Annotated in this window: 52 protein-coding genes, 2 tRNA genes and 1 pseudogene; 31 read left to right on the top strand and 24 right to left on the bottom strand. The window is 68.4% G+C overall.

Annotated elements, in window-relative coordinates:
* Positions 1-192: 192 nt before the first annotated feature.
* The 3 genes from ACZ5CR_RS22645 to ACZ5CR_RS22635 all read left to right on the top strand — a co-directional run bounded on the left by ACZ5CR_RS22645 (position 193) and on the right by ACZ5CR_RS22635 (position 3,217).
* Positions 193-1,404 carry a DUF445 domain-containing protein gene (locus tag ACZ5CR_RS22645; protein WP_468860321.1) on the top strand — a complete coding sequence of 404 codons (1,212 nt, stop codon included), beginning with the start codon at positions 193-195 and terminating at the stop codon, positions 1,402-1,404.
* Positions 1,405-1,653: 249 nt separating this feature from the next.
* The gene (locus ACZ5CR_RS22640; protein WP_468860319.1) at positions 1,654-2,598 is read left to right on the top strand and encodes a GlxA family transcriptional regulator; all 945 of its coding nucleotides are present in this window, start codon (positions 1,654-1,656) and stop codon (positions 2,596-2,598) included.
* A 157-nt stretch (positions 2,599-2,755) separates the two neighbouring features.
* Complete coding sequence (locus tag ACZ5CR_RS22635) at positions 2,756-3,217, top strand: hypothetical protein (RefSeq protein ID WP_468860065.1); 462 nt, start codon at positions 2,756-2,758, stop codon at positions 3,215-3,217.
* Between the two features lie 118 nt (positions 3,218-3,335).
* Here ACZ5CR_RS22635 and ACZ5CR_RS22630 read toward each other — a convergent pair whose 3' ends face one another.
* Positions 3,336-3,665, bottom strand: coding sequence for a hypothetical protein (locus tag ACZ5CR_RS22630; protein WP_468860063.1), 330 nt, complete (start codon positions 3,663-3,665; stop codon positions 3,336-3,338).
* Between the two features lie 242 nt (positions 3,666-3,907).
* Here ACZ5CR_RS22630 and ACZ5CR_RS22625 point away from each other — a divergent pair, with 242 nt between their 5' ends.
* From ACZ5CR_RS22625 to ACZ5CR_RS22615, 3 genes are all read left to right on the top strand, one after another.
* The gene (locus ACZ5CR_RS22625) at positions 3,908-5,164 is read left to right on the top strand and encodes an FAD-dependent oxidoreductase (RefSeq protein ID WP_468860061.1); all 1,257 of its coding nucleotides are present in this window, start codon (positions 3,908-3,910) and stop codon (positions 5,162-5,164) included.
* 105 nt (positions 5,165-5,269) lie between these two features.
* Positions 5,270-5,575 carry a hypothetical protein gene (locus ACZ5CR_RS22620; protein WP_468860059.1) on the top strand — a complete coding sequence of 102 codons (306 nt, stop codon included), beginning with the start codon at positions 5,270-5,272 and terminating at the stop codon, positions 5,573-5,575.
* Between the two features lie 395 nt (positions 5,576-5,970).
* Positions 5,971-6,207: a hypothetical protein gene (locus tag ACZ5CR_RS22615; protein WP_468860057.1), complete on the top strand. Its 237-nt coding sequence runs from the start codon at positions 5,971-5,973 to the stop codon at positions 6,205-6,207.
* Between the two features lie 349 nt (positions 6,208-6,556).
* Here the strand turns inward: ACZ5CR_RS22615 and ACZ5CR_RS22610 are convergent, their stop codons facing one another.
* The 7 genes and pseudogenes from ACZ5CR_RS22610 to ACZ5CR_RS22580 form a co-directional block, all read right to left on the bottom strand.
* A complete protein-coding gene (locus ACZ5CR_RS22610; RefSeq protein ID WP_468860055.1) occupies positions 6,557-6,676 on the bottom strand; it encodes a DUF397 domain-containing protein in 120 nt (39 codons plus the stop codon).
* A gap of 49 nt (positions 6,677-6,725) precedes the next feature.
* Positions 6,726-6,917: pseudogene (locus tag ACZ5CR_RS22605) on the bottom strand (DUF1998 domain-containing protein); the annotation flags it as partial.
* A 200-nt stretch (positions 6,918-7,117) separates the two neighbouring features.
* Complete coding sequence (locus ACZ5CR_RS22600; protein WP_468860053.1) at positions 7,118-7,630, bottom strand: nucleoside deaminase; 513 nt, start codon at positions 7,628-7,630, stop codon at positions 7,118-7,120.
* Positions 7,631-7,657: 27 nt separating this feature from the next.
* Positions 7,658-8,179, bottom strand: coding sequence for a hypothetical protein (locus ACZ5CR_RS22595; RefSeq protein ID WP_468860051.1), 522 nt, complete (start codon positions 8,177-8,179; stop codon positions 7,658-7,660).
* Positions 8,176-9,909, bottom strand: a complete 1,734-nt coding sequence (locus ACZ5CR_RS22590; protein WP_468860049.1) for a hypothetical protein — start codon at positions 9,907-9,909, stop codon at positions 8,176-8,178. Before ACZ5CR_RS22590 ends, ACZ5CR_RS22595 begins: the two co-directional genes overlap by 4 nt.
* 96 nt (positions 9,910-10,005) lie before the next feature.
* Complete coding sequence (locus ACZ5CR_RS22585; RefSeq protein WP_468860047.1) at positions 10,006-10,224, bottom strand: DUF397 domain-containing protein; 219 nt, start codon at positions 10,222-10,224, stop codon at positions 10,006-10,008.
* A complete protein-coding gene (locus ACZ5CR_RS22580; protein WP_468860045.1) occupies positions 10,221-11,069 on the bottom strand; it encodes a helix-turn-helix domain-containing protein in 849 nt (282 codons plus the stop codon). Before ACZ5CR_RS22580 ends, ACZ5CR_RS22585 begins: the two co-directional genes overlap by 4 nt.
* Positions 11,070-11,387: 318 nt before the next feature.
* Between ACZ5CR_RS22580 and ACZ5CR_RS22575 the strand changes: the two genes are divergently transcribed.
* The gene (locus ACZ5CR_RS22575) at positions 11,388-11,918 is read left to right on the top strand and encodes an ATP-binding protein (protein WP_468860043.1); all 531 of its coding nucleotides are present in this window, start codon (positions 11,388-11,390) and stop codon (positions 11,916-11,918) included.
* Here ACZ5CR_RS22575 and ACZ5CR_RS22570 read toward each other — a convergent pair.
* Complete coding sequence (locus ACZ5CR_RS22570; protein ID WP_468860041.1) at positions 11,891-12,664, bottom strand: HNH endonuclease; 774 nt, start codon at positions 12,662-12,664, stop codon at positions 11,891-11,893. The genes ACZ5CR_RS22575 and ACZ5CR_RS22570 overlap by 28 nt on opposite strands.
* Before the next feature lie 169 nt (positions 12,665-12,833).
* On the opposite strand from ACZ5CR_RS22570, the gene ACZ5CR_RS22565 reads away from it, so the two are divergent.
* A complete protein-coding gene (locus ACZ5CR_RS22565; RefSeq protein ID WP_468860317.1) occupies positions 12,834-14,051 on the top strand; it encodes a DNA cytosine methyltransferase in 1,218 nt (405 codons plus the stop codon).
* On the opposite strand, the gene ACZ5CR_RS22560 is transcribed toward ACZ5CR_RS22565, so the two are convergent.
* From ACZ5CR_RS22560 to ACZ5CR_RS22535, 6 genes are all read right to left on the bottom strand, one after another.
* Positions 14,052-14,519 carry a very short patch repair endonuclease gene (locus ACZ5CR_RS22560; protein WP_468860039.1) on the bottom strand — a complete coding sequence of 156 codons (468 nt, stop codon included), beginning with the start codon at positions 14,517-14,519 and terminating at the stop codon, positions 14,052-14,054.
* A gap of 33 nt (positions 14,520-14,552) precedes the next feature.
* On the bottom strand, positions 14,553-15,521 hold the full coding sequence (locus ACZ5CR_RS22555) for a NaeI family type II restriction endonuclease (RefSeq protein WP_468860038.1): 969 nt from the start codon (positions 15,519-15,521) through the stop codon (positions 14,553-14,555).
* Positions 15,522-15,550: 29 nt separating this feature from the next.
* Positions 15,551-16,522 (bottom strand): NaeI family type II restriction endonuclease, encoded by a 972-nt coding sequence (locus tag ACZ5CR_RS22550; protein ID WP_468860036.1) that lies wholly within the window; start codon positions 16,520-16,522, stop codon positions 15,551-15,553.
* Positions 16,523-16,604: 82 nt separating this feature from the next.
* Positions 16,605-19,583 carry a Z1 domain-containing protein gene (locus ACZ5CR_RS22545; RefSeq protein WP_468860315.1) on the bottom strand — a complete coding sequence of 993 codons (2,979 nt, stop codon included), beginning with the start codon at positions 19,581-19,583 and terminating at the stop codon, positions 16,605-16,607.
* Positions 19,584-19,644: 61 nt separating this feature from the next.
* Positions 19,645-21,216 carry an ATP-binding protein gene (locus ACZ5CR_RS22540; protein ID WP_468860034.1) on the bottom strand — a complete coding sequence of 524 codons (1,572 nt, stop codon included), beginning with the start codon at positions 21,214-21,216 and terminating at the stop codon, positions 19,645-19,647.
* A gap of 154 nt (positions 21,217-21,370) precedes the next feature.
* Positions 21,371-22,393 (bottom strand): SEC-C metal-binding domain-containing protein, encoded by a 1,023-nt coding sequence (locus tag ACZ5CR_RS22535; RefSeq protein WP_468860032.1) that lies wholly within the window; start codon positions 22,391-22,393, stop codon positions 21,371-21,373.
* Positions 22,394-22,644: 251 nt separating this feature from the next.
* Here ACZ5CR_RS22535 and ACZ5CR_RS22530 point away from each other — a divergent pair, with 251 nt between their 5' ends.
* The 4 genes from ACZ5CR_RS22530 to ACZ5CR_RS22515 all read left to right on the top strand — a co-directional run bounded on the left by ACZ5CR_RS22530 (position 22,645) and on the right by ACZ5CR_RS22515 (position 25,986).
* Positions 22,645-23,466, top strand: coding sequence for a class E sortase (locus ACZ5CR_RS22530; RefSeq protein ID WP_468860313.1), 822 nt, complete (start codon positions 22,645-22,647; stop codon positions 23,464-23,466).
* Between the two features lie 159 nt (positions 23,467-23,625).
* On the top strand, positions 23,626-23,946 hold the full coding sequence (locus ACZ5CR_RS22525) for a DUF6412 domain-containing protein (protein ID WP_468860031.1): 321 nt from the start codon (positions 23,626-23,628) through the stop codon (positions 23,944-23,946).
* Positions 23,947-24,096: 150 nt separating this feature from the next.
* On the top strand, positions 24,097-24,879 hold the full coding sequence (locus ACZ5CR_RS22520; protein WP_468860311.1) for a YidC/Oxa1 family membrane protein insertase: 783 nt from the start codon (positions 24,097-24,099) through the stop codon (positions 24,877-24,879).
* A 249-nt stretch (positions 24,880-25,128) separates the two neighbouring features.
* Complete coding sequence (locus ACZ5CR_RS22515) at positions 25,129-25,986, top strand: fumarylacetoacetate hydrolase family protein (protein ID WP_468860029.1); 858 nt, start codon at positions 25,129-25,131, stop codon at positions 25,984-25,986.
* A gap of 68 nt (positions 25,987-26,054) precedes the next feature.
* Here the strand turns inward: ACZ5CR_RS22515 and ACZ5CR_RS22510 are convergent, their stop codons facing one another.
* The gene (locus tag ACZ5CR_RS22510) at positions 26,055-26,537 is read right to left on the bottom strand and encodes a heme-degrading domain-containing protein (protein ID WP_468860027.1); all 483 of its coding nucleotides are present in this window, start codon (positions 26,535-26,537) and stop codon (positions 26,055-26,057) included.
* A complete protein-coding gene (locus ACZ5CR_RS22505) occupies positions 26,534-27,640 on the bottom strand; it encodes a Gfo/Idh/MocA family protein (RefSeq protein ID WP_468860025.1) in 1,107 nt (368 codons plus the stop codon). The genes ACZ5CR_RS22510 and ACZ5CR_RS22505 overlap by 4 nt, the downstream gene beginning before the upstream one ends.
* Before the next feature lie 140 nt (positions 27,641-27,780).
* On the opposite strand from ACZ5CR_RS22505, the gene ACZ5CR_RS22500 reads away from it, so the two are divergent.
* The 12 genes from ACZ5CR_RS22500 to ACZ5CR_RS22445 all read left to right on the top strand — a co-directional run bounded on the left by ACZ5CR_RS22500 (position 27,781) and on the right by ACZ5CR_RS22445 (position 39,400).
* Positions 27,781-28,890, top strand: a complete 1,110-nt coding sequence (locus tag ACZ5CR_RS22500) for an ROK family transcriptional regulator (RefSeq protein WP_468860310.1) — start codon at positions 27,781-27,783, stop codon at positions 28,888-28,890.
* Between the two features lie 286 nt (positions 28,891-29,176).
* A complete protein-coding gene (locus tag ACZ5CR_RS22495; RefSeq protein ID WP_468860023.1) occupies positions 29,177-30,181 on the top strand; it encodes a hypothetical protein in 1,005 nt (334 codons plus the stop codon).
* A gap of 143 nt (positions 30,182-30,324) precedes the next feature.
* Complete coding sequence (locus ACZ5CR_RS22490) at positions 30,325-31,140, top strand: GntR family transcriptional regulator (RefSeq protein WP_468860021.1); 816 nt, start codon at positions 30,325-30,327, stop codon at positions 31,138-31,140.
* A 158-nt stretch (positions 31,141-31,298) separates the two neighbouring features.
* Positions 31,299-32,423 carry a TIGR03364 family FAD-dependent oxidoreductase gene (locus ACZ5CR_RS22485; RefSeq protein ID WP_468860019.1) on the top strand — a complete coding sequence of 375 codons (1,125 nt, stop codon included), beginning with the start codon at positions 31,299-31,301 and terminating at the stop codon, positions 32,421-32,423.
* Between the two features lie 5 nt (positions 32,424-32,428).
* Positions 32,429-33,160, top strand: coding sequence for a phosphonatase-like hydrolase (locus tag ACZ5CR_RS22480; RefSeq protein ID WP_468860018.1), 732 nt, complete (start codon positions 32,429-32,431; stop codon positions 33,158-33,160).
* Positions 33,157-34,245 carry an ABC transporter ATP-binding protein gene (locus ACZ5CR_RS22475; protein ID WP_468860016.1) on the top strand — a complete coding sequence of 363 codons (1,089 nt, stop codon included), beginning with the start codon at positions 33,157-33,159 and terminating at the stop codon, positions 34,243-34,245. The genes ACZ5CR_RS22480 and ACZ5CR_RS22475 overlap by 4 nt, the downstream gene beginning before the upstream one ends.
* Positions 34,238-35,221, top strand: a complete 984-nt coding sequence (locus ACZ5CR_RS22470; protein WP_468860014.1) for a 2-aminoethylphosphonate ABC transporter permease subunit — start codon at positions 34,238-34,240, stop codon at positions 35,219-35,221. Before ACZ5CR_RS22475 ends, ACZ5CR_RS22470 begins: the two co-directional genes overlap by 8 nt.
* The gene (locus tag ACZ5CR_RS22465; RefSeq protein ID WP_468860012.1) at positions 35,208-36,005 is read left to right on the top strand and encodes an ABC transporter permease; all 798 of its coding nucleotides are present in this window, start codon (positions 35,208-35,210) and stop codon (positions 36,003-36,005) included. The genes ACZ5CR_RS22470 and ACZ5CR_RS22465 overlap by 14 nt, the downstream gene beginning before the upstream one ends.
* A 53-nt stretch (positions 36,006-36,058) precedes the next feature.
* Positions 36,059-37,156 (top strand): 2-aminoethylphosphonate ABC transporter substrate-binding protein, encoded by a 1,098-nt coding sequence (locus tag ACZ5CR_RS22460; RefSeq protein WP_468860010.1) that lies wholly within the window; start codon positions 36,059-36,061, stop codon positions 37,154-37,156.
* 163 nt (positions 37,157-37,319) lie between these two features.
* Positions 37,320-38,099, top strand: coding sequence for an HAD-IIA family hydrolase (locus tag ACZ5CR_RS22455; RefSeq protein ID WP_468860008.1), 780 nt, complete (start codon positions 37,320-37,322; stop codon positions 38,097-38,099).
* A 71-nt stretch (positions 38,100-38,170) separates the two neighbouring features.
* Positions 38,171-38,719 carry a hypothetical protein gene (locus ACZ5CR_RS22450; protein WP_468860007.1) on the top strand — a complete coding sequence of 183 codons (549 nt, stop codon included), beginning with the start codon at positions 38,171-38,173 and terminating at the stop codon, positions 38,717-38,719.
* 15 nt (positions 38,720-38,734) lie between these two features.
* Complete coding sequence (locus tag ACZ5CR_RS22445) at positions 38,735-39,400, top strand: class F sortase (protein WP_468860005.1); 666 nt, start codon at positions 38,735-38,737, stop codon at positions 39,398-39,400.
* A 467-nt stretch (positions 39,401-39,867) separates the two neighbouring features.
* Here ACZ5CR_RS22445 and ACZ5CR_RS22440 read toward each other — a convergent pair whose 3' ends face one another.
* On the bottom strand, positions 39,868-40,608 hold the full coding sequence (locus tag ACZ5CR_RS22440; protein ID WP_468860003.1) for an ANTAR domain-containing protein: 741 nt from the start codon (positions 40,606-40,608) through the stop codon (positions 39,868-39,870).
* A 164-nt stretch (positions 40,609-40,772) separates the two neighbouring features.
* On the opposite strand from ACZ5CR_RS22440, the gene ACZ5CR_RS22435 reads away from it, so the two are divergent.
* Positions 40,773-41,798 carry a glycoside hydrolase family 6 protein gene (locus ACZ5CR_RS22435; RefSeq protein WP_468860001.1) on the top strand — a complete coding sequence of 342 codons (1,026 nt, stop codon included), beginning with the start codon at positions 40,773-40,775 and terminating at the stop codon, positions 41,796-41,798.
* 107 nt (positions 41,799-41,905) lie between these two features.
* Here ACZ5CR_RS22435 and glxA read toward each other — a convergent pair whose 3' ends face one another.
* The 4 genes from glxA to ACZ5CR_RS22415 form a co-directional block, all read right to left on the bottom strand.
* On the bottom strand, positions 41,906-43,846 hold the full coding sequence (glxA, locus tag ACZ5CR_RS22430; protein WP_468859999.1) for a radical copper oxidase GlxA: 1,941 nt from the start codon (positions 43,844-43,846) through the stop codon (positions 41,906-41,908).
* Positions 43,843-45,843: a glycosyltransferase family 2 protein gene (locus tag ACZ5CR_RS22425; protein WP_468859998.1), complete on the bottom strand. Its 2,001-nt coding sequence runs from the start codon at positions 45,841-45,843 to the stop codon at positions 43,843-43,845. The genes glxA and ACZ5CR_RS22425 overlap by 4 nt, the downstream gene beginning before the upstream one ends.
* 323 nt (positions 45,844-46,166) lie before the next feature.
* A complete protein-coding gene (locus ACZ5CR_RS22420) occupies positions 46,167-46,883 on the bottom strand; it encodes a FadR/GntR family transcriptional regulator (protein WP_468859996.1) in 717 nt (238 codons plus the stop codon).
* 89 nt (positions 46,884-46,972) lie between these two features.
* Positions 46,973-47,046: transfer RNA gene (locus ACZ5CR_RS22415), tRNA-Lys, on the bottom strand.
* 256 nt (positions 47,047-47,302) lie between these two features.
* Here ACZ5CR_RS22415 and ACZ5CR_RS22410 point away from each other — a divergent pair.
* The 6 genes from ACZ5CR_RS22410 to ACZ5CR_RS22385 all read left to right on the top strand — a co-directional run bounded on the left by ACZ5CR_RS22410 (position 47,303) and on the right by ACZ5CR_RS22385 (position 54,317).
* Positions 47,303-48,736, top strand: a complete 1,434-nt coding sequence (locus ACZ5CR_RS22410; protein WP_468859994.1) for a peptidoglycan-binding protein — start codon at positions 47,303-47,305, stop codon at positions 48,734-48,736.
* A 616-nt stretch (positions 48,737-49,352) separates the two neighbouring features.
* Entirely contained in the window at positions 49,353-50,612 is a 1,260-nt protein-coding gene (locus ACZ5CR_RS22405) for an SPFH domain-containing protein (protein ID WP_468859992.1), read from the top strand.
* Entirely contained in the window at positions 50,599-51,351 is a 753-nt protein-coding gene (locus ACZ5CR_RS22400) for a nucleoside/nucleotide kinase family protein (protein ID WP_468859990.1), read from the top strand. Before ACZ5CR_RS22405 ends, ACZ5CR_RS22400 begins: the two co-directional genes overlap by 14 nt.
* Positions 51,352-51,490: 139 nt before the next feature.
* Positions 51,491-52,093, top strand: coding sequence for a lytic polysaccharide monooxygenase auxiliary activity family 9 protein (locus ACZ5CR_RS22395; protein WP_468859988.1), 603 nt, complete (start codon positions 51,491-51,493; stop codon positions 52,091-52,093).
* A gap of 82 nt (positions 52,094-52,175) precedes the next feature.
* A complete protein-coding gene (locus tag ACZ5CR_RS22390; RefSeq protein WP_468859987.1) occupies positions 52,176-53,834 on the top strand; it encodes an AMP-binding protein in 1,659 nt (552 codons plus the stop codon).
* A gap of 177 nt (positions 53,835-54,011) precedes the next feature.
* Positions 54,012-54,317, top strand: coding sequence for a hypothetical protein (locus ACZ5CR_RS22385; RefSeq protein WP_468859985.1), 306 nt, complete (start codon positions 54,012-54,014; stop codon positions 54,315-54,317).
* Between the two features lie 125 nt (positions 54,318-54,442).
* Here ACZ5CR_RS22385 and ACZ5CR_RS22380 read toward each other — a convergent pair.
* Positions 54,443-54,516, bottom strand: a tRNA-Lys gene (locus tag ACZ5CR_RS22380).
* Positions 54,517-54,601: 85 nt separating this feature from the next.
* Positions 54,602-55,360, bottom strand: coding sequence for an IclR family transcriptional regulator (locus tag ACZ5CR_RS22375; RefSeq protein ID WP_468859983.1), 759 nt, complete (start codon positions 55,358-55,360; stop codon positions 54,602-54,604).
* Positions 55,361-55,705 lie beyond the last annotated feature (345 nt).

Below are 55,705 nucleotides of genomic sequence, written 5' to 3'. Positions count from 1 at the left end.
CGAACGGGCCAGGTGGAGTGAGTGGAACGTAGGAATCGATCAGTTCCGGCGGGCGAGGCGCGTGACGCAGCTCATGGTGCCGCTCATGGCGTCGCCCATGACGAGGCTCACACGGAGCCGGCGTCCGGCACGGGCGGCGGCGGCTTCACGTACAGCCCCGCCGACGAGGAGAAGCGGCGCGGTGTCCGCCGGATGAAGATCACCGCGACGGGCCTCCTCGTCTTCGTCGCGCTCGTCTACGTGCTCGCCAAGTGGGCGCAGAACTCCGGCGCGGGCGCCTGGGCGGGCTATGTGGCCGCGGCGGCCGAGGCGGGCATGGTCGGCGCGCTCGCCGACTGGTTCGCGGTGACGGCGCTCTTCCGCCACCCGCTGGGCCTGCCCATCCCGCACACGGCGATCATCCCGAACAAAAAGGATCAACTGGGCGTCTCCCTGGGCGAATTCGTCGGTGAGAACTTTCTCTCGTCCGATGTCGTACGGGACCGCCTGCGTGCCGTGGGTATCGGCAGCCGTCTCGGCACCTGGCTCGCGGACCCCGAACACGCCGACCGGGTGACGGCGGAACTGGCGACGGCGCTGCGCGGCGCCCTCACGGTCCTGCGCGACTCGCACGTCCAGGCGGTCGTCGGCGAGGCCATCACGCGCCGGGCCGACACCCAGGAGATCGCGCCGGGCATCGGGAAGATGCTGGAGAAGGTCGTCGCGGACGGCGGCCACAAGCGCGTCGTCGACCTCGTCTGCGCACGCGCCCACGACTGGCTGGTGGAGCACGACGAGTCGGTCATGGACGCGGTGCAGGGCGGCGCCCCCGGCTGGACCCCGCGGTTCGTCGACAAGAAGGTCGGCGAGCGCGTCTACAAGGAGCTGCTCCGCTTCCTCGCCGAGATGCGGGACATGCCCGAGCACCCCGCGCGCGGTGCCGTGGACCGCTTCCTCGCCGACTTCGCCGCCGACCTCCAGTCCGACCCGGACACCCGTGAGCGAGTGGAGCGCCTCAAGCGGGAGGTCCTGGGCCGCGGCGAGGTGCAGGACCTGATCGCCTCCGCCTGGTCCGCCGTACGCCAGATGATCGTGGCCGCCGCCGAGGACGAGCGCAGCGAGCTGCGCCTGCGGGTGCGGGCCGCGCTGCTCTCGCTCGGCTCGCGGATGGCGACGGACGGACGGCTCCAGCAGAAGGTGGACGGCTGGATCGAGGGCGCCGCGGTGTACGTGGTGACGACGTACCGGAACGAGATCACCTCCCTGATCACCGACACGGTCGCGGGCTGGGACGCCGAGCACACCTCGAAGAAGATCGAGGCGCACATCGGCAGGGACCTGCAGTTCATCCGGATCAACGGCACGGTGGTGGGGGCGCTGGCGGGGCTGGCGATCTATACGGTGTCGCATGCGCTGGGGGGCTGATTCTCAGCCCGTCCGGGGGTCTTTCAGCCCGTCCGGCGTTTGAGGACGAACTCGGCGAAGCCGGTGATGACGGCAACCAGGGCCCCCGCGCCGAGCGGGTTTTCGGGAAGGGGCGGGGTCGGGGAAAGGAGAACCGCAGTGACCAAGCGCCAGGTGACCAAAAGCCAGGTGGCCAAGCGCGAGGTGACCAAGCGCGAGGTGACCAAGCCTCACGCCGTCGCGGTCCTGATCCGCGACGGCGTACTCCCCATGGAGCTGGGCCTGGTCCACCAGCTCTTCGGCAACGCGCGCGCCCCCTCCACCGGAGAGCCCCTCTACGACCTCCGCACCTGCGCCCTCACCCCCGGCATGATCCGCACGGACGCGGACTTCCCCGTCTACGCCGAGCACGGCCCCGAGGCGGTGGCGGGCGCGGACACGGTCATCGTCCCGGCCTCGCACGAACAGGACGAGTCGCTGACGCCGGGCGGCGGCCTCCCGCCCGCCCTCGCGAAGACGCTCAAGTCCGCCACGGACGTCGGTGCCCGTACCGCCTCCATCTGCACAGGCGCCTTCGTCCTGGCGGCAGCGGGCCTCCTGGACGGTCGCAGGGCGACTACGCACTGGCTCTCGGCGGACCTCTTCGCCCGTACGTTCCCGGCGGTGACGGTCGACCCTGACGTCCTGTACGTGGACGAGGGCCCGGTCCTCACCTCCGCGGGCGAGGCCGCGGGCATCGACCTCTGCCTGCACATGATCCGGGGCGATCACGGCTCGGCGGTGGCGGCCGACGTGGCCCGCCGCACCGTCGTACCCCCGCACCGCGAGGGCGGCCAGGCCCAGTACATCCGGCGCCCGGTGGCGGAGCCCCGCCTGACGTCGACGGGCCGGGCCCGCGAGTGGGCCCGGACGCGCCTGTCCGAGCCCCTGACGCTCGCGGAGATGGCCGCCCAGGAATCCATGAGCGTGCGCACCTTCAGCCGCCGCTTCCGCGAGGAGACGGGCCTGACGCCGATGCAGTGGCTGACCCAGCGCCGCGTGGACCGGGCCCGCGAGCTCCTTGAGGAGACGGACCGCACGGTCGACCGCATCGCGGCGGAGGCGGGCTTCGGCACGGGCGCGTCGCTGAGGCAGCACTTCCAGGCGGGGCTCGGGGTGTCGCCGGGGTCGTACCGGACGACGTTCAGGGGCACAGGGGGCGCGCGGCCGGTCTGAGCGGCCCCAGCGGTCCCAGCGGTCTGAGTACGCGTACTCTGTCGCGCCCCACGGCGAAGTCGACAGGGTCGTACCCATGACGGCAAAGTCGATGAACATGAGCACGCGCACGAGTCTGCGAATAAGCCCGCGCATGTATCCCCGCATGAACCCGCGCATGAGCCCGCGCCATGAACTGAGCCCCATAAACCCGCGGAACCTGCTGTGGTCCCTGCCCGACAGCCCGCCCCTGCGGCGCTGGGTGACGCGCGCGCTCGGCGCGGGCCTCGCGGCAGCGGCGTACCTCCTCTGTCTGCCCTGGGACCTGCGCAACCGCCCCGAGACGCCCGGCGCGATCGACGAGACGTCACCGGTGACGGCGCTCGGCATCACCGCCCTGGCCGTCACGATGCTGGCCCTGGCGGCCTACTTCGGCTTCCGTGACCGTCTCGGCTGGGCGCTGCTGCTTGTGGCGGGCCCTCCGGCGACGCTGATGTACGTCTCGTTCGACAGCCACCCGGAGCCGGACGCGGCGGTGTGGCCGCTGGCGTGGGGGGCCTTCGCCCTGGTGATGGGGGCGGGGGTCCTCGCGGTGGCGGGATTCGCGCGCCTGTTCAGGGACAGCGGGAGCGAGGCCTGAACCGAGGCGCGGAGCCGGTGGGGCCGTCGGACGGAGCCGGTCCGGTCGCGCCGTCGGACGGAACAGGTGAGGTCGGACGGATGATCCGATGGGGTGAGGTCAGACGGAGCGGGTGAGGTCAGACGGAGCGGGTGAGGTCGTCCGACGCCCGGCGGCGATCGGCGAGCGCCCAGGAGGCAAGCCCCACGCCCCCCGCGACCCCGAAGACCGCGGGCCAGGCCCCGACCTTCTTGGCGAGCGGATGCGACCCGGCGAAGGCGGCGACGTACGTGGCACTGAGCGCGACGGCGGTCCTGCCGCCCGCGCTCTGCCGCCACTGCTGCGCGGCAGCGGCCCCCGCGGCGGCGAGGACGAGCCCACCCAGCGGCCGCTTCTTGGTCCACCGGGCGATGGCGAACCCTCCGACGAGCCCACTGGCGGCCACTGCCCCTGCCGGTACCTTCGCCATGCCTGCGCCTCCGCTTTCCGTTTCCACGGTTTCTTCCACTGGTGTCTTCCACCGGCGTCTTCCACCGGCTTCGCTTCCAGCCGATACGCCCTCAATGCGCCCTCAATGCGCCTTCGACCCGAGGCTAACGCGCCAGGAAAGCCTTGCGGCGAGGGGGTCTGCGCCACGTAGGTTGGGGCGGGTGTGCGCTGCGCATCCGCGGCGCGCTCGAAGGCGCTGCCGACGAGGGACCGATAGTAGAGATGACCGCGCGAACCACTGCCCGCACCCGAACAGCCCTGGTCATCGGGGGTGGCATCGCAGGCCCGGTGGCGGCGATGGCCCTGCACAAGGCGGGCATTGAGGCGACGGTGTACGAGGCGTACGACGACTCCGTTTCGAAGGAACGGAGTTCCCGCTCCGGCGGCGGCATGACGGTCGCCCCGAACGGCCTGCAGGCGCTGGAGGCGATCGACGCGGCGGAGGCGGTGCGCGCCATCGGCACCCCGGTGACCGCCCTGGGCCTGCGCAGCTGGACGGGCAGGCACCTGGCCCGACTCGCCCCGCCCGCCGACCTCCCCACCACCCGCTTCGTCTGGCGCACGGAGCTGCAAGAGGCGCTCGCGGCGGAGGCGACGCGCCGCGGGATAACGCTCCACAGGGGCAAGCGCCTCCTGGACGCGACCGACACGGGCACGGGAGTGACGGCCCGCTTCTCGGACGGTTCGCTGGCGAGGGCGGACGTCCTGATCGGCGCGGACGGCCTGCACTCGACGGTACGTTCCTTGATCGACCCGTCGACTCCGAAGCCGCACTACGCGGGAATGCTGACGTTCTCGGCAAGCGTGCCAAAGGCGACGGACCTCCCCTCGACGGAGGGGGTGCTGTACATGTGCTTCGGCAAGAAGGCGTACTTCGCCTACCAGATCCTGGACGACGGTTCGGCGGTCTGGTCGGCGAACCTGCCGCACCGCGAGCCGATGACGCCGACCGAGACGCAGGCGGTGGGCGCGGCGGAGTGGCTGAAGCGCCTGAGGGAGGCGTTCACGGACGACCGGACCCCGGCATCGGACCTACTGGCGGCCACGCTCCCACCGGACCTGGTCATCACAGGGCCTACAGAAACGATGCCTCCCCTCCGCGCCTGGAGCAGGGGCCGCATGATCCTGATCGGGGACGCGGCCCACGCGACGCCCCCGGCATCGGGCCAGGGCGCGTCGCTCGCTTCGGAGAGCGCGGTAGAACTGGCGCGCTGCCTGCGGGACTTGCCCCCCGGCAAGGCTTTCAAGGCGTACGAGTCCCTGCGCCGCCCCCGAGTGGACCGCATCCTGAAACACGCCACGGCAACCCCCACCGCGACCTCCGCGGCGGCCCGCACGGCCACCCCGAAACCGGCGGGCCCGCTGAGCCGCGCCTTGCGGGACGCGGTGCTGCCGATGGTGACGAAGGTGGGCGAGGGCGCGGTGTGGGGGGCGTGGCAGTTCGAACACCGGATTGATTGGGACGAGCGGGTCGGGTAGGGCGGGCTGTACGGGTGAAATGCACCCGGGAGGGTCTGTGTGGTCCGGGAAGAGGGGAAACCTGGACAAACGCCATGATCATCACACATACCTGAAAGGGACCCCATGCGTATTCGTACCGCCTTGGCTGCCACTGCTCTCGCCGCCGCGGCCGTGATGGGCGCCAGCGGCACCGCCCTCGCCCACGACGACTACGACCAGGGCTCGGAAGGCAGCGTCGCCTTCGAGAACCTCGGCGGCCCCGCCGGGATCACCGAGGGCGCCGGTCACTTCGCAGGCGGCCACGACGACGACGGCCACGACGGGGACTGGAAGGCAGGCTTCGCCTTCGAGAACCTCGGCGGCGCGGCCGGCATCACCCACGGCGCCGGCTACGCCGCGGGCGGCTTCGACGGCCACCCTGGCGAGTAACCACTGACGCACCTGTCCGAAGGGGGCCCGCGACGAGCGGGCCCTTTTCGTTTGCGCGGGTGCGGTTGAGCGCCGGGCTCCTGCGCATCGGTTCCGGGCCAGGTCGCCGAACGCGCGGGCTACGCAGGTCGTCCGATGGAGCGGTAGTCCCAACAGCCGCCCGACGATCCCCTCTTCGGACTCCACTCGGCTGCGTAGTCGGGCCCGTCCCATACCGTTCGGATCCACCGCACTCATGCTCCGAACAGGAAGGACCAGGCGCGACAAGCCTGACGGAGTGTCCGGCGGGCGACGTGCTCGGCGAAGCGGCATCGGGTGCAGCCGCGCGGTCGGGTACGGACTGTCGGCAAGGGGTACGAGGAGGGCACCCCGACCCTCCAATAGGGAGCGCCAGAATGACAACGTCTGCTCCGGATTGTGTCGTGCTCGACATCCCGCAGGGGCTGCGGCTGGATCTGTTGGGCCTCGTCGTCGAAGTCGGCCAGGTCCGGATCGTCGCCGACCGGGACGGTCTGCTCGGCAGCCTCATCGCCTCGTTGACGTGTGGTGGTGGCACGGCCGCTGCGCGCAGCCTGGAGGCCATGGCACAGATGCTGCGAGCCCAAGAAGAACCTGCCGACTCCGCCGCCTAGCCGTAGGAAGCGGATGGCTTACGGGCAGAGCTGTCATCGAACTTGCCGCACCGCGAGCCGATGACGTCGGCGGAGGCGCAGGGCGGGCGCCGGAGGTGGCTGAAGCGCCTGGGAGGCCTTCGCGGACGACCGAACCCAGCGCCGGAACTCCAGGCATTGACGCTCCCGGAGGGCCTCGTCATCACCGGCCCCACGGAGACGATGCCCAGGACGCTCGGTGGCCTCCGTAATGCAGAAAAGTCCCATCCCCTGCTCGCCCTGCTCGGCGTGTCGCGGGACTTTCGTGCAAACCACTGGGCTAGGGCCACGCTGGGTGAGGTTGGCCGAGCAGGTTCCAGGATTCCCGGGGTCAGGGGCGAGGTATGTCTCGTATGGATGCGACGAATCCGGCCCAGGCGCGCGGTTCAACGGCGAGCCGATCGGGGTCGGAGCACTTGGAGTCACGGACAAGCACTTCGTGCTCAGACACCGCCACCTCGACGCACTCGGTCCCGGAGCCGCCACTGTAGGAGGACTTGAAGCGGGTCTGCGCTGCACCACTCCGCCCGACGCAAGGCCGAGAGGAACGAGGTGGACAGGGAGTCGGGTTCGCCCTGGACGACCAGCCCTCCGAGGCTGCCCTCCGAGTCGCTGGTTGCCGTGTAGATCAGGACGCCCGCCATGGGGGCGGTTGAGTAGAGATGTTCTCTGAGCGAGGCGGCCGGGTACCCCGGCGAGTACCCACTGACGCACCTGTCCTGGGCTGCGCCTTTTGGGTGCGGGGCCGGGACCCTGGGCGCTGAACGCCGAGTGCCACCCCTCAGGGGGCCCGCCAGGAGCGGGCCCCCTGAGGCGCGTTGCCGTGCGGGACGCGGCGCTGCCGACAGTGTTTGCGGGCTGACTGGCTTGCTGGGGGTCCTGCCCCGTGGTGTCAGAGCTTCGGCTCCACGGGAGACGGCAGGCCCTCCGCCCACTCGCCGAGAGCGGCCGCGGCAGTGGACCGCAGGTCGCCCTGTACGGGCACCTCGGCCAGCAGACGGCGCTCTGCGTTGGGGAGAGCCAACTCCCGGTAGAACTGCAGGTCTTCGAAGCCGTTGACGGCGACATCGTGACTGGTCGCGGCGTATACGAGGCGGGGGACCCGAGCCCAGTAGCAGGCGGTGAGGCACATCGGGCAGGGCTCGCTGCTCGCGTACATCACGGCGTCCTCCATGAGGTGCCGCCCGAGCCGCTTGCCCGCGTCGCGCAGCGCCATGACCTCCGCGTGTGCGGTCGGGTCCTGGAGCTCGACCACGGAGCTGGTGCCCGTGCCCACGACCTCGCCCTCCACCACCACGAGAGCGCCGAAAGGAGTCTTCCCTTCGTCTTCCAGGGAGTGCCGTGAGATGGCGATGGCCTGCTCCAGGAACTTGTGGTCCTGCTCGGTCTCAGGTGCGTAAGGCAACGGAATCTCTCCCTCGCGTCGTACGTGTCACATGTGGACCGACGGGTCCGAATCGCTGAACGGTCCGTCCAGGTTCACGTCGTAACCGGTCAGAGGTGTTGTCGCACCGGGGCTTGAGATGGTCCGCAGGACCTGTGCGGTGCGCGGCGCATCCCACCAGCGGCCCTCTTCCTGGACGTCGACCATATCCGGTACGGATGCACCGGATTCGCTTCCTTCGATGATGAGCCGCTCGATGTGAGGGGAGGGCGCCTGGAGGAGCGCGCCGGATGCTGCGAGCCGGTGGTTCCACTGCTCGAAGGACCGCGTCATGTCCGGGCCCCCGGGCCCGTCGCTGACGGCGGCCGGAAGATTGTGCAGCAGGACGCGGGTGATGCGCAGCGAAGTGCCCCGACGTAACTGGGCGTTGAAGAGGGCTTCGTCGACTGCGTTACGGAGGGGGAGCCGTCCGGGAAGCAGCCACTCCAGACCGCACTGGACGACGAGGGCAGCCTGCACGCCGGTTCCGCCGACGCGGTTGATGGCCGTGGCCCACTCCTCATAGTTCACGAGGTGCTCCCGGCATGAGCGCCGACGAGTTGGAGAACACGTAATCCGGTGACGACGGACTCCAGTGGGTCATTGAGGCCCGCAGTGCCGGGTAGGACGCGACGCGCGAGACCGGCCGCTGCGTCCAGCGCAGGTGCGGACAGCCCACTGAGGAAGGCACGGAGTTCGGGATCCGGATCTCGGTGAGTGAGGGGCGCCAGCCGGGCGGCTATGGCGAGGACCATGGCAGCGGGACGGCCATGAGGTGCACTGCGAGGAGCGGGCGTATGGATGACTGACCGCTCCCGGCGCAGCTGGGCCTGCTCCCAGGGCGAGTCGGAACCGTCGCTGCGCACCATGAGGGTGAGCAGAGCCTTCTGCGCATCCGCAGCGGTGTCGAACCATCGGTGGCTGGCGAACGTCCGTAGATAAGCGCCGAGGAGCTGTGGATCCGGCGTGAACTCGGGCCGGATGAGCTCGGCGGGATGCTCGGCCCGCACATCGCGCAGGGTAGCGAGGGCATTGACGGAGACGAGACCCCAGAAGCGATCGAACTCGGCAACACCGCTGAAGAGTTCACGGGACCGACGAGCCTCGGTAGTACCGGCGGGTGGACCGCTGGTGTTGCCGTAGAGGACAGCCCGAGTCTCGCTCAACACGGACGCGCCGTCCCAGTAGTTCCCCATGAACTTCCGCCCGGTGAGGAACTGGTGGATCCCATAGAAGGCCCCGGCCTGGTCCGAACCATGGAACTCGGTGAAATCCTGAGCCCAGAGCAGCATGGCCAACGGGCTCTCGAAGACGGATCCCATGTCGGCGGAACTCCTCACGGACACCGGATCGGGATCGGCCTGCCGGAGAATGAGCCGACGGCTGTCGACGGACATGGCGACGAGCTCGCGGGCGGCACGTTTGTCGGCGATGCCGCGCTGGGACATCAGCGTGGCGGTGCTGCCGAGCCAGGCGAGATAGCGACTTGCCTCACCGAGCGCGACGGCGGGATCGGGCAGTGTACGAACGCGACGTATCAAGGATTCGAGGATCGACTCCGCACACCCGACCACGACGACGGGATCGGTGCCGCGCACGAGAGCGGCGCGGCAGAGTCGGTGGAGGACTTCCAGATGGAGAGCGGCAACGTCCTCGCTCGCGGGCGCGGGGACTTGGGCGCTTGTGAGCTGAAGTACGAGATTGCGAATGCCGTTGGGGTCGTTGCCACTGATGACTTGATCGAGGGCGCCGAGGTAGGAGGCGACAACGGGATCGTCGCTGAGTTCCTGATCCTCATGGCCGGGGGTGGCTTGCCGCGCCCGGAGTTCGGCGATCCCGAGCCCCAGGGTGCGCCGCAGCAGCCGATTGCGCCCGCCGATGCTGGCAAGCCCGAAGAGCCGGGCAAAGGAGAAGATGCCGAAGCAATTGGCGAGGAGGAAGAGCAGCGCTCCATAGGTCGTACTCCGCTCACTCTGCCCAAGAAGCCCGCCTGCGGTGAACATGGCAGCGATCCACCCGGCCAACACCCACTCGCGGAAGGCGATATGGCTGTCTATGGCTCGGAGGGAGGGCCAAGAACTGGCGGCGGAAAAGGAGAGCGCGAAGATGACTGCTTCGCCGGTGAGGAGCGTGGCGAAGAAGGCGATGGTGAACTGGGTGGCATCAATGGCATCGTCCCGCCCGACGGGCCACTGCCACGCCACACCGCCGAGCACGAGGGCTCCGAGTGCGAGTGCTGCGCGCCGCCGCGTGTGCCCCATGCCCCCGTCTGCCCCTGCTTCTTGAGCCGGTCCTGTGCGAGTAACTGTGCCAGGGGGTACGGGGGTTGCCAAGCAATGCCCGGAGGGTCGGACGAGTCAGGGGCGAGGTATGTCTCGTATGGATGCGACGAATCCGGCCCAAGCGTGCGGACCGACGACGAACTGCATGTCGCCTGGGCGCTTTGAGTCGCGTATGAAGACGTGGGTACTCACAACAGCGACCTCTACGCACTCGGTCTCATTGGATCCGCTGTAAGTGGACTTGAACCACGCCGAGTCATCGACGGCGTGGCAGTCGGGACCGCTGCTGATCATTGAATCTCCTCGCGAATCTGGCGGATGAGGGCGGAAGACGCACCCATGCCCAACGCTTGTGCGCGGAGATAGTCGAACGCAAGTCGGTATCTGTCCAGCTCCTCGTCCTTCTCTATGAAGATCGATCCGACGTGGAGATCCACATAGACGACGTCGAGGGTCGTCTCCTGACCACCCAGGATCACGAAGCTGCCGAGGGCGGCGCCATGCGCACCCTGAGAGAAGGGGAGCACTTGGAGCGTGACATGAGGAGATTCGTTGGCTCGCAGCAGCTGGTCCAGCTGGTCGCGCATGACGTCGGGGGAGCCGACGACTCGACGGATAACGGACTCATCGAGGATGGCCCATAGGCGAGGCGGCTTCGGCCGGTTGAGGATCTCCTGGCGCTTCATGCGGATATCGACGAGACGCTCGATGTCCTCCGGGGTGCGCTCTATCTCGTTCGCCAGCTGCAGGGCAGTGGAGTAGGCGCGGGTCTGGAGCAGCCCAGGAACGTAGACGCAGGAGAAGTGATCCTCGCGGACAGCCTCGTCTTCGAGGGTGAGCAGCAGATTCATGCTCTCCGGGATGGAATCCGCGAAGGACCTCCACCAGCCTTGCTGCTTGGCATCTTTGGCCAGCCCAATGAGGGCATCCTGCTCGGCGCTGGTGGCGTCGTACTCGCGGCAAAGAGCTTCAACGACAAGCCATTTGACGGGGCCTTCGCGTGTCTCGTACCGGCTGACGGTCGCCTTGGATACGCCGACGCGCAGACCGGCCTCTTCCAGAGTCAGCCCCTTACGGATTCGGAGCTTGCGCAGGGTTGCGCCTAGCTGGCGGCGGCGGGTGGTGGCCCTCGCTGGCACGTCGGTTACCTCCTTGGCGGCGCGGGCGCCGTGCTCGCTGGCCGCAATCAGGCTATGCAGTCCGGAAGTTGATGCTCCACCAGATTCACTCGATGGATTCTCGTGAGAAGTTACATGGCGAGACTTCTCACTGCCATACTCGAGCCACGAAGGCTACGCAGCGTCGCCGCTCGGTTGCGGTGGGCGCAGCGCTGACGTGGCCAGAGAGGGAGTCTCGCCATGTCCTTCTGTAAAGAGAACGCGCGTCAGCTGCGGTGTGTCCTGCCGTTCGAGGCGGTGCCGGAGGAGCTAGGGCTGTTGCGGTAGACGGTCCGGTGCATGCTCGGGCGGTGGGGCGCTGGAGCCGTCGCCGACGAGGTCGAGCTGGCTGTCACTGAGCTGGCGACGAACATCATCAAGCACGTGGGGGAAGGGGTGCCCGCGACCCTCGTCCTAGAGCCGAAGGAAGGCCGGCTCCGGGTGGAGCTCCACGACAAGAGCCACACTGTGCCGATGGTGAGGGTTGAGGGCTGCGACGAGGAATGTGGTCGAGGCCTTCATCTGCTCGCTGCGATGAGTCTGGATTGGGGCACTCTGCTCACTGCCACGGGAAAGGCCGTGTGGTGCGAGATCTCGTTGGAGCCGGCGCGTCACTGCGTGAGAGTCCAGCGGGCGACGGCGGTGCTCGACGAGTACCAGAAACTTTCCGGTACCAGTTCGGCGGCTTTCCCTGCATACGCGATGTTGGAGGCGTCGGTCACCGATGTCATTGCTGACCTGCTGCACTGGCTCGCAGTGCAAGGCAGTGACCCGGATGAAGTGCTTGATCGAGCGCAGGCCCGTTACGAGGCGGAGGTCGAGGCGGCGTGAAAGGCGTCCGTTTCGGATCCCCGGATCATCGCCCGCAGCGCGTCGGGAGTACGCCAGGATTCACCGCGGAAGCTCTTGTGGCACATGCGGTGGCAGTTGGCGCACAGAAAGGCGAGGTCGTCGAGCTTGGTCTCGGTTGGCCCGGAAACGTGGAGAGGCAGGGTGTGGTGAACCTCGATGTAATCCTCACCCACGGCGCCGTAGAAACGCTTGAAGTCAAAGGAGCACACCACGCACTGGATGGCCTGACCTCGACGGCGGGCTTGCTGGATCTTGCGGTTGCGCAGACCGCGATCGCGCTCCCGGTACAGCGCCCACCGAGTCAGGAGCCGCCCCTCGCGTGCCGTTGTCTCCCCGTCATCGCCAGCTTCATCGGGCTGGGGCGGTATTCGGTGGAGCTCCCCGGATCCGATACCCAGGCGGATCGCTTCGGCGGTGGCCATCATCTCCGCCGGGTGAGCCAGAAAGTCACTGACGACCGCTCGTGTCGGGCGGCCGCCCCTCGTGGCGGCACCCGCATAGCTGGGGTGGGCAGTCGCAATGTCGGTGGTCTTGCGGCTGACGCTGTTGGGCGACCGGAACCGGGGGTCACTGGCAGCGGAGTCCTGGTTGGTCGGGAGAGACCGAAGCAGGTCGGACAGTTCGAGCACATCTGCGTCGCCTTGGCGCAGCTCGTGCCAGTCGTTCTGCATGACGAGTGCGCAGGCCAGCAGCAGCTCGTCCCGGGTCCAGTCGATGCGCGCCATGAGGCATATCGTATGAGTGTTCGGCGTGCCGGAGGAGGCGTTCAGCGAACAGTGGAACGTACTGCAAACTTGGTCGGGTCTCGTTGTCAGTGGGGTCTGTCACCCTCTGTGATGGTGGTGCGCGCAGAGTGCCCGCCGCTGCACATCTGTAAGGAGGGGCATGACCCACATGAATGAGCTTGAGCCTGTCTACACGTCTGTGGAGATCTGTGCTGGAGCGGGTGGGCAGGCCATTGGTCTGCATCAGGCCGGGTTCAGGCACCTCGCACTGGTGGAGATTGATCCACATGCGGTCAACACGCTCCGCGACAACATTGAGAGACATGATGCGTGGCGTTGGGAGAGAGAACACTGCGATGTCCTGCCGCCTACAGACGTCAAGGATTTCAAGCCCGCCAGGGATCTGAAGAAGAGTGGCGAGCTGCTAGCGGACCAAGGCCTGGATCTTCTCGCAGGTGGCGTTCCGTGCCCGCCGTTCTCGCATGCTGGCAAGCAGCTCGGCAGAGATGATGAGCGTGATCTCTTCCCGCGGATGCTGGAGCTCGTTGAGGAACTCAACCCGCGCGCGGTGTTGATCGAGAACGTACGCGGAATCATGGACCCGAAGTTCGCCGACTACCGCGACTGGATCCTGGCCAAGCTGCAGGGCGGCACATACCGGGGGGAGGATGGCGAGCAGGCTTACGACCCAGGACTCAAGTACACCGTGTGCAAGTGGGGTGTTCTGGAGGCCAGCGACTTCGGTGTCCCGCAGCTCCGTCCGCGCGCCATCCTCGTAGCTATCCGCAATGACGTTCTGAAGGACGTCAAGTACGAGTGGCCGACTCCGACTCATGAAGAGCCTGTCAGCGTCGCGAAGAGCCTTGAGTTGTCCATGCTCGAGCGCTACAAGCCGTATTTCGAAGGGCCCTACGCCAAGCGCGCTCGGGATGGCTATAACCGCTGGCACACGAAGGCGCAGAAGCGCGCCGATGAGCTCAAGGGTAAGGGCGGCGGCATCGCGCCTACGCTCGTCGGCGGGTCGAAGAAGCATGGCGGTGCAGACCTAGGACCCAGCCGGGCCAAGGCTGCATGGGATCTGCTGGGTGTCTCAGGGCTTGGTGTTGCCAATGACCCTGACACGTCCAAGAAGAAGAAGACCGAGGAGCGCGACCTTTTCCGGCCCGATGGGCCGATGCTCACGGTGCAGCAGGCCGCGATCATTCAGGGTTTTCCACCGGGGTGGAACTTTGACGGCGGTGAGAAGGACGGTAAGAAGGCCGCTGGCAAGACGGCGCAGTACCGGCAGGTGGGCAATGCCTTCCCGCCGCCTGTGGCTAAGGCGGTCGGTGCGTCGATCCTGGACGTTCTAAAGGCTGCGCGCGAGCGTGACCGGAAGAAGAACTGATCAGCCGTCCCCCTTTCTCTTACATGCACTAGCCCGACGTCTTTCGACCTCCGTGGCGATGCTGGCCGCGCACTTGTCCGCTGGCTCGTGCTCCCAAAAACGGAGCACGAGCCACCCGGCCTCTGTGAGGCGCTGATTGGTGTCCAGGTCGCGTGCCATGTTCCGGGCAACTTTGTCCGACCAGTAGCCGGAGTTGGTCTTCGGCGGCACGTAGTGCTCGGGGCACCCATGCCAGTAGCAGCCGTCGACGAAGACGGCGACTTTCGTTGGGCGGAAGACCAGATCTGCCGTGCGACGGAGTCCTGGGAGTGGTTTGGCAGCCACGCGATAGCGAAGCCCCTGCGCATGAACAAGTCTGCGGATCAGTTGCTCGGGCTTCGTGTCCCGGCTGCGAATGGCCTGCATATTGCGTCGGCGGGCAGCGGAGGAGGCCCACGATCCCTCAGGAGGGTCCCACGGTTCGTTCATGACCGGCGATCCTGGGTCAGCTGAGATGGAAGTTCAATTCTTGGTTCCGGGAAGATGAGGCCCGGTCTCGGCAGGGTCGTCATGGGATGCAAGCACCCACTCCTTCCCGTCGAGGGAGATGCGGGGGCGGTCTTGGTGCCACGGCTTAGTTTCCACAACTCTGAAGCTAACCAACTCGCCGCTCTTAGGCATACGTGGTATAGGAACTCTCAAAGCATCCAGCACCAGCCTGTGCGCTCGCCAGTGTCCCGCAATGAGAATTCCCTGGCTGCGCAGGACGGTTCTGGCCCGCCCGTCTCCTTCGCGTGCACGCGCCATTCCGTCCAGCTGCTGGGCAACCGTATCAGTGGTGTTGCGATCAATTAGAATTCGCTGCACTCGCTCGAAAAGTCTATTGATGCGCTCCTGGCCTGATTTCGATTCTTCGCAGACATAGTCTTGGTCCTCTGGAGGCAAGGCCAGGAGGACTCCTTTGGGGAATGCCTTCTCCTTGGAGATCCAATCGATTCTCTTCTTTCCGATTCCGGCGGACACTCCTCTTTTCCCATCGTTATTCGGTTTTCCGGTAAGGAACTCAGGGAGCATCCTTAGTACACCTACACTGAAGTGCTCCTTAGGTTCATTCACGCTCACCAGAAGGCAAATTTTACCGACAGCCTCCCTGGGGATTGCCCAGTTGGACCCGATCGTGAATTTGCAATCCACTTCGTGCCCGCAGATGGAGTAGTCTAGGGGCTTCTCCTTAGATCCATCTCTTTTCTTTCCTCGCGGGATCGAGAACGCGTCCTGCAGGACAATCTCAACCTTGGTTCCGATGTACGACTTCTCATTCTTCGTGAGTTGCTCGATTGAGTACCGGCCTGTTCTGCGGCCGTCGAGAACTTCTTCTATTGCTGTTCTCAGAGAGCTTCTGAACTTTCCCTCATGGTTCTTATGATTAAGAAACCATGCAAGTGTTTCCTGGATCGCAGGATCATTCGTTGATGAGTATTCAGGATTCATTAATAGAGCCAGTGCAGTTTCAGTTGGGGTCAGTCAGCTCGCGTATGAGATGGCAGTTCAGGGGCGGTTGTTTCTGGGGATTCGGGGCCTGCAGTTATCCACTGCCGACCGTTGATCGTGGCGCGATTCGAATCGTGCAAGCTGGTCGATTCGGTCACTTTTACGCTCACGAATTCTCCCTCTCGGGGAACTGGGACCCCGAGCTGGCGGGCGATTTCCTGGTGATTTCTGTAATCCCCCATAATGATGAATCCCTCACGTTGCAGTGCGGAGCGCGAACCGCCGTTCCCTCGTACTCTCTTCATGTAGTCCTTCTGCTGCGCAACTGTACGGACTACATTCCTGCCGATGCGGCGCTCCGGTGCTCGTCTGAACAACTCGTTCAGACGCTGTTGGCCGGACTTTGAGGCGAAGACCGCTGCGCGGCTGTCAGGATCCATGTGCAGTAAGACATTCTCAGGAAGTTCAGCGTCCTGCCACAGCCACTGGATCTTGTCACGGTGGGCAGCCTTAACGGTCAGCTTCATATCCCGGTTATTGCCGACGTTCAGCCACTCGCGATTTATGCGGAGTAGCCCCGCGCTCCAGCGGCTTTTGTAGTCATTTGCCCACACCAGCAAGCAAAGGTGTCCCAGGGCTTCTGGAGGGATCATCCAGCCGCCGAACTGCTGGGAGTACTTGCAGTCCACGTCGATGCCGGCGATCCGGTAGTCCATGACGAGGCCATCGTTGAATCTGAACTCACGCTGCAAGTTAATCTCGACCAGCGTTCCGGCATGTGTCTTTTCCGTCTTAAAAAGGGATTTCCAGTCGTAGCGCCCGGTCACCTCGCCGTTGAGGAGCATGTCGATAGTGTCGCGGAGGACAGACGCGAACCGCTGGCCTTCCGGGTCGAGAGCGCGGATCCTCTCGTGCACCTTGAGGAGCTCGGCATCTTGTGTCGTCGGTTTATCGTGAGCGATGTGGGTCGCCGCTGTAACGTCCTCTTCGAACGGGAGCAAGTTCCTTCTCCAGTTGATTAGTTGCCCTGTAACCGTGTCTAGTTCACGGCCATTTTCATTGCCGACTGCCCGTGCAAGTCGTCTAGTGCCTATCGATGATCGCGGCATCCGGCAGGCTGGAGTCTTTGGCGCGGAAGCGGATGAGCTGGCGCTTGGAGTCGATCGCTGCTTTCGGCGGGATTAGCGTGAACGCCATAGTTACGTTGGCTGCACTCACTGTGCCCGAAGATACGACCGACCTCACCTCGGCGTCAGTAGCGGCTTCGATCACCGGGTAGAGCAGTACCGTTCCGCGCTGCGGACCCATCTCTGGTGTGGTGTCGGCACCCTCAGGAGTTCCCGCATGGTCGATCAGCTGCTGTGCGTAAGTTCGGTGTTCGAGCCCTGAGATGCGTCCGAAGGCTGTCTTACCTGCTTGGCGTTTGCGTCGGAAGACGGAGAAGGGGCCGTGGCCGAGGATGGCGGTCGGGATGCGGTGCCGTTCTGTGAGGTGGGGAGCGAGGACGAGCCAGTCCTCGACCTTTGCCAGACGCCCGTCCAGCTGGGACAGGTACGTCAGGTGCGGCACGAACAGATTTTTGCTCTCCCATTCCAGGCCACCGAGCACCCCGAGCAGCTCTGCGTGCGGAACGACGATTCTGGCTGCTCGGAAAGTGCGTGCCTGGCGGGACGTATCGTCGGGGAGGAGTCGGCAAACGGCCGTGCCGCTGCTGCCCAGAGCCGCGAGGATCGTGTTCCAGCGTTGAGTGTTGCGGGCCGTGGCTTTGGAATCGAGGGGGTAGGCCGCTGGTTCGATGGGCTTGCCCGGCGACCGCACCTCCACCAGCTCCGCATTGAACATCTTGTTCCTAGCCGCGGGCTTCAGCCACGGCAAGTGCTGCGAAACCAGCGGCGGTATCTGCGCAGGTGTCAGCTGAGGCTTTCCATCGACCAGTTCTGAGTAGCGGGACAGCTGCTCCCGGAACAGTTCCTCATCCCGGCACACCGCCTCGAACGCCTCGTACAGGTCGGCGGTCTTTGCCCGGCCGTAGGGCTCCTCACGCCCGATGTACAGCCGCACCAAGTCCCGGTATCCGGGACGAAAGCCGAACCAGCGGCCCATCTGCATCAACGTGTCCGCTTGCTGGGTGGTGCGTCGGTAGTACGTGACGGTCAGGCCCTCCACCGTGAAGCCGCGGGAGAGCTTCGTGCCGCCGACCAGGATCTTCCAGACGCGCGGGGTGCGGTCGAAGTCCAGGTCCAGTTGATCGAAGTAGCTGTCCGAGTTGCCGTTGACGACGATGACCGGTTTGCCGCCGGAGCCGATGAGCTGGCGCGCGCGGCTCACGTACGGGCGCAGGTCCTCGTACGAGTCAGGGGACGGCAGATCGGTGGCGCGGGCCTCACTCACTGGGCCGAAGTCCGTGGACCACAGGTCGGCCAGCCGGGCATGGCCGGTGGTCGACGTGTAACCCGCCTCGTGCCACATCGAGTTGATGCGCAGGGCGAGGTCGGAGTGGTCGTCCGTCTTCACCGACTGGTGGACCAGCATCGTGTGGTGACGGAAGGGCTTTTCCGGTACGCCGTGCGCGGCTCGGTAGAGCTTCAGGGCACCGGAGAGGATGAAGGCGTCCATTGCCTCTTGCAGGCGATCTCCGCCCTTCGTTTCCTCGTAGATGCCTCGTACGTGGGCCTTCTCCTGTGAGTTGGCGCAGGTACGTTCCTCGGGCGACAGGGCCGAGTCCAGGTCGTGGAAGTCCTGGACGCCCATGTACCCCGCGGGGCGGGGCAGCGAGATCAGGAAGTCGGTGGGGAAGATGTCCTCGCCGTCGCTCGGGTCGACGAAGACGTTGGCGAAGGGAGTCGCCGTGTAGCCGACGTACTGCGCGCGCGGCAGCAGGCCGAGGAGCTGGGATATCAGGCTGTTGATCGCCGTCCGCTCGGTTCGGCCCTGTTCCCACTTCTTCGGGTTCGAGGTGTTCACCGATGCCTGATCGGACTCGTCGTCGATGATCAGCGCGGGGAGTTCGCCGAGGAGGCCGTGGATCTGCTTGAGGTCCTTGACGAGCTTGGTGAGGACCGACTTGTTCTTCTTCACGACCATGACGCGGGCCGCCGTGTGGTGCAGGTTCGCCGGGTCGTGCAGGGGGCGGGTCGGCTCGCGCTTCTCGAATTCGAGAGCACGAATGCCCTGGGCCAGACTCTTGTAGTCGTTGTCGCGTGTGGTCAGGCGCTCGACGTCGAAGGCGCCGCGTGCGGAAGGACGACCATCGTGGCTCACGAAGTCGGGCCAGTCGGAGTCGTCGCCCACATAGTCGATGCCGACAAGGCTGTCGATGTCGTCTGGGTTCGCTCCGCGCAGGATGTTCTCCTGGCCGATCAACTCCATGTCGAGGCGGCGCTGAGTTTGTGCCCGCAACATGTTCAGGGTGCCGCCCAGGACGATGACCAAGCGGTAACCGGCGTCGATCGCCTTGGCCGTGACGCCCGTGAAGTTGGCGGTCTTGCCCGACTGGACGTACCCCGCGACCAGGCCCTTCGCTTGGCGTGCGGCGGCTTGCTCGGGGTCGGCGAGGCGCTCGACGACTGCGTGGCTCGCCTCGTCCAGGCCGGTTACCGCAGCATCGGACCACCCTTTGGAGCGCAGCTTCCCCTCGTATGCGCGCCAGTAGAAGGAGCGAGCCGATGCTCGTTCCTTGGTGTACCAGGGGGTGAACTCCCGGGTGATCACCGTGGCTCCGGGTTCCTCCGAGACTCGTATCGCCTCATCCAGGACCTTGCGCAGATCCGCCCCGAGCTGCAGCCGTTCGTACGCGGCCTCACGCCTGGCCCGCGTACGAGGCGCGGTGTCGGCAGCCCAAGAGGTGGACCGGGCGAAGTCCCAGTCGTTGAGGTGGCGGCTCCACAGTGCGTGGAGCGACTCGTCGCCATCGACGAGCCGGGACCGGAAGGTCTCCTCGGTGAGATCGGCGTCCGGGTGATCCTCGTCAGCGGCGAGTGCGGCCCAACGGGCGAAGTGCCGAGGGCTGTTGCCCATACCGGCCAGGGCAGAGGAGTGGATCTCCAAGAGGGCGTCGCTCACATCACGTACGTCGCTCACGGGGCGGTTCCTTACAGAGGGAGTTCGAGGTCAGGAGGACGGATCAGGAGGAGGCCGACTCTGTGCTTCGCTCGCGACGCTCGCGCTGCGCGGCGACCGACGCCAGCATGATCGTGTTCCAGTACTCGATGCGGTCCTGGCGGGTCTTCTCCCAGCGGCCCAGGCCGAAGCAGTCCTCCAGGAGGAGGTAGAGGAGAGTCTTGGCCACAGGCGCGTCGTTGGACCCGCCATGGCGCCCGTCATTGAAGTCCTTACGGAAGGACTTGTTAAGAAGGACGACGTTGGCCTCGCGGTCCAGGTCGAAGAAGCGATTGTCAGGCAGCGGCGACCAGGTGAATTCGATTGGTTCCTCACCCGGCTTCTCTGGCAGCTCTTCTTTGATGACCCGCTTGACCTTGGGGTCAAGTCCCTTACCGGGTGCGGTCACCGACTTGCGGACGATCTCCGAACGCTTCGCCCCGTCCCGGTAGGTGGCCTCCGCGTCGTCGAGGAACGTGTGGAAGGTGTTGCCCGCACTGTCTGCCGCCTTCTCGACACCGAGAGTGAAAGCCGGGGTGACGGTGACCCCTTCCTTCTTCACATCGAGACTGAAGACCGAGTTGTCGGAGGTCGGCAGATCGACCTCGACGCGGGCCAGGACGAGGTGGCCCTCCGGGTTGCGCAGCCCGTTCCAGCCGCCTGCCTGGACGAGCCGGTCGTTGCGGTAGAAGTAGAAGCCCTGTCGCTCGGCCAGTGCGCCGATCTGCCGGAACCCCGCCTGCTTGGACTTGGCGGGCCAGATGTGCGCGGTCAGTGGCACGTCCCCCACGCCCTCGACGGTGGCTGTGAACGTACGTGGATACCTCGCCCTGCCCGGCACCTTGTAGCCGAACGGGTCCAGAGCTTCCACGCTGATGTGGTCCAGCTCTTCCCAGCCACCGTGGCCGTCACTGCCCGGGCTGACGTCCCACACGGCGATGTCGAGCTGGAGGCCACGCTGGAGGAAGCGGTGCAAGTACAAGCCCAGGTGGGTTTCCAGGCGGGATATCGCCTTCGACAGGTACTGGTCGCTCTGGCCACGCGCGACCGTCTGGAAGGTGCGTACCTGGTCCCAGCGCACGATGGTGCCATGCCATTCGATGACGCCGTCGTAGCGGTCGACCAGGTCCTGCGCATAGCGCGGGTCGACCGTGTCGCAGCGGAAGCTGTCCTCGATCCCTTCGGCGGTGAGACGGCGCCCTGCGGCGCGGCTGCGCTTGGTGCGGCTGACCAACGTCAGGGAGGAGGCGTGGGAAAGGGAGGCAGCCTTGAGGCCCGTTCCGTACATACCGAGCGCGCCGTCACCGTACTCGCGGCGCCTACCGATGGTCATCGCGGCGTTCAAGTGCGAGTCATCCATACCGCGGCCGTTGTCGATGATCAGGAGGGAGAGGATCCGATCGGTATCCCGCAGGAAGTGGACGACGACCTTGTCGGCACCCGCGTCGATCGAGTTGTCGACCAGGTCGGCCACAGCGACCTCGAAGCTGTACCCCTGATTGGTGAGTGCCTTGCCGTATCCGGCATCCGGGGGCAGGTGAGCGCTCCCCGTCGTAGGGACGTCGTACTCCCAAGCAGTGCTGGGCTGATAGGCCATGTTCTTCCTCGCGCACGCAGGTCGTGGCCTGCGTGGGGGAGGGGGGCGGCCCGACAAATGAACTGGATCAGTGTGACGGTACTGCAGAGGTCGGACATAGGGGACCTAGTTCCTGGATAAGGATGAGAAGGTCCCTTATGCCTCCCGCTTTCTTCTAGTTCCCCTGTGTGCCGTGGCACTCCGCGTAGACATTCCCCGACCCACACCAACAAGCCGCCCCCGCCTCCGGCGGCCACCCCACAGCCCGCCCCCGCGCAGCCAGCGTCGTCGCGTACTGCGGTAGTAGGGAGGCGTCCGTTGGTTGTGCGCCCTCTGAGGCTGCGAATGCCTCGTACGACGGGACCGTGCCCGTGACGATGCCCAAGTTGGGGGTGCCCGAGGCGGAGAGTTCGCGCAGGGAGGACTCTATGGTCGACAAGTGCGCCTCGTGCGAGGGGTATTCGGATTCCAGGGGCGGGTACGCCGTCAGGAGTTCTTCCAGTTCCGCCGACGGCCAGTGCAGGACCGCCACCGGGAACGGGCGGGACAGTGCCTCCCTGTACGAGCCCAACTCCGCCTGGATGCGGGAGATTTCCGCGCGGAGTTCCACCGGGTTGTCCGAGCCCAGGGACCAGATGCGCTTCGGGTCGTGCAGTTCGTCCAGGGGGACCGGGGACGTCGAGATCTGGTCCGCCAGCGCGTCCCATTCGTCGTGGGGCGCGCCCAGCAAGCGGCGTACCCGGTGGCGGCCGAACAGCAACGGGCGTTGTTCGTAGGACGGGGTGCCGCCGGAGCTGGACGGAAGCAGGAGTTCCAGCGCCTGCGTGAATGTTTCCTGCGCTTGACTCAGTTCGTCGTGCGATTCCAGGGACTCCGCCGCGATCACCCACGGGGCCGGGTCGCGCGGGGCCGCCGCCCGTACGCCGTCGATGATCGCCCTTGCCTCCGCCTCGTGGCCGTACTCCCAGAGGTTCGAGGCCTTCAAGGCTCGGATGAGGGTGGGGGCCGACGCCGGGTGAGGGGCGTCCGGGGTCAGCAGGCGGTCGTAGAGCGTGGTCGCGCGGTCGCGTTCGCCCGCCAGTTCTAGGTGGGCCGCGGCCTGGAGCAGCAGGTGCTCGGTGTCCTCGGGGTACAAGCCGGCGGTCCGCTCCAGGCGCTCGGCTTCGGCGATGTGGTCGGCAGGCGTGTCGGGGCGCATACGGGACACCGTACTGCCGAGTGGGGGCCTAGCAGCAGGGTTGCCGTGCAGATCAGGGCAGATCAGGGCGCCGTACTTTTTGTGGTTTCGGCGGTGTCGTCGGCATGCGGTCGGGATGCCGTCGGGATGTCCTCGGGGTGCGGTCGGGGTGTGGGTGGCATGGATTGTTCGGCGGCTTGGGCTTAATCTGCCGCCCTCTTGGCAGGGGAGGTGCCGACGTGCGGGAGCGGGCTGAGCGGGTTCCTGTTGTTGTGCAGGGGCCTCGTGGGCGGCGGGGGCGCGGGCGGGGGAGAGGTGCTCGCCTTGTGTGGGGCGGCGCCGAGGCCGCCGTCACCTGCGGGCTCGTGTTGCTGCTGCTCGTCGTCCATCAGCTCTGGTGGACCAATCGGCAGGCCCGCGAAGGCGCCGAGCGCAAGGTCCACGCCCTGGAGCGCGAGTGGCAGGGGGATGGGGATGGGGATGGGGCGGGGGACGAGGAGGGGGGTGCGGGGCGTGGGAGTCCGTCAGCTTCGGCTGACTCCTCCGGCGCCGGACCCGAGTCGCGTGCCTCAGGCGCCGGTGAAACCCCCGGTCAGGAGCCCGCCCGGCGGCAACAATCCGTCGCCGCCCCCGCACCCCGCTGGGACCAGGCCTACGCCGTCCTGCGCATTCCGCGCATCGGGATACGGGTGCCCGTCGCCGAGGGGGTCAGCAAGAGCGCCGTACTCAACAAGGGATACGTCGGGCATTATCCGCGTACCGCCCAGCCCGGTCAGGGCGGGAACTTCGCGCTCGCCGGGCATCGCAACACCCATGGCGAGCCCTTCCGCCGCGTCAATCGGCTCCGGGGCGGTGACGAGGTCGTCGTCGAGACCCGGAAGGCCGTCTACACGTACGTCGTCGACAAGACGCTCGCCCAGACCTCCGCCCGTGACAGCGGCGTCATCCGGGCCGTGCCCCGCAGCCTGGTGAAAGCCGGGCACGGGTACAGCTCCCCGGGGTACTACATCACCCTCACCACCTGCACCCCCGAGTACACCTCCAAGTACCGGCTCATCGTGTGGGGGAAGCTGCGGTCCATGCGGCCCCGGTAGGGCGGCCCCTACGGTCGGCGAGACGGATCCTGTATAACGGCAGTACGCGATACGTCGTACAGGTCAGCAGTCTCGAAGTCTCGAAGTCTCGAAGGCTCGAAGACCTGACGTCTCGAAGACTCGAAGGCTCGAAGATTCACGGAGAGGGGGCTCGAAGCGATGCAGGACATGATCCGCAGCTGGAAAGCCGCCCTCCGTCCCACCGGCCTTCTCCTCTTCGTCCTCGTCGAGGTCGTCCTCCTCGACGCGAGCAGCCTCACCGCCGCCGTCGCGCTCGCCGCGACCGCCGCCGCGGGCTCCGCGCTCGCCGTCTGCTCCCTGCTCGCCGCGCGCTGCGCTCCCGCCGTGCCGCGCACCCGGGTGCGTACAGCCATCCGCGACCGCGAGAAGCGCACGGCGTTCCTGCCGCAGCGCGATCCCGACGCCTCCGGGCGCAGGCGGCCCCGAGCACCGGGCCGTCTCGTCATGACGGCCGCGTAGGGGACCTGCGCTTCTTCCCGCACCTCCAGCGACAGATCGAGAGCCCTCACGGGCTCTGGACCCCTCGCGGGCCGTCACGCCGACACGAGTTCCTCATCTCTCTTCCTCGGTACGACGAGACCCCCGGAGGGCTTCTCCATGCCCGGCTTCCTGTCCGATTTCATGTCCCTTTTCGCCGACCTGGTCGGCTCCCTCGCCGATCTGCTCGAACCGGCCTTCCACGCCTCCGCGACGGCCGCCGCCATCGTGCTGTTCACCGCGTGCGTACGACTCCTCGTCCACCCTCTGTCGCGGGCCTCGGCCCGTGGCCAGAAGGCGCGCGCCAAGCTGTCGCCGCAGATCGCCGAGTTGCGTAAGAAGCACTCCAAGAACCCCGAGAAGCTGCAGAAGGCGGTACTCGAACTGCACCGCGCGGAGAAGGTCTCGCCGCTCTCCGGGTGCCTGCCCAGCCTGTTCCAGCTTCCGGCGTTCTTCCTGCTCTACCACCTCTTCTCGAACTCGAACATCGGCGGGGAAGCCAACGCGCTGCTCGGGCACAAGCTCTTCGCCGCGCCCCTCGGCGGGCGGTGGAAGGACGCGCTCTCCGACGGCGGGGTCTTCGGCGCGCAGGGGCTCGTCTACATCGGGCTCTTCGTGATCGTGGCCGCCGTCGCGACCTTCAACTTCCGGCGCGCGAAGAAGCAGATGGCGATGGCCGCGCCTGCCGCCGCCGGTGCCGGCGGCTCCGGTGACGCGCAGCAGATGCCCGGCATGGGTGCGATGACCAAGGTCATGCCGTTCATGTCCTTCATGACGCTGTTCACCGTGGCCTTCGTACCGCTGGCCGCCGCGCTGTACGTGGTCACCAGCACGACCTGGAGCGCGGTCGAGCGCGCCGTGCTCTACCGGGACATGCCGTACGGCGCCGGGGCGCTGGCTGCTACTGCCGGATAGCGGGGCTATGGCGGGGCTATAGCGGGGGTTATAGCGGGGCTACTGGCGACGGAAAACGGCTACTGCCGGGTAACGGTCCGGTCTGTGAACAGGGTCTTGCGGGATGGACGGTGACCTTGGAGGATCTTCCAAACCTCCGATGGCCGCGACCCTTCCCCGAGCTCTCGACCCCGTTCGAGCAGGGGAGGCCCCGATGCGGGCCACGCGGCGGTCAGGACGCGGGCGCGACTCGACCAAGGGAGATTGACCATGAAGCTGCTGCGAGTCGGCACGGCGGGGGCCGAGCGCCCGGCGCTGCTCGATGCCGAAGGCACGTTGCGGGACCTGTCGGGGACCGTCACGGACATCGACGGGGCGCTGCTCGCCGACACGGCCGCCCTCGACCGGATCAGGGCCGCCGCCGGTTCGGGCGAACTGCCCGTGCTCGACGCGCGAGGGCTGCGGGTCGGGCCGCCGGTGGGCCGGATCGGCAAGGTCGTGTGTATCGGGCTCAACTACCACGACCACGCGGCCGAGACCGGGGCCACGCCGCCCGCCGAGCCCGTCATCTTCTTCAAGGCGGCGGACACGGTGATCGGCCCCGACGACACCGTCCTCGTACCGCGCAAGTCGGTCAAGACCGACTGGGAGGTCGAGCTCGCGATCGTCATCGGGCGCACCGCGCGTTACCTGGAGTCCCACGAGGAGGCGCTCGCGCACGTCGCCGGGTACGCGGTGTCGCACGACGTCTCGGAGCGCGAGTTCCAGATCGAGCGCGGCGGCACCTGGGACAAGGGCAAGAACTGCGAGACGTTCAATCCGCTCGGCCCGTGGCTCGTGACGAAGGACGAGGTCCCCGACCCGCAGGCGCTGTCCCTGAAGCTCTGGGTCAACGGCGAGCTGAAGCAGGACGGGACCACGGCCCAGCAGATCTTCCCAGTGGCGGAAGTGGTGCGCTACGTAAGCCACTTCATGACGCTGTACCCGGGCGATGTCATCAACACCGGTACGCCGGCGGGCGTCGCCATGGGGCACCCCGAGCCGAAGCCGTACCTGCGGGCCGGTGACGTGGTGGAGCTGGAGATCGAGGGGCTCGGCAAGCAGCGCCAGGAGCTGAAGGACGCGTGACGCCCGCGGGGCGCGGGGCGCGGGGTGCGGTGACTGTTCGCCACCGCGCCCCGTGCTCCGAGATGCCGCTATCCCGCCTCGATGTGCCGCTCCAGCGCCTCGACCACCAGCGCGTGGTCCGCCGCCTGCGGAAGGCCCGACACCACCACCGTGCCGATCACGCCCGCGCCGCGCACCGCGATCGGGAACGCGCCGCCGTGCGCCGCGTACACGTCCGGGTCCAGGCGCGAGGAGTCCTCGAACGTCGTGCCCTTGGCGCGGAAACGCGTGCCGACCAGGAACGACGAGCAGCCGTAGCGTTCGACGACGCGGCGCTTGCGGGCGATCCAGGCGTCGTTGTCCGGGGTCGATCCCGGCAGGGCCGCGTGGAAGAGCTGCTGGCCGCCGCGGGTGATGTCGATGGCGACCGGGGCCTGGCGCTCGCGGGCGAGGTCGACCAGGAGTGTGCCCAGTGCCCAGGCGTCCTCGTACGTGAAGTGGGCGAGTACCAGGCGGAGTTCCTGGGTCTCCAGCTCTTCCACTGTCGGTGCGGTGGGCGTGGGCGTCGTCATACGACCACCGTCACACCGTCGCGGGCCGAGCGGCGTGCCGCCTCAAGGACGTCGAGGGCCGACGCGGCCTCGTACGCGGAGACCGGGTTCTCGCCGGTGCCGCGCAGGGCGTCGGCGATCGCCGCGTAGTACGCGGGGTAGTCGCCAGGCAGCGTCTGGACCGGGATGCCGCCGCCGGTCAGCGGGGACTCGCCGGAGCCGACCCGGCCCCACATGCACTCGAGCTCCTCGCCCCAACTGTCCTCGGTCGCGGGCCGCTTGCCGTCGCGCAGTGCGGCTTCCTGCGGGTCGAGGCCGTACTTCACGTAGCCCGCCGTCGAGCCGAGGGCGCGGAAGCGCGGGCCGAGCTGGGCGGTGGTGGCGCTCACGTACAGGTGCGAGCGGACGCCGCCCCGGTGGGTGATCGCGATGAACGTGTCGTCGTCGGCCTCGGCGCCGGGGCGGCGGACGTCGGACTCGGCGTACACGGTCTGGGCGGGGCCGAAGAGTACGAGCGCCTGATCGACGACGTGAGCCCCGAGGTCGTACAGGAGACCTCCGATCTCTTCGGGGTTCCCGGACTCGCGCCAGCCGCCCTTGAGCTGCGGACGCCACCGCTCGAAGCGGGACTCGAAGCGCCATACGTCGCCGAGCTCGCCGTCCGCGATGAGCTTCTGGAGAGTGCGGAAGTCGTTGTCCCAGCGGCGGTTCTGGAAGACGGAGAGGAGAAGGCCGCGGTCGTCCGCGAGCGCGGCGAGCTCGCGGGCCTCGGCGGCCGTGCCCGCGATCGGCTTGTCCACGACGACCGGGAGGCCCGCCTTGAGGGCGGCGGTCGCGAGCGAGACGTGCGTCTTGTTCGGGGACGCGATCACCACCAGGTCGAGCTCGTCCGCGCGGACCCAGAGGTCGTCGGCCGACGCGGCGAAGCGCAGCTCGTCACCGAACTCGGCGCGGGCCTGCGCCTGCCGCTCGGGGTTCGACGTGACGACCGTGTCGAGGACGAGGCCCTCGGTGGCGGCGATCAGCGGGGCGTGGAAGACGGAGCCCGCGAGGCCGTATCCGACAAGGGCTACGCGTAGGGGGGAGCCGTGAGGTCCGGGGGCGCCTGAGCCTGTACCAGTCATGCGTTCCACTTAAGCAACGCTGTTGCCAAAGCGCAAGCGCGAGCGACAATGGGGGTGTGAACAGCACTGATACGGCGAGGGCAGGCGGCGACAGCAGCAGGGGAAGCGGCAGGGGAAGCGGCGGCAGGGCGGGCGCCGGAGTGAACCTGCCTGCGCTGCGCGGGCACAACGCCGCCCTGGTGCTCGACCTGCTGCGCACGGCGGGCGAGACCGGCATAAGCCGCCTCGAACTGGCCGAGCGCACCGGGCTCACTCCGCAGGCCGTCAGCAAGATCACCGCGCGGCTGCGTACGGAGGGGCTGGCGGCGGAGGCGGGCCGCCGCGCGTCCACGGGCGGCAAGCCGCGCACGCTGCTGCGGCTCGTGCCGGACGCGGGCCACGCGGTCGGCCTGCACCTCGACCGCGACGAACTGACGGCGGTCCTGGCCGACCTGACGGGCCACGTGGTCGCGGAACGCCGGGCGCCGCTGGAGTTCGGCGATGGCGCGGAGGCCGTGGTCGACGTGGCGGTGGGGGTGGTTCGGTCACTGGCCGGGGGCCTCGACCGGAGTGCTGGCACGACGCCGGGGCTGCTCGGCATCGGGGTCGCGCTGCCCGGTCCGCTCGACCACTCCGACGGGGTTCTGCACCGTGTGACCGGGTTCCCCGCGTGGGACGGCTTCCCGTTGCGGGACGCGCTCGCCGGGCGGCTCGGGCTGCCGGTGGTCGTGGACAAGGACACGAACGCCGCCGCCCTCGGCCTCGCGCTGGGCGGGGTGGCGGAGTCCTTCGCGTATCTGCACCTCGGTACGGGGCTCGGCGCGGGACTCGTCCTCGGCGGCGGTCTCTACCGGGGTGCGCGGACCGGGGCGGGGGAGTTCGGCCACCAGGTGATCCAGCTGGACGGCCCGGAGTGCGGGTGCGGCGACCGCGGCTGCATCGAGGCGCTGTGCCTGGCGGCGGTCGCGCGCGGGGATCTGGACGAGGCGGCGCGGGTCCTGGGGGCGGGGGCGGGCAACCTGGTCAGCCTGCTCGACATCGACCTCGTACTGCTCGGCGGGCGTGCCGTCCTCGCCGACGAGGAGCGCTTCGTACGAGGAGTGGGCGCCGTCGTCACCGCACGCGCCCGGCGGGGCGGCGGAGGCGCGGAGGTCCCGGTCGCCGTCGCGTCCGGGGGTGACCGGGGGGTCGCGGAGGGCGCCGCGCAACTGGTACTCGCGCCGCTTTTCGGGCGGGCGGAGGATGTGGCGTTTCGGGGTGGGCGGGGGTAGGGGTGGCGGCGGCTGGGGTCTGAGCGGGGGGAGTGGTGCCGGTCGGCGGCTGAGCCGGGTTGGAGGTGCTCTCGGCCGCCCTGTCAGCCGCATTTAACGGAAAGTCAGCTGATAGGAGTGACGTGTGCGGTCCAGTCGGCGGTACGGGGCTGTGGCGGGCCCCGTGAGTTCGTGCGGGCGTGGCAAGGTCGCGGCCGATCAGTGTCATACGTCCCCCGCCCTCGTCCCCGCCCCCTAGCCCCCGCTCCCTCCCGCCCCTCCGCCCCGCGCTCAGCAAAGGCCCTGCATGCGACTTCGCCGCTCTCTCGCCTACGGCGTCACCGCCGCCGCTGCCGCCGTTCTCGCGTCCACCGCGACCGGGGCGGGACCAGCGGTTGCCGCGTACGGGATGCCGGAGAGCGGCCCGGCGGCGCCCGTTCAGCGGCCTCAAGCAGCTCAGCCTGAAGCAGCCCAGCCCCAAGTAGCCCAGCTCCAGGCAGCCCAGCCCCAGGCAGCCCAGCCCCCCGTCTGCTCCGCCCCCAACGGCGGAGGTTTCCCCATCGGGACGCGGATCAAGGGCGGACCCGCCACCTACGAGGCCGGGGGCGGTTATCGGAACTGGTCCCTCAAGTTGGCCAACACCACGCGCGGCAGCTGCGGCAACATCCACCCCGTCGTCGTCATCGTCGACAAGGAACGCGAGCTGCGGCCCCGGCAGATCCAGTTGGAGTTCCACGACGGCACGCGCTGGCGTCCCGTGGGGATCGAGCGGACCGACCGGGACGAGAACGTCGGCGTTTTCGATGACGGATTCCCCGGATTCACGGTCAAGGCTGGAAAGACCCGCACCGTCAAGGTGCGGCTCTCCTTCACCTCCGAGGCCCGATCCGAGCGAGCCGTCGTCTCCGCCGCCGTCGTCCAGCGCCGTGACGACGACGGCGACTGGGTGGGCGAGTCCGACGACTATCCGTTCGACATCGAGAACACCGAGAACACCGAAAACGTCGAAGGCCTCGGGGACACGGGCGACTCGGACGATACGGGCGGCACCGACGGCACCGGCGGTACCGGCGATGTCGGGACCGAGAGCGAATCTGACGGAGGGCGGGACGGCGGAGGCGTCGGCGGTGGCGGCAGCGGTGGGAGAGGACATGAGCGCTCCGACGGCGGAGGGTCCTCGTACGCCGATGAACTCGCCGCGACGGGCCCCCGCGCCCTGCTCGGTGTCAGTGCCGTCGCCGGTGCGCTGTTCACCGGGGGCTGGGCCCTCGTCGTAGGGGCTCGGAGGCTGCGAGCCACACGCAGACGCTGACCCCGGAAACCCGCACCCCGGAGACCCGCACCCCGCACCCCGGAGACCCGTACCCCGCCTCCCCGCCCCCGCCTCCCCATCGAGGGCCCGCACCGCACTCTCCGTTCACCTACCTGTTCACGTACGTCTGCGAACATCCCCGGGTGGACAACCCGAACCCCCCGCACCCTCCCGCGCACCTGCTCGACCAGGCCCCCGGCGCCCCCATCCGCTCCGGCATCCCCGAGCACGGCCGCATCCCGAAGTACTACGCGGTGAAGGCCAGAATCGCCGACCTGGTAGGGGAGTTGGGGGACGGGCAGACGCTGCCGACCGAGCGGGATCTCGCCGTGCGGTACGAGGTCGCGCGGGAGACCGTGCGGCAGGCGCTGCGCGATCTGTTGCTCGAAGGGCGGCTACGCAGGCAGGGGCGAGGCACGGTCGTCGCGGGCCCCAAGCTGGAGCAGCCGCTGTCCCTCGCCAGCTACACGGAAGGCGTACGGCGACAAGGACGTACCCCGGGTCGACATCTCATCTCCCTCGACCGCTTCCCCGCCCCCGATGCCCTCGCCGCCGAGATCGGGGTCGAACAGGGGGAGCCCGTCTGGCACATGGAGCGCGTCCTGCTCGCCGATGAGGAGCGGGTGGGGCTCGAAAGCACCTACGTCTCCGTGGCCCGCGCCCCCGCCCTCGACCGGGACTTCGAGCCCGACTCCTCCTTCTACGCCTACCTGCGCGACCGGCTCGGCATCTCCTTCGGCGACGCCGACGAACGCATCGAGACCGTCCTCGCCACTCCCCGCGAGGCTCTGCTGATCGGCACTCCGCCCGCGCTGCCCATGCTGCTCATCCACCGCGTCTCACGCGACACCGCGGGCCACCCCCTCGAACGGGTCCGCACCCTCTACCGGGGCGACCGTTTCTCCTTCACCACGCACCTGGGCAACGGCGGCAACGGTGGCGACGACGGCAACGGCTGACCTCCTTTACCGGCCCCTCCCTTTTACCGGCCCCTCGCCCCCCTCCCTCCGCAAGGTAACGAGAACATAACGGGTCTAGGCCAACCTTGGGTGGCCGTTCACCATCCCGTTGCCGACAGGACCGCGCCGAGTCACCCTCCCCCAGGAGCGTTGCCGCCGTGAGAGTCATCGTCGTAGGAGCCGGCGTGGTGGGAACCATGCACGCCTGGCACGCAGTGGAACGCGGCCACGAGGTCGTACAGATCGAGCGCGAGAGCGAGGCCCGTGGAGCCTCGCTGCGCAACTTCGGGCAGATATGGGTGAGCGGCCGCGCCGGAGGCGAGGAGCTGGAGACCGCCCTGCGGGCCCGTGAGCTGTGGGAGGAGATAGGCGAGAGGGTGGCGGGCATCGGCTTCCGGGCCAACGGTTCCCTCACCCTCGTACGCAACGAACGCGAGCGCGCCGTCGCCGAAGCCGCCCTCGCCCGCCCCGACGCGGCGGCTCGCGGCTACAAGCTGCTCGACGCCGCCGAGGCGCGCGCCCTCAACCCGGCGCTGCGCGGCGACTTCGTCGCCGGTCTGTGGTGCGAGCGGGACGCGGCCGTGGAGCCGCGCGTCGCTCAACTCAGGCTGCGCGAGGCCTTGCTGGCGTCGCCCCGCTACACCTTCCTGCCCGGCCGCGAAGTGCGCGAAGTCGTCGGTGAGAGCGCGGTGCGGGACGACCACGGCGACGTACACACCGGTGATGTCGTCGTGCTCGCCACCGGCGCCTGGCTCGGCGGCCTCGTCCGCGAGCTGGCCGGACCCGACCTGCCCGTACGCCGCGTACGCCTGCAGATGATGCAGACCGAGCCCCTCGGCGAGGCGCTCACCACCTCCGTCGCCGACGCGGACAGCTTCCGCTACTACCCGGCGTACAAGTCGGACGCCCTCGACGCGCTCAACGCCGGGCAGGCGCAGGCGCCGACCGCCGCCGCGCACAAGATGCAGCTGCTCATGGTCCAGCGCGAGGACGGCGGCCTGACCATCGGCGACACCCACGAGTACGAGCACCCCTTCGCCTTCGACACCCTCGAAGACCCCTACGACCACCTGACCGAGGTCGTAGAGGGCTTCCTGGGGCGCCCGCTGCCGAGGATCAGGCGGCGCTGGGCCGGGGTGTACGCGCAGTGCGTCGACACGGCCCGCGTCGTGCACCGCCAGCAGGTGCGCGAGGGCGTGTGGCTGGTCACCGGGCCCGGCGGGCGCGGCATGACGTGCTCGCCCGCGATCGCCGAGAAGACCGCCGACGAGTTGGGATGGTGAGGGAGATGCGGGAGTTGGACACGCGGTGCGGGCTTGTCGTCCTCGACATGGCCGGTACCACCGTCGCGGACGGCGGGCTCGTGGAGCGGGCCTTCTCCGCCGCCGCGCGGGAACTCGGCGGCGAGCCGGACTCCGCCGACCACGCCGAGAAGCTGGACTACGTACGCGCCACCATGGGCGAGTCCAAGATCTCCGTCTTCCGGCATCTGTTCGGCGATGAGGCGCTCGCCCAGCGGGCCAACGTGGCCTTCGAGAAGGCGTACGGGGAACTCGTCGACGGCGGTCTGATCGCGCCGATCCCCGGTGCGCGCGCAGCGGTCGAGGAGCTCAAGTCGGCTGGTCTGACCGTGGTGTTGACCACCGGGTTCGCCCGCGTCACGCAGGACGCCATCCTGGACGCGCTGGGGTGGCGGGACCTCGTCGAGCTGACCCTGTGCCCGGCCGACGCGGGTGGCCGTGGTCGGCCCTACCCGGACATGGTGCTCAGCGCTTTCCTGCGGACGGGGGTGGTGGACGACGTCCGGCAGATCGCGGTCGTGGGCGACACGGCGTACGACATGAGGAGCGGGGTGCGGGCCGGGGCCGGTGTGGTCGCCGGGGTGCTCACCGGGGCGCATGACGCCGAGGCGCTGCGGGGGGCGGGGGCCACCCACGTCCTCGGGTCGGTCGCCGAACTGCCGCGCGTACTCGGGTCGGTCGCCGAACTGCCGCGCGTACTCAGGGGTGTTGGCGAGTGAGCCGCGCCGCCCCCGTGCCCGCCCCCGCGCTCGTACGCAGCGGCATTCGCTTCGAGAACGTCTCGGTCGCCTACGGCGGGAACACCGTCCTGGACGCGTTCGACCTGACCGTCGAACCCGGCGAGGTCATGGCCCTGCTCGGCCCGTCGGGCTCGGGCAAGACGACCGCGCTGCGGGCCGTCGCCGGGTTCGTGCGGCTCGCGTCCGGGCGGGTGTTCATCGGGGAGCGCGATGTCACCGGCCTTCCGCCGCACCAGCGGGGGATCGGCATGGTCGTCCAGCAGTACGCGCTCTTCCCGCACATGCGGGTCGCGGACAATGTCGCCTTCGGCATGAAGGCGCAGAAGGTGCCCAAGGCTGAGATTCCGGGGCGGGTCGCCGAGGCGCTGGAGATGACGGGGATGGCCTCGTACGCCCAGCGGTTTCCCCGAGAGCTTTCGGGAGGGCAGCAGCAACGGGTCGCCATCGCGCGAGCGTTGGCCATTCGGCCGGGGGTGCTGCTGCTCGATGAGCCGCTTTCCGCGTTGGACGCGCAGCTGCGGTCGGGGATGCTGGGGGAACTCGCCCGGCTGCACCGGGAGTTGCCCGACGTCTCCATTCTGTACGTCACCCATGACCAGGTGGAGGCTCTGACCCTGGCGGATCGCATCGCCGTCATGGACAAGGCGCGGTTGCGGGACTGCGGGACTCCGCAGGAGCTCTACCGGGCGCCTCGCACCGAGTTCACGGCTTCGTTCGTGGGCAACGCGAATCTCCTCGCGGTGCGGGTGGGGTCCGGCGCCGTCTCGTTCGGTGGTACCGACCTGAAGGTCGACACGGGGGAGGCGGCTCGGGGGGCCACTGCCACGTTGTGTGTGCGGCCGCATCTGGTGGGACTGGGGGACGGCCCCAATGCCCTTTCCGGTCGCGTCGCCGAGGTGCAGTGGCGGGGGGCCACCCATCGGCTGTACGTCGATGTCGCCGGGCAGCGAGTCAAGGCGGACCTTCGGGAGCTGCGGACTCCGCCGGGTATCGGTGACGAGGTCACGCTGCACTTCGCGCCCGAGGATGCGGTGCTGCTGGCTGGTGGTGTGGCCGATGGGTAGCTCTGATGGACGCCTCTTCGACTCCGAACCGGGGTTGCAGGCTGTGCCCACCCGTTCCGCCGTGCGGAACGCCTGCCCACAGAAGGAGCAGCAGCCCGGTCAGCCGGGGCGCCTGCACGGGAGTGGGGCGGGCGGAGGCCCGGCGCGCAAGCGCCGCCAAGTGCCCGCCTTCGTATGGGCCCTGCCCCCCGTCGCGGCCCTCGCCCTCGTCTTTCTCTACCCCCTCGCCCTCGTCGTCCAGCAGTCCGTCCAGCCCGATACCGGGGGGACCTCCCTCCAGCCGTACTCCGACGTCTTCGCGTCCGAAGCGTTCCGGGAGGCGCTCGGGACCACCGTGTGGCTGGCCGTCGGGGCCACGGCCGGGTGTCTCGTGCTCGGGTTCGCGCTCGCGCTCGTCATCGCCTTCGTGCCGTTCCCGGGAGGGAAAGCCGTCGCCAGGTTCATCGACGTCTTTCTCTCCTTTCCGTCCTTCCTCATCACCCTCGCCCTGCTGTTCATCTACGGCACCAAGGGCATGGCCAACGGGATGTGGACGGACGCCTCCGGGGCCGTCGACGGACCGTTCCAATTCCTCACCACCCCGTGGGGCGTACTCCTCGCCGAGATCACGTACTTCACGCCCTTCGTGATGCGCCCCCTGCTCGCCGCGTTCTCGCAGATCGACACCGCGCAACTGGAAGTCGCGTCGAGCCTCGGAGCGAGGCCGGGACGCGTCATCCGGCGGGTCATCCTGCCCGAGGCGCTGCCCGCCCTCGCCGCGGGCGGCAGCCTCGTACTCGTCATGTGTCTGAACGAATTCGGGATCGTCCTCTTCACCGGCGCCAAAGGGGTCACGACTCTCCCGATGCTCGTCTACAGCAAGGCCATTCTCGAATCCGACTATCCGGCCGCCTGTGTCGTCGCCGTGGTCAACATCGCGATTTCCGTGGGTCTTTACAGCCTCTACCGGGTGGTGAGCCGTCGTGTTGGTGCATAGCCGCAAGGGGAAGTGGGCCACCTGGGTTCTCTTCCTCGTCCTCTTCCTGCCTCTCTTCGCGCTTCCCCTTCTCGTGATCCTGGCCGCCTCGTTCTCCTCGCAGTGGTCCGGCGCTTTCCCCTCCGGATTCACCACGGAGCACTACGCGTCCGCCACCCGCGGGGATTCGCTCAAGGCGCTCACCACCAGCCTGGTCACCGCCGTCAGCGCCAGCCTGATCGCACTGGCCGTCGGGTCCTGGGCCGCGCTCGCCGCCGCCTCGCTGAAGAGAGCAGGCAAGCGCGTCCTCGACACCCTCTTCATGCTGCCGGTGGCCGTGCCCTCCGTCGTCGTCGGGCTCGCGATCCTCGTCGCGTTCAGCAAGCCGCCGATGATCCTCAACGGCACGCGCTGGATCGTGATCCTCGCGCACACGATTCTTGTCACCGCGTTCGCCTACCAGTCGGTCTCGGCTGCCATCGTCCGACTCGACCCGGCGTACGAACAGGCCGCCGCGTCGCTCGGCGCCCGGCCCGCGTACGTCCTGTGGAAGGTGAAGCTGCCCCTCCTGCTGCCGTCGCTCACCGCGGCCGCGGGCCTCTGCTTCGCGCTCTCCATGGGCGAGTTGAGCGCCACGATGATGCTCTACCCGCCGGACTGGATGCCGCTGCCCGTGCGGATCTACGCGGCCACCGACCGCGGCTCCCTCTTCACCGGTGCCGCCGTCGCCGTGGTCCTGATGGCGGCGACGCTGCTCGTCCTCTTCGGCGTCTCCCGCATCCGCACCCGCGCCTCCTACCGCTGACTTCCTCAGGTTTCCTCCGACTTCCTCAGGCTTCCCCAAGGAGTACGAACGTCATGTCCTCTCGCACCACCCGCACCCGCACCCGCACCCGGTTCCGCACCCGCACGCTCGCCGCCCTCTCCGGCAGCCTCGTCCTCGCGGGCTCCCTCACCGCGTGCGGTGGCGACTCCTCCGCGTCCGACGCGAAGGAAGTCACCGTCTACAGCGCCGACGGCCTCAAGGGCGAGAACGGCGACGGCTGGTACGACCAGGTCTTCAAGGACTTCGAGAAGAAGACCGGCATCAAGGTGAACTACGTCGAGGGCGGCTCGGGCGAGATGGTGCAGCGTGCCGTCCGCGAGAAGTCCAACACGCAGGCCGACGTCATCATCACCCTGCCGCCGTTCATCCAGCAGGCCGACGAGAAGGGCCTGCTCCAGGCCTACAAGCCCGAGGGTTCTGCCCAGGTCGACGGCGCCGACAAGGCCACCGACGGCAAGTGGACCTCCGTCGTGAACAACTACTTCGGCTTCATCTACAACAAGAAGGAGCTCGGCGGCGGCAAGGCACCCAAGACGTGGGAGGACCTCACCGACGCCTCGTACAAGGACAAGGTCCAGTACTCCACGCCCGGCGTCGCGGGCGACGGTACCGCCGTGCTCATCAAGGCGATGCACGACTTCGGCGGCGAGAAGCCCGCCATGGATTACTTGAAGAAGCTTCAGACGAACAACGTCGGCCCGTCCGCCTCCACCGGCAAGCTCGCACCCAAGGTCGACAAGGGCGAACTCCTCGCGGCCAACGGCGACGTCCAGATGAATCACGCCCAGTCCAAGGACATGCCGAACCTCGGCATCTGGTTCCCGGCCAAGGAGGGCGGCAAGCCCACCACCTTCGCCCTGCCCTACGCGGCCGGCCTGGTCAACAAGGCCCCGCACTCCGCCAACGCCAAGAAGTTCCTCGACTACCTGCTCGGTCAGAAGGCCCAGCAGCAGGTCAGCGAGATCGGCGGAGGCTTCGCGGCGCGCAAGGACATCAAGGCCACCGACGCCAACGCGGTCGCGCTCGACGGAATCATCGACGGGGTCGAGATCTTCGAGCCTGACTGGTCCGACATATCCAAGAACCTCCAGACGTACGTCGAGGACTGGAAGTCGGCCACGGGAAGCTGACCGACGACCGAGGGGCGGCCGAGGGGCGATCAAGGGACGATCGTGGGTGATCGAGGGGTTCACGATCACCGCATCCTGATTAGGCTGAGGGCCGTCGGCACAGAGCTGTCCCGGCGCCTCTCAGCCCACACCCGCTTCACCGAAGACCGCAGGAGTGCACCCCATGGCAGAGCGCAAGCCCATCGAATCGTGGCTCACCGACATGGACGGCGTGCTCATCCACGAGGGCGTGCCGATCCCCGGCGCCGACGCCTTCATCAAGAGGCTCCGGGAGTCCGGGAAGCCCTTCCTGGTCCTGACGAACAACTCGATCTACACCGCCCGCGACCTCCAGGCCCGCCTCACCCGCATGGGCCTCGAAGTGCCCGTCGAGAACATCTGGACCTCGGCGCTCGCCACCGCGAAGTTCCTGGACGATCAGAGGCCGGGCGGCACGGCGTACGTGATCGGCGAGGCGGGGCTCACCACCGCCCTGCACGACATCGGGTACGTCCTGACCGACCACGACCCGGACTACGTGGTGCTCGGCGAGACCCGTACGTACTCCTTCGAGGCGATGACCAAGGCCGTACGTCTCATCAACGGCGGAGCCCGCTTCATCTGCACGAACCCGGACGAGACCGGGCCCTCCACGGAGGGACCGCTGCCCGCCACCGGCGCCGTCGCCGCGCTGATCACCAAGGCCACGAAGCGGACCCCGTACTTCGCGGGCAAGCCGAACCCCTTGATGATGCGGACCGGGCTCAACGCCATCGGGGCGCACTCCGAGACCAGCGCCATGATCGGCGACCGCATGGACACGGACGTCCTCGCCGGTCTCGAGGCCGGAATGGAGACCTTCCTGGTCCTCACGGGCCTGACCACCCGGGACGACATCGACCAGTACCCCTTCCGGCCCTCCAACATCGTGGACTCGATCGCGGACCTCGTCGACCGCGTGTGACACCACCCGTTTGCCGCACACGGGAGGCGTGACGTGCCGCCGCGCGTGAACCTCGAAACAGGAGGTTCACGATGCGTAGAGGTTCACTCACCCTGCGTGGTGTCGCTGGTATAGCCGGGGCGGCTGTCCTCGCCACGCTTCCCGTCGCCGCCACGGTGCCCGCGTACGCCCATGACGAGGGCAAAGTGCAGGCCACGATCTCCCCGTCCAGCGCGGCGGCCGGGACCCAGGTGGAGATCAGCGTCACGGGCTGTGACGGCACGACCGGGTCCGCGGGGTCCGGGGCGTTCGAGGGGGACGCCAAGCTCACCGGCAGGGACGGCGACAAGTACTCGCTGAACGGCTCCGCCAGGATCAGGAGCGGCGTCTCCGGCTCGTACGAGGTCACCGTCGACTGCGACGGCCACCCCCACCAGCGCGCGGGCTCCGTGGAGGTCGTCCAGCACCACTCCACCCCCGTCTCGCCGGTCCACGCGGGCGGCGGCGGCACCGCACAGCTGGCCGCGCACGCCCAGGAGGCGGGTCCCGGCACCCGGCACGCGGTGATCGGCCTGGTGCTCGCCGGGGTGGCGGCCGTGGCCGTGGCGTTCCGCAGTGTCCGTCGGCGCCGCTCCGAGTGACGGGCGACGACCGAGATGTCGGGCCATGAGAAACCGGCTGGGCACGGGCGATTCCTCACCGGGGTCGCCTGGGCGCTGCTCCTTGTGGGGCTCTGGCTGTGGGGCAGTGACATCACCGACGTACGCGGCGGTGTGTCGGAGCCCACGAACGGGGACGTCGCCGCGGTGGGCCGGCCGTTCGACGTCGAACTCCCTCAGGCGCACGAGCCGTTGGGTGCAGCGAAGCCGCAGCGCGTCGATGTCCCCTCGCTGAAGGTGCGGGCTCCCGTGATCACGCGTGGGCTCGATCAGGACGGCGCCATCGATCCGCCGCCCTTCGCGCAGGCGAGCTCCGTCGGCTGGTACGGCGGCGGTACGCGCCCCGGTGCGGCGGGCACGTCCCTGTTCGTGGGCCATGTCGACACCGAGACGCGCCCCGCGGTCTTCTACGACCTCAGCGCGGTACGCCCGGGCGAGAAGGTCCGGGTGACCCGGGACGACGGCTCGGTCGCGGAGTTCACCGTGGACGACGTACAAGTCCTCAGCCGGGACCGCTTCGACGCGAAGAAGGCGTACGGCCCCCACCAGGAGGGCCGTGCCGAACTCCGCCTGATCACCTGCGGCGGCACGTTCGACCGGGCGACCAAGACGTACTCGGCGAACGTGGTGGTGTCCGCCTACCTCACCGGAGTGGGGTCGTAGGGATGGTGCCGGGGGTGGGCCGGGGCGCGAGGGCACTCCCGCCGCGCTCGCGCCCACGGGGCACCCCCGGCGGCCCCTTGGCGGCGTCGTCCCGGAGAGTCCCAGTTGGTCATGGACACTGTCAACGGTGTATGTGTCCGCCTACGCCTACGCCTGCGTCTACCTGCGTCAGGACAACCCGGCCCGGTCGGCGGCCCGCTCCCCCCGGAGCCGTCGACCGGGCTGGTCCTCGACCGCGCGCGCACGAGCTGCGGGAGTAACCCGGCGTCGGCGCGGGAGGTTCGGTGGCCAACCCCGCAATGCGGGATGGACGATCAATCAGGCCGGGGGCTTGGGCCGTTGGGACGACTCTAGAACGGATGAGCGCTGGAGCCTAGGGGGCGATTGACGCCAAGTCGTGCTCCGCTTTCTCTCCGTGATCATCGCAGGTGATGGCCCTTCCGGAATGACCTTCGGGAAGGTTCGGATCAACTCCCGCGCAATGCCGAGTCGTCGAGCGTCCCCTTGATCACCTCCTGGGCGACCAGGTCGATGACCAGGCGTTCTCTGCGTGCGTACCGCCGCAGCGCCTCAAAGGCCTCATCCACACCAGTGTGCCAGCGCTCGGCGAGTATGCCTTTGGCCTGTTCAATGCGTACGCGGCTGGTCAGGGCGCCCTGGAGCTGTGTGGCGAGGATCCGGTACTCCGTGTAGGCGCGGTGATTGTGCAGCCCCACCGCGGCCGCGTCGGCGATCGCCTGGGCCAGGCTCAACTCCCTGTCGGTGTGCGGGACCAGGGGGACCACGGGCATGAAGACGTTGAGCGCGCCGAGCAGAGTCTCGCGCTGGCGCAGCGGGACCGCGTACGTCATTCCGATTCCGTGGCGCAGCGCGAGCGTAGTGAACTCCGGCCAGTGCTCCGCGGGTTCGGCCGCCGCGAGCAGAACCGGAGGTACGGGAAGCCCCGTGCCGAGGCTCTCCACGCAGGGGCCGCCGCTGTGTTGGGACCCGAGCAGGGCGAGTGCCAGCTCCTTGGGGTGGCCGCCTGCGGCGATCGCGGGCGCGCCCTTGCCCTCGAAGACGACTCCGGCGGCGGACGCGTCGAGCAGCTCCACGCAGTGGCCCGCGACCCGGCTCAGGTAGCGCTCCGGGTCGAAGTCGTCGTCCAGGGTGTTCGTGGTCTCCACCAGGACCTGGGCCAGTCGTAATTCAGAGGTGTGATCCCGCATGGTCTCCTCCCCATGAGCTCCACCCCGCGTTCTGCTCGACTACCCCCGGGTTCGATGCTGTAACAGCTCTCCAACAGGTATCTGTCGCGGGCGGGCGGACCTCGTGAGCCGGGAGTGCGTATGCCAGGATTGAGAAATCGGACAGTGCACCCAAGGGGGAGTGGATGTACCACAAAAACACCGGCCCCGGTCATCGGATCGTGGGCCGGGGGGTGAAGACTGCGGCAGTGTTCGCGGGGGCGGCGCTGCTTCTTTCGGGGTGCTCCTCCGATGACGGCAAGGACACCTCGGGGCAGCCGGTCAAGCAGCAGCCGAAGGGCTCCGACCCGTACTGGGTCAACCCCGAGGGCAACGCCGCCAAGCAGGTCGCGTCGTACGAGAAGGACGGCAAGAAGGACGACGCCGAACTGATCCGCAAGATCGCCGAGCAGCCGGTTCCCGAATGGATCATCCCGGAGAACGCGGAGGACCAGGCACGCGGCTTCACCGAGGCCGCCCAGAAGGCCGACAGGGACGCCTTGTTGGTCCTCTACAACATCCCGCACCGTGACTGCGGTCAGTACTCGGGCGGCGGCGCGGCCGACGGCAACGAGTACAGGAAGTTCATCGACCAGGTCGCCGCGGGCATCGGCGACCGTGGCGCCACGGTCATCCTGGAGCCGGACGCGGTGCTCCACATGGTCGACAACTGCACGCCGGAGGAGTTTCACGAGGAGCGGTACGACCTCCTCAAGGGCGCCATCGCGAAGCTCAAGTCCCTGAAGAACACCAAGGTGTACCTGGACGCGGGCAACGCGGGCTGGAAGAACCCCGACTCGCTCTGGGAGCCCCTGAAGTGGTCGGGCGTCGAGCAGGCCGACGGCTTCTCGGTGAACGTCTCCAACTTCCAGACCACCGAGGCCAGCACGGAGTTCGGCAAGAAGCTCTCGGCGAAGATCGGCAACAAGCCGTTCGTCATCGACACCGCGCGCAACGGCAACGGGCCCTACACCAAGGGCAAGGACACCTGGTGCAACCCGCCCGGCCGCGCGCTCGGCGAGGCGCCCACCACCAAGACGGACGATCCGCTGGTCGACGCGTATCTCTGGATCAAGCGGCCCGGTGAGTCCGACGGCACCTGTCGCGGTGGGCCCAAGGCGGGGGCCTGGTGGCCGGAGTACGCGAAGGGCCTCGCGGAGGCGGCGAAGTAGTAGCCCTCGTCCGCGAAAAGCCGCAGTCGCGTCTGCTGAGTTGGTGAGCAGACGCGACCGCGGCTTTTCTTTGGTTGCTCGCGCAGTTCCTCGCGCCCCTTACGGGGCTACGGCACGTGGACCCACTGGGCCTTGCTCGGGGTGCCCTGATCATCCGTGACGAAGAGCATGTACCAGCCGGACTCGACCAGGCTCCGCTCCTTGGGAATCGTCACCGTGACGCCGTCCGCGGACTTCTTCAGGTCGAGGGCGACGGACGTCTGGTCGATGTCGGTGACGTGCGTCGAGGCGCTCGGCCTGATCAGGCGGGCCGTCTTGATGGCCGAGGCGTGCTGGGTCTTGAAGGTTCCTGACCCGCCGCGCTTGATCTCCTTGGGCCCGCCGGAGAGCCCCGGCTGCGACCCCTGGTACAGATACGGCGGGGTGTAGATCTCGATGCGCTGCTCGAACTCGCCGGGCTTGGTGTTGGCCTTGTCGGCGTAGAGCGAGTCGGAACCGAAGAACATCACGCGGCCGTCGGGCAGCAGGATCGAGCCCGAGTGGTAGTTGCGGCCGACCTCGGGGTCCGCGACCCGCCGCATGTTGCCGGTCTTGGCGTCGTAGATCCGCGCCTGCTTGATGTTCGAGTCACCGCGGCCGCGGTAGTCCTCCGAGCCGCCGGATATGAGCACCGTGTCGTCGGGCAGGGTCGATGCCTGCGGGTAGCGGGTGCCCTTCTCCAGCTCGGGGCCGTCCTCGAACTTCGGGTTGTCGTCCAGGAGGTCGACGATGCGGGTCTTCTTGCTTGACTCCTTGGACTCGCCGACACCGCCGCCGCCGACCACCATGTACTTCTGGTCCTGCGCGGGCGGCAGTTCGACCGTGTTGGAGGTCTCGAGGAGCTTCGGGTCGCTCAGCCCCGGGATCCCCTTCCAGCTGCCCTTCGTCTCCAGGTCCCAGGTGCCGGGCTTGCGGCCGACGTCGTCGGGGCCGTAGCCCGCGTTCGATCCCGAGTAGAAGAGCCTGCCGCTCTGCAGCTGGAAGACGGCCGGGTAGGTCGGGAACTGGCGGACCTGCTTGGTGTACGTCCACTTCTTGGTCTTGGGGTCGTACACCTCGTTCTTGCCCGGGACCAGCTGGCCGATCTCGTCGAGGCCGGAGAGGCTGAGCACCTTGCCGTCCGAGAGCGTGGTCAGCGTGGGGTACCAGCGGGCCTCGTTCATCGGGTCGACCTTGATGTACTTCTCGGCGACCGGGTCGAACTCGAAGGCGTCCTTGATCCCTTGGAAGTCCTTCTTGTCCAGGGCGAGCTTCTGCGCGATGCCGTACGTGTTGCGGGTGGCGGCGCCCTTGAGGCCCTGCACGCGGTAGTTGTCCTGCGTGCCCGTCTCGTGCTTGGTGCCGCTCTGCTGCGCTTCCACGTACACCCGGCCGAGGCCCGGTTCGTTGCGCACGAACGCGCCGGTCGCCTTGTCGAAGACCTTCTTGGCGCGCTCGACGACGACCGGGTCCTTGGAGACGAACGTCTTGCCGTTCTTCTTGCCGGTGAACTTCGTGCCCGACGGCAGCGTGATCGGATTGTCCGGGTCCTCGTTGTGCACCACCATCAGGCCCCCCGCCTTGGTGGTGTCGCCCTTGAGCTTCTCGTAGCGCTGGGTGCCGCCCGCGATGAGGAGATTGCCGTTGGCCAGCTGGGTGTGGCCGGTGCAGAACAGGTCGACGGGCGTCTTGATCTTCTTGATCGTGTTCTTGACCGGGTCCCACAGGCGGGTGTCGAACTTCTTGGCGTCGAAGTTCTTCTGGTTGTTGCCGGAACCGGCGACCAGGAGGATCTTGCCGGTGTGCAGGAGCGCCGCGTGGATCGTGTTCTGGCGGTACTCCTCGGGGAAGTTCACGACCTGCCAGTGGCCGTTGTCGGCCTTGTACTCCGGCTTGTTGATCTTGTAGTCGTGGTACTTCTCCGAACCCACGCGCCACAGCCACGGGCCGTTCATCCCGGCCAGCGCTATGACCACCGCCGCGCCTATCGCGATGCGGCGGGCGCGGCGGCGGCTGGAGCGGTCTTTCATTTCTTACGTCCCCCAAGGGCGATCTGCATGGTCTGGTCGTTCGCCGCCCAGCTGGGCTTCTGCTGCGGGGCGTGCGGCGCCTGCGGAGCCTGAGGGGCATCGTGCGCCTGCGGCAGCTGTGCTGTGGCGTCGAGGCCGTCGCGCTGCTGCGGAACCTTCGCGTGTTGGCCGGTCGGCGGACCCGAAGGACCTGCCCCGTGCTGCGACTTGCGCTTCTTCTTGTCCTGCCGCATGCTCCACCGCCACGCGAAGATCGGCGCGGCCGTGATCAGCAGGGCGAACGTGGCCCAGGTGATCATCGCCGGGTGGACATGGCCGAACATGAACGCGGCGGCCATCGAACCGCTGAAGACCAGGATGAAGAACAGGTGGATCCGGAACGTGCCGAACAGCGTGTCCGGACTCGCCGAATCGCCCTTGGGAGTCACCACGAACTTGCTCTTGCGGCGCAGCACGGCGTCCAGCAGGGAGCGTGCGTAGACCGGCGCGGAGAGCGCCGACATCACCATGCCCGCGATACCGCCGGAGCCCTCGGGCTCGTGCGGCGAGACGTTGTGGCGGCGGTTCCAGATGTAGAGGCCGATCTGCAGCGCCGACGCGTTGCCGTACAGCATGAGCCAGATCGTCGGGTCGATGTTCACGCCCGATGCGCCCATGCCGAGGAACAGCGCGCAGGAGAGCGCGGCCAGGATCCAGTTCATGGCGGACATCGGGTAGAAGATGACCATCATCGTGTAGTTGAAGAGCCGCCCGGGCGGCAGCGAGAACGGCGCCTTCCAGAACTGCTTGAGGATGGTCTCGTACGTTCCCCGCGACCACCGCAGCTGCTGCGTGAAGAAGTCCGTCCAGGCGTTGGGGCCCTCACCCACCGCGAGCACGTCCGGCGTGTAGACGGACTTCCACTTCTTGCCGGTCCTCGGGTTCGTGGCGCGGTGGATCTCGAAGCCCGTCGCCATGTCCTCGGTGATCGAGTCGTACAGACCGCCGATCTGCTTCAGGGCGCTGATGCGTACGGCGTTGCTCGTGCCGACGAACATCGGAGAGCCGTAGGCGTTGCCGGCGCGCTGGATCAGGGCGTGGAAGAGGAACTGCTGGGACTCGGCTGCCTTGGTGATGAAGTTGTCGTAGTTGCCGTAGACCTGCGGGCCGATGACGAAGCCGACGTTCTCGTCACGGAAGAAGCCGAGCATCCGCTCCAGGTAGTTGGGCATCGGGACGTGGTCGGTGTCGACCGACGCGAAGAAGTCGTAGTCGCCGCCGTGCGCGTCGAGCCAGGCGTTGTAGTTGCCGTGCTTGGTCTTGGCGCGGTGCGGGCCCTTGCTCATGTTCCACTTCGCCACGCCCTTGCGGGAGAAGTGGTGCACGCCGAGCCGCAGGCAGACTTCCTTGACGGCGGGGTCGTCGCCCTCGTCGAGGAGCCAGACGTGCATCAGGCCACGGTGCCGGATGCGGACCGCGGCCTCCAGGGTCTTCGTCACCATCTCCAGCGGCTCCTTGCCGGGCACGAAGGAGGTGAGGAAGGCGACTCTGGTGCCGGTCTCGGGGACCACGGGTATCGGGTCACGGGCGACGAGCGTGGCGTGCGCGTTCGAGAGCACGTTCATGCACCGGAAGAACTCGATCAGACCGATGGATATGAGCATGACTATGTCAAGCGTCGGCAGCCAGTCGTTCGAGACGTAGTCGCGCTTCGTCCAGTGCGTCGGCTGAAGCAGCCAGGCGAGCAGCACCAGGGAGAGCAGCGGCGCGGCCCCCAGCATGAGCGCGGCTCTGATCCGGTGCGGCTCCTGCGAGAGCAGGGAGCGGTACTGCACCTTGTACGGCTTGGTCGGATCGGGCTGCGTGAGCGGCCCCGCGAGACGGCTGTAGTGCTCGTAGTCGTACTTCGGAAGCGCCTTCTTGATACGCCTGAAACCGCCCGTGCGGTGCGACGGCACCCGCAGTTGGGTCGTCTCTGACGGATCGTTCGGCCGGGCGCCCGTCGGCGTCGACGTCATGAGTCATCCCCCCGCACGCGGTCACCCGCGTGTTCGTTGGTCCTTCCGTCCGTCCCGGTCCCCCGACCTTCACGGACGCATCAGTGAGAGGCCACCGTCCCCTTAGACATGGAACGGCTACCTTCCGGTTGCATGATGCCCCCCTCGGCATCTTTTCGTGAACGGGGCCCCCGCCCCATCTCCCGCGGATACCGGCCGGGCTCCCCAACTGCCCCGCACCGCCTGCCTCATGGGAGTCAATGGCTCTTGCACCAGGTTCTCCATCCCCAGCCATGATCGCAAGGGCGAAACGAGGTGTTTACCGGTCATACGAGCGATTTGAGTTATCTGTTGCTACCTGTTGGGGCAGGAGCGCTCAATCGCGTTCGAATATTACCGAAGTGTTCCCGTATCGCCCGCTCCGCTCGGAGCACATCGCCGGATCGGACCGCGTCGAGGATCTCCCGGTGCTGCCGGCAGGTCACCTTGGGGTCCTGCGGCACGTCCACCAGGTCCGTACGCACTTTGTGGAAGGCGTCCCAGAACGCTTCGAGGACCTCACCGAGCAGGGGATTGCGCAGACAGCGGTAGAGGGTGGCGTGAAACGCACGGTCGGTTTCGGTGTGAACCGCACCCGACTGACCGATCCGGCCGTCGTCCGCCGCCACCTCGGTGTCCATCCGGTCGACGAGGGCGTCCAGTTCGGCCAGATCCGCGTCCGGGATACGGCCCGCGAGGCGGGCGATGAGCCCGGTCTCCACGGCCTCCCTCAGCTCCAGGAGCTGAAGCAGGCTGTCCTCGCCGCGGTAGTGGCCCGCCACCGTGCGGAAGGTGAGGCCCTCGATCATGGGGGCCATCGACATGGGTCCGACATATGTGCCGAAACCGTGCCGGATCTCCACGATGCCCATCGCCTGCAGTGCCTTGAGGGCTTCTCGCACGGAGTTCCGACTGACGCCTAGGCGTTCCATCAGTTCGGGCTCGGTGGGCAGAGAGGCTCCGGAGGGCAGCCGCTGGTCGATGATGAGCTTCTTGATCCGCTCCTGTATGTCGCGCGCCATGGCGCAACGGTAGCGGTACGGAGATGGGTGGCGACCCGGGACGGGAACCACGAAAGCCCCCCGCGTGAACGGAGGGCTTTCGCTGTCTGTGCGCCGTCAGGGACTCGAACCCCGGACCCGCTGATTAAGAGTCAGCTGCTCTAACCAACTGAGCTAACGGCGCCTGCTGACCTGGAGAACTCTACCGGACGCGGGCGGGTGCTCCGGACCATCGGGGGTCCGCGCCCGCGCCTTCGCGGGGGGTCTCGTGGAGGGCGCCGGTGGCATTGCGGGGGCGGCTGCCGGGAGTGGCGGGGCCGTGAATGCGGGGCGGATCCATCATTCGGACCGTCAACATGCGATATCGCGCGACAGTTGAGAAGCTGACGACTGTGCAGATGCGACGCAGACATTCTTTCCTGGAGTGTGAGGGGAATCGCATGGAGGATGCTCCGGCGGGTGCTCCGGAATTCGAGGAATTCGACCCCGAGAGCGACTGCGACTGTCCCGGATGCATTCACTGGCGACGGACCATGACCCACGCGCTTCCCGTAAGAGAGGGCGGCCACCCGGCGGCACACGGCGCGCGGCGCGCCCTCGTCATCGCCGCGGCGGCGGGCACGGTGCTCGGTGGCGGCCAGGTGCTTCCGGCGGCGGCGGCCCCCGATGCCGTGCCGGGCGGCCACCATCCGGCGCGACCACCGGGGGCGGTGCCCGCCGGGGCTCCGGGGGCTCCAGGGGTCCCAGGGGTTCCAGGGGTCCCAGGGGTTCCGTCGGACGAGGGCCCGGGGCAGGGTCCGGAGCCGGGCAGTCCGCAGGGCGGCACGAGTGCGCTGCACGGAGCGCCGGGCACGCCGGGTACGCCGGGTCCCGTGTCGTCGGCGGCGCGGGCCACTACGCGGGCCGAGATCATGGCCCGCGCCCAGAAGTGGGTCACGGCGAAGGTGCCGTACAGCATGAGCAAGTACTGGCCCGACGGATACCGCCAGGACTGCTCGGGCTTTGTCTCGATGGCCTGGAATCTCGGCGGCAATGAATGGACGGGGAGCCTCTCCTCGTATGCGACGCGCATTACGAAGAGCCAGCTGCTGCCCGGCGACATCCTCCTCTTCCACAATCCCGCGAACCCCGAGAAGGGGTCGCACGTGACGATTTTCGGCGGCTGGGCGAACGCGGCGCACACGCAATACACCGCGTACGAACAGGCCCGCCCGCACGCCCGTAAGCAGACGACTCCCTATGCCTATTGGAGCAATGGGAGCCGCTATCTGGCGTACCGCTACAAGGGAGTGAGCGGTGGTGCTCCGGGCGGCGCGGGGCCGAGTACGGGGACGCGATACCCCGGCGCGGGTTCTTTCGGCCCCGGGGCCGACAACAAGTACGTGACGCAGCTCGGCAAGGCCCTGGTCGGCCGGGGCGGCGCCCGCTACTACAAGACAGGACCGGGCCCGCGCTGGAGCGACGCCGACCGCCGGGCCACGCAGGCGTTCCAGCGGGCGCAGGGCTGGACTGGCGGGGACGCGGACGGTCTGCCGGGGCCCACGACCTGGTCGTACCTGATGACGGGCAAGGGCCGCGACATCCCGGGCGCCGGGGCGGGCGCGGGAGCGGGCGGGGGCGGCAGCCAGGGCAAGGTGCCGGCGTACCCGGGCAGGGGAGTGTTCCGCGTCGGCCAGTCCAGCCCGTCCATCGAGAAGCTGGGCAGGCAACTGGTGAAGAAGGGCTTCGGCAAGCACTACGCCCAGGGGCCGGGCCCCCGCTGGAGCGAGAGCGACCGGCGCAACGTCGAGGCGTTCCAGCGGGCGCAGGGCTGGCGAGGGGCGGCGGCGGACGGATATCCGGGGCCCGAGACCTGGCGGCGGTTGTTCGCATGAGCCGTGGGAGTCATAGGGGGTGTGGGGGTCACGGGGGGTGTGGGAGCCACGGGGGTCACAGGAGTTACGGGAGTTACGGGAGTCATGGGGAGCACGGGAGTCACGGGAGTAACGGAGGTCGTGGGAGTAGAGCGGCGCGGATGAGACATGGGCACGAATGTGGCCGGGTTGCGGATGTGACTGGGGCGCGAGTCTGGCCGAGGGACGAGTTTGACCGGGTCACGGATTTGGCCGGGTCACGAATCTGGGCGGGACGTGGATCTGACCGGGTCACGGGTGTGACTGGGTCACGAATCTGGCCGGGACGTGGATCTGACCGGGTCATGGATTTGACCGGGTCACGAGTCCGGCCGGGACGTGGATCTGACCGGGTCATGGATTTGACCGGGTCACGAATCTGGCCGGGACATGGATCTGACCGAGGCGCAGGTCTGACTGGGCCACGAGTCCGGCCGGGACGTGGATCTGACCGGGTCACGGATCTGACCGGGTCACGAGTCCGGCCGGAGCGCGAGCTGGACCGGGTGACAGATGTGACCGGGTCATCAATCAGACCGAGGCACACCTGTGACCAGGTCGCGGATGAGATCGAGGCACGTATGACGCGGAGGCAAGGATGAGTGCGACAGCGGCATCACGGTCACAGACCCCCCAGCCCGAGGAGCCGCGGTTGACCGGCGCCCCGGACACGACCGCACGCCCGCCGCGCCTGATCCAGAGCGAGGCCACCACCGAGATCCCCATCCACCTGCTCTTCCGCGACGACCCCGCTGACCCCGGGGTATCGCTGGCGCCCGCCGTGGTGCGGCGCCGCCAGGGCACGGGGGAGCAGCCGCGTACCGCCCGGCGGCCCGCTGCGGCATCGGCATCGGCGTCGGCATCGGTGGGGGCGTCGGCGTATGCGGCCCGGCCCATGCCCGAGGTCGACCCGGGGCTCGGCGAGCGCCCCGCGCGTGTGCTGCCCGGCGCCGTCGGAGCGCTCGGCGGGGCCGTGGGCGTCGCCGGGTGCGCGGCCGCGCTGTGGTGGGCGGGGCTGCTGCCCGAGCCGGTGGCGCAAGCGGCCGGGCTGCCCTGGCCGGATGGGCACGGCGCGCACGGTGGGACGGGCGGGACCGGCGGGTCCGTTGGATACGACGCGTACGCCGGGCTCGGGCTCGGGCAGTGGGCCTCGCTCGCGGGGTCGGGCGCGCTCGCGCTGTTCGGGTTCGGGGGTCTGGCCCGGGGCCGGGTCGGCACGGCGTGGGTGCTCACGCTCTTCGGGCGGTACCGCGGCAGCGTCCGCCGCACCGGCCTGATGTGGGTCAACCCGCTCCTCCTGCGCCGCCGCGTCGACGTACGCCTCCGGCACTGGCGCAGTGAGCCGATGCCCGCGGTGGACCGGAGCGGGGTCGCGCTGCGGGTCGTCGTTCTCGTCGTCTGGCGGGTCAAGGACGCGGCGCGGGCGACGCTCGGGGTCGCCGACCACCAGGAGTATCTGCGCGAGTGCGTCGAGGCCGCGACGGCACGGGTCCTGTCCCGGCTGCCCGCCGACGCCTTCCACGACGACACCCCGACCCTGCGCGACGCGGACGCCGTCGGCGACGCGCTGACCCGGATGCTCGCGGCGGAGGCGGAGCCGGTCGGCATCGAGATCTTCTCGGCCCAGCCGACCCGCATCGAGTACGCCCCCGAGATCGCCGACACCATGCGCCTGCGCCGGGTCGCCGCCCTGGACGCGCGGCACCGCGACAGCGTGCTCACCTCGGTGGTGGACTCCGTCGAGGACACGGTGTCCCGGCTGACCACCCGCGGCCTGGTCGAGCTCGACGACTACGAGCGCAAGGCGTTGGTCAAGGACCTGACGGTGGCGTTCTATACGGGGCATGGAGACCGATGACAGCACCCCCGACCACCGCGCTTCAGACCACCGCGCTTCAGACCACCGCGCTCCAGACCACCACGCCCCCGACCACCGAGCCCCCGCCCGTCACGCCCCCACCCTCGCGGCCCTCGCCGCGGACGCCTGGAAGCTGACCGCGGACCGGCCCCGCACCCTCCTGGGGATCGCGGGGCCGCCGGGCGCGGGCAAGTCGACGTTCGCGCGGGCGTTGGTGGAGGCGGTCGGCGAGGGTGCCGCGTATCTGCCGCTCGACGGGTTCCATCTCTCGAACGATCAGCTGGAGCGCCTCTCCCTCACCTCCCGCAAGGGCTCGGAGCCGAGTTTCGACGTCCGGGGATACGTCGCGCTGCTCACCCGGGTCATCGAGGACACCGGCCACGACATCTACGTACCCGATTACGACCGCACGCTCCACGAGCCGGTGGCCGCCCGGCACCGCGTCCCGCCGACCGCCCGGCTCGTCGTCACCGAGGGGAACTATCTGGCCTGCGATCTGCCGGGCTGGCGCGATGCGCGGCGGCTCATGGGGGAGTGCTGGTACGTGCGTGCACCTGCGGAGGTACGTCAACTGCGTCTCGTCGAACGACAGTTGGCGGGCGGCAGGACGGCCGAAGGGGCGGCCGCGTGGGTGGCGACGAACGACGGTCCCAACGGTGAACTGGTGGAGAAGTCGCGCCGACGCTGCGATCGGATCGTCTCCACTATTGGTATGGACATGTTCAACTACCGCCCATAATCTGGGCTTGGTCTAGACCGCAGTTACCGCAGTTACCGCAGTACTCACTGCATCCGCCGCGCCGCCGCACCCGCGGTGACGCGGTGCCGCGGCGCGCGCACGGCTCACGGAATCCCCACGTTTCCCCTGGAGCGGCAGCATGCGAAACAAGAAGATCTACGCGGCCATGCTCGGCGCCACCACCGTCGGGGCGCTCGCGCTCTCGTCCGGTGGCGCGAGCGGTCACGGTTACACCGATCTGCCCGCCAGCCGTCAGATCAACTGTTCCAACGGCACGGTGAGCGGCTGCGGTTCCATCCAGTACGAGCCGCAGAGCGTCGAGGGCCCCAAGGGCTTCCCGGCGGCAGGTCCGGCCGACGGCAAGATCTGCTCGGCGGGCGTCAGCGGCTTCGACGCGCTCAATCAGCCGAAGGCGCCGGGCGGCGGCGCCTGGCCGACGACCAGTGTCAGCGCCGGTCAGAACTACACCTTCCGCTGGCAGTTCACCGCCCGCCACCGCACCACCGACTTCAAGTACTACATAACCAAGCAGGGCTGGGACGAGAGCAAGCCGGTGACCCGGGCCGCTCTCGACACCACCCCGTTCCTCGACGTCCCCTACAACGGCCAGCAGCCGCCCGCCACGCTCTCGCACTCCGGGACGATCCCCGGCGGCAGAAGCGGACACCACGTGATCGTCGCGGTGTGGACGGTCCACGACACGTCGAACGCCTTCTACGCCTGCTCCGACGTCAAGTTCTGAGCGGTCTCCTGACGGGTGGGCCTGCGCGGGATCGCGCAGGCCCTCTCCTCATCTGACGGGCCATCAATTATGGTGCGCGGCCATGAAGGCCACCGGGAGTACCGTCGCGGAACTCGTACAGGCTCGCTGGGGCGATCACCGTCCCGGGCTGCGCTTCGAGCAGCAGGAGCTGAGCCACCACCAAGTCGCGGCGGGCGCAGCGGCGAGGGCGGCGCTCCTCGCCGATCTGCTGCCGAGAGGCGGCGAACCACACGTCGGCGTTCTGCTCGACAACACCCCCGAGTACCCCCTGTGGCTGAGCGCGGCGGCGCTCGCGGGCGCGGCGGTGGCGGGCATCAACCCCACGCGGCGGGGCGCCGAACTGGCCCGCGACATCGTGCACACGGACTGCCGGGTCCTGGTCACGGAACGGGCGCACCTGGCGCTCCTCGACGGCCTCGAACTCCCGGGCGTACGCCTCCTGGTGACGGACACGGCGGCCTACGCCGAACTGCTCGCGCCCTACGCGCGGGCGCGCCCGGAGATATCGAGCGCGGCGACTCCGGAGAGCCGCATGCTCCTCTACTTCACCTCCGGTTCGACCGGGGCGCCCAAGGCCGCGATCTGCAGTCAGGGCCGCCTGGCCGCGGCGGGCCAGTCCCTGGTCAGCCACTTCCGGCTCGGCCCGGACGGCGTCCACTACATCTGCATGCCCATGTTCCACGGCAACGCGGTGATCGCGGACTGGGCGCCCGCCCTCGCGGCCGGGGCGCGGGTGGCGATGCGGCGCCGCTTCTCGGCTTCCGCGTTCCTGGACGACGTACGGGCCCATGGGGCGACGTACTTCACGTACGTGGGCCGGGCGGTGCAGTACGTCCTTGCCACGCCCGAGCGCCCCGACGACACGGAGAACCCCCTCCTGATGGGCTTCGGCACGGAGGCCGGGGCGGTGGACGCGGGGCGGTTCGAGAAGCGGTTCGGGGTACGGCTCGTGGAGGGGTACGGCTCTTCGGAGGGCGGGGCCGCGATACAGCGCACGCCGGGGACGCCCGCCGGTGCGATCGGGCGGGCGGCGCCGGGGGACGAGCTCGTGGTGGTGGATCCCGGTACGCGCGAGGAGTGCCCGCCCGCTTCCTTCGCGGCGGACGGGCGGCTGCTGAACGGGGGTGCGGCGATAGGGGAGTTGGTGAACAAGGGGCGTACGCCCTTCGAGGGGTACTGGCGCAACACGGAGGCGGACGCGGCGCGGCTTCGGGACGGCTGGTACTGGACGGGGGATCTCTTCTACCGGGACGGGGAGGGGTTTCTCTATTTCGCCGGGCGTACGGATGACCGGCTCCGCGTGGACAGCGAGAATCTGGCGGCGGCGGTGATCGAGAACATCCTGGCGCGGTGGGAGGAGGCGGCGGCGGTGGCGGTGTACGCGGTGCCCGACCCCGTGGCGGGGGATCAGGTGATGGCGGCGGTCGCCCCGCGCGAGGGGGTTTCCTTCGACCCCCTGGCCTTCGCCGAGTTCCTGCTCTCACAACCGGACCTGGGCACGAAGATGGCCCCTCGCTTTGTGCGGGTGGTGGGGCGGATGCCGGTCACCGCCACCAACAAGGTGGCGCGGGCTGCTCTGCGCGGGGAGGGGTTTCGTTGCGGGGACCCTGTGTGGTGGCGGCCCGAGGCCGGGGCGGGCGGCTATCGCCGCTTTGACGCGGCGGACGTGGCCGCGCTGCTCGACCAGTACCGGGCTCAGGGGCGGGAGGGGCTGCTGTAAGGGAAGGGCCTGCGCGCCGCACCGGCGTCGGCTGTCTGCTCAAGGACCGGGTGGGCCAGGTCGAGCAGTTCGCCGACGCGGTGAGGCCTGCGGGCCTGAGCGGCGCAGGCGCCCCGAACGGGCCGACCTGACGATCCGTGCAGTGGCCATCGGTCGGGTCGATTACGATCCTGAACCATGAGCACGTCAGACCAGACAGAGGCAGGCGACACGCCGGGCCTCACGCCGCGCTTCACACCGCGCCAGGCCCGGCGCATCCGGATCGCCGCGGCCTCGGTGCTGATGGCCGCGGCGGCCGTGGTGCTCGCCGTACGCATGGCGAGCCGGTCGTCCGTCTTGGTCGTGGGGGTGTACGGGCTGCTGCTCGTCCTCTGTGGCCTGGTGATCGAACTCAGCAGGCGCGGACGGACCAGGCTCGGCAGCTATCTCCTCGCCGCCGGTCTGGTGGCCGCCCTCGTCATGGACTGGGTGGTGCTTGCCTGACCGTTTCGGGGGCGGCGCCGTTCCGTGGTCGGCACCGCCCCGTGGTCGGCGGAGACGAAGGAACGCGAAAGGCGAAGGAACACGAAAGAAGCCCCTCGCTCGCGCGAGGGGCTTCTTTCTGTCTGTGCGCCGTCAGGGACTCGAACCCCGGACCCGCTGATTAAGAGTCAGCTGCTCTAACCAACTGAGCTAACGGCGCCTGGTGACAAGAAAATAATACCTGGTCCCGGAGGGTGCTCAGGACCGGTGCCCAGGTCGGCGCCCGGGGCCGCTGACCTGCGCCCCTAGATCGCCAGCGAGAGCAGTACCGGCGCGGCCCCGCGATTGAGCGTCTCGGCCGCTTCCCGCAGCCGGTGCGCGTGCTCCACCGGCAGGGAGAGGGCCAGGCAGCCGACGGCGGAGCCCGCGGTGATGGGGACGGCGGCGCAGACCGTGCCGACCGCGTACTCCTGGAGGTCGAGGACCGGGACCGTGGCGGGCTGGGCGGCGAGGCGGTTCAGGAGGACCCGTTCGTTCGTGATCGTCCGCGAGGTGAGGCGGGCCATCTTGTGGCGGGAGAGGTGATCCCTGCGGCCGTCCAGGTCGAGCTGGGTCAGCAGGCTCTTGCCGACCGCGCTGGCGTGCGCGGAGGAGCGGAAGTCCACCCACTCGTTGACCGCCGGGGTACCGGGGCCGTCCGCGCAGTCGGTGATCTTGACTTCGCCGTCTTCGTACCGGCTGATGTAGACGGCCGCGCCGATCGAGTCGCGCAGGCCGTCGAGGGTCACCTGGAGCTTCTCCCGCAGCACCTGGTCGCGGCGCTGGGCGGCGCCTAGACGGGCGAGGGAGGGGCCGGTGACGTACGCGCCGTCGGCGTTCTGTTCGACGTACGCCTCGCGGCGCAGCATGCGGAGCAGGGTGGTGAGCCGGGGTGCGGGCAGTTTGGTCTGCCGGGCGATCTCTGTGTCGGTCACGCCGGTGTCGTGCCTGGCGACGATCTCAAGCACTCGCAGAGCGTTCCGCACCGAGTGCTGCGGCGTGGTCGGCTCGTGTTTCAGCGCCACGACTTCCCCCTGCGTGGAAAGGTTCCGGACAGTTGGGCTCCGTCCACGATAGCCGCCAAGAGGCCGATATGGAGCGGCTGTTGCCGAGATTGATGCCTCATCTCGGGCCTGTCAGCAGGGACGCGCCACTCTGGCATATGCCATAGTCATGCCCCCGAGTTGAAGTCGGGAGAAAACCTACTCCCGCGTAGCGGTTCGGGCCAGGACCGATCGTCGGGAGGAACGAGGCGGGGGGGGGGGGGGGGGGGGCGGGGGGGCCCCGCCGTGCTCGCCCTTCCCACGGTCCCGCCCCGCGACAAGGGAAGCAGCGGTGCCGTCTTGGGCAGGTTCCTTTGCGGACTTCTC

It is taken from the genome of Streptomyces sp. NPDC031274 (assembly GCF_055570235.1).
Note: the sequence above shows the minus strand (reverse complement) of the source record. Positions and strands in the feature narration are given on the sequence as shown.

What these genes read in the sequence shown, in the direction of transcription:
- ACZ5CR_RS22625 (WP_468860061.1), top strand. Translation starts at nt 3,908, where the DNA reads ATGACCGCGCGAACCACTGCCCGCACCCGAACAGCCCTGGTCATCGGG.
- ACZ5CR_RS22425 (WP_468859998.1), bottom strand. Translation starts at nt 45,843, where the DNA reads ATGACGTCGACGCCGACGGGCGCCCGGCCGAACGATCCGTCAGAGACG.
- ACZ5CR_RS22395 (WP_468859988.1), top strand. Translation starts at nt 51,491, where the DNA reads ATGCGAAACAAGAAGATCTACGCGGCCATGCTCGGCGCCACCACCGTC.
- ACZ5CR_RS22640 (WP_468860319.1), top strand. Translation starts at nt 1,654, where the DNA reads ATGGAGCTGGGCCTGGTCCACCAGCTCTTCGGCAACGCGCGCGCCCCC.
- ACZ5CR_RS22525 (WP_468860031.1), top strand. Translation starts at nt 23,626, where the DNA reads ATGCAGGACATGATCCGCAGCTGGAAAGCCGCCCTCCGTCCCACCGGC.
- ACZ5CR_RS22615 (WP_468860057.1), top strand. Translation starts at nt 5,971, where the DNA reads ATGACAACGTCTGCTCCGGATTGTGTCGTGCTCGACATCCCGCAGGGG.
- ACZ5CR_RS22420 (WP_468859996.1), bottom strand. Translation starts at nt 46,883, where the DNA reads ATGGCGCGCGACATACAGGAGCGGATCAAGAAGCTCATCATCGACCAG.
- ACZ5CR_RS22565 (WP_468860317.1), top strand. Translation starts at nt 12,834, where the DNA reads ATGAATGAGCTTGAGCCTGTCTACACGTCTGTGGAGATCTGTGCTGGA.
- ACZ5CR_RS22460 (WP_468860010.1), top strand. Translation starts at nt 36,059, where the DNA reads ATGTCCTCTCGCACCACCCGCACCCGCACCCGCACCCGGTTCCGCACC.
- ACZ5CR_RS22405 (WP_468859992.1), top strand. Translation starts at nt 49,353, where the DNA reads ATGAGTGCGACAGCGGCATCACGGTCACAGACCCCCCAGCCCGAGGAG.
- ACZ5CR_RS22445 (WP_468860005.1), top strand. Translation starts at nt 38,735, where the DNA reads ATGTCGGGCCATGAGAAACCGGCTGGGCACGGGCGATTCCTCACCGGG.
- ACZ5CR_RS22560 (WP_468860039.1), bottom strand. Translation starts at nt 14,519, where the DNA reads ATGAACGAACCGTGGGACCCTCCTGAGGGATCGTGGGCCTCCTCCGCT.
- ACZ5CR_RS22570 (WP_468860041.1), bottom strand. Translation starts at nt 12,664, where the DNA reads ATGGCGCGCATCGACTGGACCCGGGACGAGCTGCTGCTGGCCTGCGCA.
- ACZ5CR_RS22515 (WP_468860029.1), top strand. Translation starts at nt 25,129, where the DNA reads ATGAAGCTGCTGCGAGTCGGCACGGCGGGGGCCGAGCGCCCGGCGCTG.
- ACZ5CR_RS22410 (WP_468859994.1), top strand. Translation starts at nt 47,303, where the DNA reads ATGGAGGATGCTCCGGCGGGTGCTCCGGAATTCGAGGAATTCGACCCC.
- ACZ5CR_RS22435 (WP_468860001.1), top strand. Translation starts at nt 40,773, where the DNA reads ATGTACCACAAAAACACCGGCCCCGGTCATCGGATCGTGGGCCGGGGG.
- ACZ5CR_RS22440 (WP_468860003.1), bottom strand. Translation starts at nt 40,608, where the DNA reads ATGCGGGATCACACCTCTGAATTACGACTGGCCCAGGTCCTGGTGGAG.
- ACZ5CR_RS22575 (WP_468860043.1), top strand. Translation starts at nt 11,388, where the DNA reads ATGCTCGGGCGGTGGGGCGCTGGAGCCGTCGCCGACGAGGTCGAGCTG.
- ACZ5CR_RS22590 (WP_468860049.1), bottom strand. Translation starts at nt 9,909, where the DNA reads ATGGGGCACACGCGGCGGCGCGCAGCACTCGCACTCGGAGCCCTCGTG.
- ACZ5CR_RS22620 (WP_468860059.1), top strand. Translation starts at nt 5,270, where the DNA reads ATGCGTATTCGTACCGCCTTGGCTGCCACTGCTCTCGCCGCCGCGGCC.
- ACZ5CR_RS22645 (WP_468860321.1), top strand. Translation starts at nt 193, where the DNA reads ATGAAGATCACCGCGACGGGCCTCCTCGTCTTCGTCGCGCTCGTCTAC.
- ACZ5CR_RS22470 (WP_468860014.1), top strand. Translation starts at nt 34,238, where the DNA reads ATGGGTAGCTCTGATGGACGCCTCTTCGACTCCGAACCGGGGTTGCAG.
- ACZ5CR_RS22400 (WP_468859990.1), top strand. Translation starts at nt 50,599, where the DNA reads ATGGAGACCGATGACAGCACCCCCGACCACCGCGCTTCAGACCACCGC.
- ACZ5CR_RS22495 (WP_468860023.1), top strand. Translation starts at nt 29,177, where the DNA reads ATGCGACTTCGCCGCTCTCTCGCCTACGGCGTCACCGCCGCCGCTGCC.
- ACZ5CR_RS22505 (WP_468860025.1), bottom strand. Translation starts at nt 27,640, where the DNA reads ATGACTGGTACAGGCTCAGGCGCCCCCGGACCTCACGGCTCCCCCCTA.
- ACZ5CR_RS22390 (WP_468859987.1), top strand. Translation starts at nt 52,176, where the DNA reads ATGAAGGCCACCGGGAGTACCGTCGCGGAACTCGTACAGGCTCGCTGG.
- ACZ5CR_RS22385 (WP_468859985.1), top strand. Translation starts at nt 54,012, where the DNA reads ATGAGCACGTCAGACCAGACAGAGGCAGGCGACACGCCGGGCCTCACG.
- glxA (WP_468859999.1), bottom strand. Translation starts at nt 43,846, where the DNA reads ATGAAAGACCGCTCCAGCCGCCGCCGCGCCCGCCGCATCGCGATAGGC.
- ACZ5CR_RS22585 (WP_468860047.1), bottom strand. Translation starts at nt 10,224, where the DNA reads ATGATCAGCAGCGGTCCCGACTGCCACGCCGTCGATGACTCGGCGTGG.
- ACZ5CR_RS22555 (WP_468860038.1), bottom strand. Translation starts at nt 15,521, where the DNA reads ATGAATCCTGAATACTCATCAACGAATGATCCTGCGATCCAGGAAACA.
- ACZ5CR_RS22510 (WP_468860027.1), bottom strand. Translation starts at nt 26,537, where the DNA reads ATGACGACGCCCACGCCCACCGCACCGACAGTGGAAGAGCTGGAGACC.
- ACZ5CR_RS22540 (WP_468860034.1), bottom strand. Translation starts at nt 21,216, where the DNA reads ATGGCCTATCAGCCCAGCACTGCTTGGGAGTACGACGTCCCTACGACG.
- ACZ5CR_RS22480 (WP_468860018.1), top strand. Translation starts at nt 32,429, where the DNA reads ATGCGGGAGTTGGACACGCGGTGCGGGCTTGTCGTCCTCGACATGGCC.
- ACZ5CR_RS22455 (WP_468860008.1), top strand. Translation starts at nt 37,320, where the DNA reads ATGGCAGAGCGCAAGCCCATCGAATCGTGGCTCACCGACATGGACGGC.
- ACZ5CR_RS22450 (WP_468860007.1), top strand. Translation starts at nt 38,171, where the DNA reads ATGCGTAGAGGTTCACTCACCCTGCGTGGTGTCGCTGGTATAGCCGGG.
- ACZ5CR_RS22630 (WP_468860063.1), bottom strand. Translation starts at nt 3,665, where the DNA reads ATGGCGAAGGTACCGGCAGGGGCAGTGGCCGCCAGTGGGCTCGTCGGA.
- ACZ5CR_RS22535 (WP_468860032.1), bottom strand. Translation starts at nt 22,393, where the DNA reads ATGCGCCCCGACACGCCTGCCGACCACATCGCCGAAGCCGAGCGCCTG.
- ACZ5CR_RS22635 (WP_468860065.1), top strand. Translation starts at nt 2,756, where the DNA reads ATGAGCCCGCGCCATGAACTGAGCCCCATAAACCCGCGGAACCTGCTG.